This window comes from Brucella lupini, from assembly GCF_002252535.1.
Classification (GTDB): Bacteria; Pseudomonadota; Alphaproteobacteria; order Rhizobiales; family Rhizobiaceae; genus Brucella; species Brucella anthropi.
This window is the reverse complement of sequence record NZ_NNRN01000029.1, coordinates 1-57,671: the sequence shown is the minus strand read 5'-3', so window position 1 is coordinate 57,671 and position 57,671 is coordinate 1. Positions and strand designations below refer to the sequence as shown.

The window sequence follows — 57,671 nt, the reverse complement described above, 5'->3', positions numbered from 1 at the left end:
TCGTCCGGGAGATCGAAGCAGCCGCCTTCCTCTGCTGTAGCGATACGAGCGACAAGCGAGTCGTCGCGGAACCGTGAATAAGTCGCGTCGAACCGCTCGATCCGCTCAAGGATGCGCGCGCGCAACGGCGCGGCGAGCGGTTCGGGCGTGTCGATTTCCCAATGTGTGCCGATGGCGTCGAACGCGAAGGTCTGCCTACACTGAGGTTTTGTCTCGGATTGATGTTCGGACATGAGCCTTTCCGGCCGCCCGCGAATGCACAGGCGGCCGGCTCCGATCTTTTAGTGGCCGGTCATTTTCAGAATGGCTTCGGGAAGGCGCTCGCCCTGGACCTGGATCTTCGAGGATTCGGCGTCGATCTCGGCAAGGTCGGCGGTGGTCAGCTCCAGATCGGCAGCACCGAGATTTTCCTCGAGGCGGTGGAGCTTGGTGGTGCCAGGGATCGGCACGATCCACGGCTTCTGCGCCAGCAACCATGCAAGGGCGATCTGTGCCGGTGTCGCCTTCTTGCGCGCCGCCACGCCCTTGATCACGTCGACCAGCGCGAGGTTCGCCTTGCGCGCCTCGGGCGAGAAGCGCGGAACAAGGTTGCGGAAATCGCCTTCCTCGAACTTGGTGTCCTGGGTGATCTGGCCGGTGAGGAAGCCGGCGCCGAGCGGGCTGAAGGGCACGAAGCCGATGCCGAGTTCCTCCAGCGTCGGCAAAAGCTCGGCTTCCGGACCGCGCCAGAACAGCGAGAATTCGCTCTGCACCGCCGTCACCGGCTGAACGGCATGGGCTCGACGGATTGTCTTGACGCCGGCCTCCGACAATCCGAAATGCTTGACCTTGCCTTCTGCAATAAGGTCCCTGACCGCGCCGGCAACATCCTCGATCGGCACAGCGGTATCGACGCGGTGCTGGTAGAAGAGATCGATGCGGTCGGTCTTCAGGCGTTTGAGCGCGGCTTCGGCGACCGCCTTGACATGTTCGGGGCGGCTGTTGGTGCCGCCGCTGCGACGCTCGCCGGTCTTCACATCGATATCGAAGCCGAACTTGGTGGCGATCAAAACCTTGGCGCGGATCGGCTGAATGGCTTCGCCGACCAGCTCCTCATTGGTGAAAGGCCCGTAGGCTTCGGCGGTGTCGAAAAAATTGACGCCGCGGTCATGGGCATCGTGGATGAGCTTGATCATGTCGGCCTTCTCCACGACCGAGCCATAGGCGCCGGTCATGCTCATGCAACCGAGCCCTATGGCGGATACTTCGAGACCTTGGCCGAGTTTGCGCATCTTCATTGGAAATCTCCTTTTCTGTTGGTGCCCGATCTGGATCAGCGCGCCGGCTGCCAGTTTCCATCGGGAAAATCGGTACTGGTGCTTATATCTTCCCATGCCTCAAGTTCGGCGCGCTGCGCGTCCAACTCGGCGCGGGCGTTCTTCACCGCATCGCTTCCGAGCAACAGCCGGAAAGGCGGATCGGTGCGTCCGACGACATCGACGAGGACACGCGCTCCCCTTGCGGGATCGCCTTGCTGGGTGCCGTCCGTGGTGTCGTTCTCCTTGCGGCGCGTCCCGGCGGTCGATGCGTAGTCGTCGATGCTCGCCTTTGCCTGATGCAGAGAGCGGCCGGCAAAGTCGGTCCTGAACGCGCCGGGCTCGACGACGATCACGCGGATGCCGAGCGGCGCCAGCTCCTTGCGCAGTGCGTCGGACATGCCTTCGACAGCGAACTTGGAAGCCGAATAATAGCCCGAGCCCGGTGCGGCCAGCCGGCCGGCGATCGAGGACAGGTTGACGATCGTGCCGCTGCGGCGTGCGCGCATGCCGGGCAGCACCGCCTTGATCATGGCCACCGTACCGAAGAAATTGGTGGCGAAGAGGTCGGCAACCTCCCGGTCGTCGCCTTCCTCGACCGCGCCGCGGTAGCCGTAGCCGGCGTTGTTGACCAGTACGTCGATCGCGCCGAAACGCTCTTCGGCCTGCTTGACGACGCGCGCGACGGCCGCCGTGTCGGTCACATCCAGCGTGGTTGCGAGAGCCGTTTTCGGATAGGCGGCGGCGAGTTCGTCAAGCGCCTGGGTATTGCGCGCGGTGATGACGGCGTTGAATCCGGCTTTTAGGGCGGCGCGCGCAAAGCTCTTGCCAAGGCCGGTCGAGCATCCGGTGATCAGCCAGGTGGTCATGGTTTTCTCCCTGATGGAGTGTGCCCGCATGGCGCACGCCTGGTTTCTCAAAGATCCTGCGCGGTCGGACGGAACAGGATCTCGTTGATGTCCACGTCGTCGGGCTGACTCATCGTGAAGAGAACGCAGCGGGCGAAGCTCGATGCGGGGATGGCGGTCGATTCGTAAAACTGCGCGATGCCCTCCGCGACACCTTCGGCCTTGACCGACGCGGGCAATTCCGTGTCGACGGCGCCCGGCGACAGAACGGTGGTGCGGATATTGTAGGGCTTGACCTCCTGGCGCAGCCCCTCCGAGATCACGCGCACGGCGGTCTTGCTGGCCGAGTAGATGGCGCTGCCCGGACCGACCTTATGCCCCGCGACGGAGGACACGTTGATGAATTGGCCGCTCTTTTGCTCCTTGAAGTAAGGGAGCGCGGCGGCGATGCCCCAGAGCACGCCCTTGATGTTGACGTCAATGCACTGGTCCCACTCATCTAAGCGCATCATCTCCAGCGGCGCCAGCGGCATGATCCCCGCATTGTTGATCATCACGTCAATACGGCCATGGGTCTTGACGGCGTGGTCGACGCAAGCCTTGACCTGCTCCCGGTCGGTCACATCGACCTTGAAGACGGCCTCCTCACCGAGGCTCAGTTCCTTCGCCAGCGCTTCGAGCCGGTCGAGACGCCGCGCGCCGAGCACCACCTTCGCCCCTTCCCGCACCAGATGGCGGGCCGTTTCCGCGCCCAGCCCGCTCGACGCGCCGGTGATGACAACGACTTTGTCCTTGATATTCTCGCTCATTCACTTGTCCTCATTGTTTCTTCATCGGCCGACCAGGGCCTGATAGGCAGCGTTGTAACGGGCGCCCAGCACCGTGATATTCGAGAGCGCCGCGTCGATCCCGGAGAGGTCGGCGGCGGTCAACGCCAGGTCGGCGGCTCCGATATTCTCTTCAAGACGATGAAGCTTCGTGGTACCGGGGATCGGCACGATCCATGGCTTTTGCGACAGCAGCCAGGCGATTGCGATCTGCGCCGGGGTCACGCCCTTATGAGCCGCAATCTGGCCGAGCAGATCGACCAGCGCCTGATTGGCCTTTCGGTTTTCTTCCGAGAAGCGCGGGACGTTGGCGCGGAAATCGTTGCTGGCGAATTGCGTATCCGCGTTGATGGCGCCGGTGAGGAAACCCTTGCCGAGAGGGCTGAACGGCACGAAGCCGATGCCTAGTTCCTCAAGAGTGGGCAGCACGTCCTTTTCCGGCTCCCGCCACCAGAGCGAATATTCGCTCTGAAGCGCTGTTACCGGCTGGACCGCGTGAGCGCGCCGGATCGTGCCGACTCCCGCTTCCGAAAGCCCGAAATGCTTGACCTTGCCGGCTGCGATCAATTCCTTGACGGCGCCCGCGACATCCTCGATCGGCACATCGGGATCGACACGATGCTGATAAAACAGGTCGATGCGATCGGTGCGAAGACGCTTCAGGCTGGCGTCGGCCACTTTCCTGATCTGTTCGGGGCGGCTGTTGAGCGGGCGCGCCTTGTTGTCGCTTCCAATGTCGAAACCGAACTTGGTGGCGATGACGACCCGATCGCGAACCGGCTCAAGCGCTTCGCCGACCAGTTCCTCATTGGTGAACGGACCATAGACTTCCGCCGTATCGAAGAAAGTGACGCCAAGGTCGACGGCCTTGCGGATCAGCGCAATGCCGTCCTTCTTCTCGACAGCCGGCCCGTAGCCGTGGCTCAGACCCATACACCCGAGTCCGAGAGCCGAAACTTCAAGATTTCCAAGATGCCTGCGTTTCATGATGACAGCTCCTTTACTTCTTCGCTGGCGCCTCGACGTTCGAGAACGCCAGAACGGCGTCGGGCAGACGCTGGCCGCGCACCTCGATCGCCGTCGCGGCTGCGTTGAGTTCGCCTATTTCGTCAGGTGTGAAGTTGACCGAAGCAGCGCCGATATTGTCGAGCATGTGAGCCATCTGCGTCGTGCCGGGGATCGGAACGATCCAAGGCTTTTGCGCCATCAGCCACGCCAAAGCGATCTGCGCCCGTGTGGCCTGCTTCCTGTCCGCCCACTCACCCAAGAGTTTTACGAGCGCCAGGTTCGCCGGCAGGTTCTCGGGCGCGAAGCGCGACTCGATCCCGCGGATATCGCCTTCGGCAAAGCGAGTCTGTGCATCGATCGCTCCGGTCAGAAATCCGACGCCGAGCGGGCTCCACGGCACGAAGCCGATACCCAGTTCCTCGCAAACGGGAATGACCTCTGCTTCCGGCCCGCGCCAAAGCATCGAATATTCGCTCTGGACGGCCGACACGGGAAGCGCGACATGCGCGCGGCGCAGTGTGTTGAGGCCCATCTCAGAGAGGCCCCAATGCAGGACCTTGCCCTGATCCATGAGATCCTTTACCGCGCCTGCAACGTCCTCGATCGGAACGTTCGGATCGACACGGTGCTGGTAGAGTAGATCGATGCGGTCAGTGCGCAGGCGCTTGAGCATGCCTTCCACCGCCTGCTTGATGTGGTCGGGGCGGCTATTCAGGCCCGGTCGACGTTCGCCAGTCTCCAGATCGATGTTCCAGCCGAATTTGGAGGTGATCACGACACTGTCGCGAAATGGTTCGATGGCTTCACCGAGGATGCGTTCGCACTCGTGCGGGCCATAGGCTTCGGCAGTATCGAAGAAGGTCACGCCGCGCTCGTGAGCCGTGCGGATGATGCTGATCATCTCTGGTCGGGACGGAATTGTCGTCTGATAGGTGCGGTGCATGTTCTGGACGCCAAGCCCGATATTCGAGACTTCCAGCGTTCCAAGCTTCCGGCGTCCGCTTGCCGAGACCGCAGACGTGTCTGCAGCTTGGGCTGATGCGCCCGAGCTGGCGCCTGCCAGAATGGGCGCAGCCGCGAGGCTGCCCATCAGGCCGAGGACACTACGACGGCCGATAGTTGGAATACCTTCATTATTCATGCTTGCGGTCCTTCCATGTGTTCTGTGTCGATAGATGCCGCTGGCGATCGACGGATATAGGCGGCGCGCATACCGCCTAGATAATGATCCTGTGTCGGCTATGCCGATTGAGTCGCGCCTCGTCCCATGTCGCAGGCAAAAGCCTCGAAGCGGACATTCCCCGACCTTGCGAGACGGTCACTGCCAATATACCGACTTTGGCAGATTGCGATAATATGCTATAATCCGCATGAGCCTTTTAGATGAGCTAACAAATCGATATGGAAAACTTCAACGATCTCGCTGCGTTCGCGGCCGTTGCCAGGGAGCAGAGCTTCACGCGGGCGGCCGCGAAACTTGGTGTCTCGCCGTCGGCGCTCAGCCAGACCATCCGCAATCTCGAAGAGCGGCTGGGCGTGCGGCTTTTGACTCGCACCACGCGCAGCGTTTCCTCGACAGAGGCCGGTGAACGCCTGCTGCAGACCATCGCTCCTCGTTTTGAGGAGATACAGGCGGAACTGGCCGCATTAAGCGCGTTTCGGGACAAGCCGGCCGGCACCGTGCGGATTACGGCCGGCGAGCATCCAGCGATCTCGGTACTGCAACCCGCACTCAAGCGGTTCCTGCCGGATCATCCCGACATCCATGTCGAGATCATCATCGACTACGGCTTGACGGATATCGTCGCGGAAAAGTACGACGCCGGTGTTCGTATGGGCGAACAGGTCGCCAAAGACATGATCGCGGTCCCGATCGGTCCGGACATGCGTATGGCAATCGTTGGATCGCCTGCCTATTTCGAGCGACACCCATATCCGCAGACGCCTCACGACCTGACGACGCACAATTGCATAAATGTGCGCCTTCCGACTTACGGCGGCCTGTTTCCCTGGGATCTGGAACAGCAAGGACGCGAGGTCAACGTGCGAGGTGAAGGACAACTCGTCTTCAATAGCCTTGCCATGAGACTTGCTTCGGCACTGGACGGTCTCGGTGTGACCTACGTCCCCGAAGATCAGGCACTTCCCTATATTGCGGAGGGCCGATTGGTGAGGGTCTTGGAGGATTGGTGTCCCTCCTTTCCGGGGTATCACCTATACTATCCGAGCCGCAGACAGCAATCGCCGGCGTTGGCCTTATTGGCTCGCGTTCTCCGCTATCGCGACGATTGATCCTGTTCGCCTAGAGTGCCGATCAGCTTGTTATGAGGTGTGTCTTTTTGCTCACCAAGAGAATAGACCTCCACCGCATTTTCACGGCCGCGCACCTGCACCGCTCCCACCTTAATCGCATCAACGCAAACTGAACGAGCACATTCGAAGGTGCTGCTGCTGATGAGACAATCTGTGTTAAATTCCTTGTTTAACTCCTCCAGGCGCTGTGCCACGTTCACGGTATCGCCATATAGCGTATAAGTATGACGTGCTTGGCCCCCAACGGTACCGGCCGCTACTGGGCCGGTTGCGACACCGATACGCAAGCGCAGCTTGTGGCCTTCAAACTCCCTTTCCGAGACGAGAGAAAGCAGGTCGCGAGCAACTGCAATCGCGCGTGCGGGATGGTCTTCGGCAGGAACTGGCGCGTTGAAGGAGGCAATCAGGGCGTCTCCGATATAGTTCACAACAACGCCTCCATGAGCGTCGACAATCGCCGTAGCTGCTCCGAAGAAGTCGTTGAGCATTTCTACGAGGTTCGAGGGCGATACGGTTTCCGACAGGCGCGTGAAGCCTTCAATGTCGGCAAAGAGTATGCTGGCGGTGCGCTGCTGGGGCGCCAGTTGGCCAGCATGAATTAGCTGCTCAGCCACTTGTGGCGGGACATAGTGCCCGAATATCCGCTGGATGCGGGCTCGCTCCGCTTCCGTCGCTGCATTAGCACGAACCACATTGCGCGCGCGATGAACGGCCAGCGCCGCAACGCCCGTTACGAGCCCAAGAGCAACTCCTTCATTTAGGCGAACAGGAATTGCGAAGAAGTTGGGATTGAGAAGTACCGCAAGCACTTCCTCGCGCGAAGGAGAAGCGGGCAAATTCCCGAGGCTAACGATATCACTCATGCCTGATATGATCGACACTGTAGCGCCGGCGAGACCGATGACGATGCAAAATCCGGTCCATATAACCAGTGCCGGTGAGAGTGTCAGAATAGAGGTCGCCAAGATGACGTAATAATAGTCGGTACGGCTGGACAGAAAAACGAGGTTCTGAGGGACATCACCCCCACTGCTAAGTGGTGCAAACGCAAGTATGGCACTCGCTGTCGCTGCATCGAAGGTGAATAGGACAAAGCGGGCGACGCGCTCATATCGGCTTTGGATCAGCCACAATGGAATTAGACCGAGGGCCGCAATGAGTACGATAGCTCCTGCAACATACACATTATTGGGATACGCGTAGAGTGCCAGGTAAAAGCCGGCGAACGCAATAAGGGCGCAGGTTCGGCCGATGACGGCGAGCCGAAATCCTTTGCGCTCGGCGTCATCGAGGGCTGATTCGGCCGCGGTCTGATGGACGTCTAGAAGAGATGGAGTGGCTATCGATCCTCCTTGGCCAAGATCATTCTTGGGCTTTGATTTGCGCTTGAACGCTGTTCCCATGAAGCATTTTACGTTTTCTACCTAAAATCCATTTCATAGAGTAATAGGTCAGACACATATATAGCCCAGCGATCGCCACGCAGTGGAAGAAAAAGCCAGCAACCGATTCCTCGAAATTCCACCAGTCTAGCGTCATCTGCATGGAGAGCTTGTCGCCGAGGCCCAGTTCGAACGAACTCCAGACCCCGAGTACGGCGATCGCCATTGTGACTGCGCGCAGCATCAGCGTTCGCATGGTGCTGACGCCGGAAATCCTAAAAAGATGACGGGCCATGCTCATCAACATTGGCCAGCGCAGACCGAGGTGGATGGCGACGATCGCCAGCGCCCAATAGGCCGCAAGGGTGTGAATTTGCCGCACGGTAAAGCCGCCATAGGTCGACATGACGTCGGACAGCGCGTTAGAAATGAGCACGCTGGTAACGAACAAAGCCAACATCGCTAAAAGCAACAGAAGTGTCGCCACAGCATTGAACAAGCTGCGCGCCTCCCGTTTCGCCGTGCGGATCGTGCCGTACCAGCGGCGGTTGAAGACGTTGTGCGCGATGACCAGCAGAAACATAGCGGTCCCGGCCAGTTCATGCGCGACATTGCCGAGCCACCAGTACGAAAAGCCGAACAACAGCAGTCCTGCGGCAACAAGATCGAGAACCAGTCGGGAGTAGAAAACAGGGGTCAAGCGCTCCACCTCCCACTCATTGGATCGGCATGCCGTTGAATCGGGGAATGCGATAGGCCGTATAAAGGTAGTCGCTGCCTTGTTGGCCGCTGTGGCAGGACTGACAGCGCGCTGTATTCTCATCCATGTTGATCGTTTTGTCCGGCCAGAACCACTGGAACTGCCAGTCGCCAGTGCGGCGGCTTTCCTCGTATTCGGCGCCCCAGTTTTCGCCCTTCTGCATGACGAAGTAGCGATAGAGTTCGCCATCCGGATGATCCACCAGGACGAAATGCGTCCCTGCCGGAATAGGCTGTCGATTCTTGACGGCCTCCACGGCCGCAGGCGTGGTCATGATGTGCTCCATCAAATTGCCGCGTCGGACGGTAGTGTAATGAACCAAGGAATCGAGATCGGGAAACTGGACACGGTTCGATTCAGCCTGCACCTGCCAACCGGCGAGAAAGACGGCGCAAGCGGCGAGAACGCTCAAGGCGACGGGATTGGCGATCTTTTTCAAAGGCAAGCTCGCTTTGGGTCAAAATGCTGGTTTGAACAAACGACAGGCCGCCGTATCGGCGGCCTGCGCGGTTTCGATACAGGTGCGACTAGCGGCTGTACTGCTCGTCAGAAACCTGCTCCATCCATTCGACGGACTTACCGTCGAGCGATTCGGAGAAGGCGATATGGCTCATGCCGACCGTTGGGCTTGCGCCATGCCAGTGCTTCACGCCCGGCGGAATCCAGGCGACGTCGCCGGGCCGGATTTCCTGAATGGGGCCACCCTCGGCCTGCACCAGACCGATGCCCTGCGTGACGATCAGGGTCTGGCCGAGCGGGTGCGTGTGCCAAGCGGTCCGTGCTCCCGGTTCGAAGGTCACGGTCGCCCCGCCGATCCGGGCTTCACCGCTCCCTTTGAAGCGGTCGTCGACGCGGACGGAGCCGGTGAAGTTTTCCGCAAGCCCAGCGGCGGACGGCTGTGAGCCGGTGCGGGTGACGACGACTTCAGTATCAGCATAGGCTGACGTTGCAACGGTGAGAACTGCCGTGGTGAACGGCGTCGCACACAGCAGCGCAACTTTTACGAAGGATTGTTTCATGGTCACTGGTCCTTTCGTGCTGGCGTGGTTCCTAGGGGGGCGAGCAAGGTCAACCGCCCAGAGTCTTGGTTACGACTGCCAGCGCTCTGGTGGCCTTCCCCCAGCCGGCATAGAAGCCAAGATGCGTCAGGGCTTCCGCTATCTCGTCGCGCGTGAGGCCGGCTTCTAGGCCGCGGCGCAGATATGGCTCAAGCAGGTCAGTGTCGCCTGTTGCCGTAAGGGTCGCGATTGTCACGAGGCTGCGATCACGGACGCTGAGGTCCGATCGGGTCCACAGGTCGCCGAAGACAAAACGGTTGTTAAGGTCGGCGAATTTCGGCGCCACGGCTCCGAATTGCTTGGTCACAGCCTCCGCTGTCGCAGAATCCGAAGACGCAGGAGAAAGCGGCTGAAGATCGGCTTGCAGTGCAGCGAAGTCGATGTTCCGCTCAGTATAGACCTTATCATAGACTTCAAGAGCCGAGACCGCATTCGGCCAGCCCGAGTAAATGGCAAGGTGGGTAAGGACGCCCGATGCTTCAATGGGCGTAACACCATTGGTCAAAGCGCGACCAAGGTGGCCTCGAAGCTGGTCCGGCTTGTTCGTTGCGATGAGGACCGAAATGACGGCGAGGCTGCGGTCGCGCGGCGAAAGGCCCTGTCCCGGCCAGATCTCGCCGAACAGCACCTCGTCCGTATAATTTGCCATACCGGGAACCAGCTTCTGCTGAAGCGGGCTGGAGGCACGCGCTTGGGTTTGCTGCTGCGCTTGTTGATCGGAGGGCTGTTGCGACTGGGCGTGAGCGTGCGTCACTCCGACGAACGCAAGCGCGAAAGCGAGGGCGGCGAATTTCATATGGTTTTTCCAATCTCTCTCAGGTGTTCACAGAATGATCGTTGAGGGCCATGCGGCAGACCGACGTCCGCAGGCTCCGGTCCACTGCGCGATTGAAGGCTCTTTGTCGCTCACAGGAGCCGTGTCCGACGCATCAGCGCCGGGCACGGCAAGCCGAATTACGAGCGATCGGCACCAACGGTCCGAGCGTAGAACGGCGTCAGCTTGCCCATCGCAGCATCGACATATTCGGGAACCCAATACGTCTCGATATGGGTTGCGCCCTCGATCTTGAACAATTCCTTGTCCTTCGTCCCGGTGGCCTTGGGGAAGGCCTCCTCGGTCATATAGAGGCTGTCCGCCTTGCTGCCGGCGATCATCAGCAGCGGCTGGTCGATCAGCTCGATCTGGTCCGTCGCGTCCCAACGCATCAGGTCCAGCAAGCTGCTCGTCGTGTATTTGAAGGTCGAGTTGGGGTGCGCGTGGGTTTTCCAGTAGTATTCGTAGCCCTGCCGGTACATTTCGAACGGCAGCGCGGCGATCTGCTCGTCCGTCAGGTTGGCGTCGCCCGAATAAAGGATTTCGCCGCCGGCCATCTCCTGCGCGCGGGCAGCCGATACCTGCTTCAGGCGCTCCTGGATTGTGTCCTGCTGTGAATCCGCAAAGCCCTCACGGCGAACCCGTCCGGAGTTGAACATGCTAAGGGTCGCGATCGACTTGAAGCGTTTGTCAGCTTTCGCCGCAGATAGCGAGTATCCACCGCCGCCGCAGATGCCGAGCAGAGCAAGGCGTTCCGGATTGACGCCTGCGTAAGCCGTGATGAAGTCCGCAGCGCCGTGAATGTCCTCGATGCGGAACTGGGGCTTGTCCACGGAGCGCGGTTCGCCGCCGCTTCCACCCTGATAGGCCGCGTCCATCGCGATCGTGATGTAACCCTGTTCCGCCAGACGTTGGGCATACAGGCCCGCAACCTGCTCCTTGATCCCGCCGTTGGGGTGAGCGACGACGATGGCAGGATATTTCTGGTTCGGATCGTAGTTCGCCGGCGTATAGACGTTGGCGACGATATCCAACCCATGCAGTTTGTATTTGACCGGGTGGATATTGACCTTGCCCGGCTCGTTCTTGGTGATCGCGCCGTCATACACCAGCGTGAACGGATTCTGCTTGTAGTCGGCTGCGGCAGCGGGAGTCATCATTGCCGGAATTCCCAGCATTGCTCCCGAGAGAATAAGCGCGGATGCTCCGAGGAGCTTGCGGCGCGTGTTGTCGATAACGTCATTGGCCATGTCGATCTTCCTTTCTCTTCTTCGCGAATGATGCGCCCGCACGACCTCCGGAGAGGCCGCGCCGACGCTTTAGTCGAGCTTCTTTTCGGCCAGGAACTTCGCGGTGTGATCCGCAATCTCGACGTTGTTGAGGTCCGACATCAGGAAGTGCGTGCCGCCGCGGATTCCGATTTCGGGAAGATGCACGAGCTGCGCATCGCCGCCGCGCTTGTTGATGGCCTCGACCCAGAGCTTCGCCATCGCGAGACGCACACGCCAGTTATCCTGGCCGCGCTCGGTGGTCGGCTCCACCGGGAAATTGTCACCATAGTAGATGATGATCGGGATGCGTGTCAGTTTCTCGAAGTCCGCCAGCGGCACCGCTTCCGGCTTCAATGTACCGGCCGCACTTGGCATTTCCTCGGGCAACTCCCCTTCCGGGAAAATGAAGCCGCTGCCAGGCTCGTAGGACACGATCGCCTTAACGTTCTCGCTCTTGATCGCTGTCAGCCAGCCCGGACCACCGGCCTGCGAGTGGGTGAACAGGATGCCAGCGCCGGTCTTGTTGAAGAGTGCCGCCATTGCATCCGAGATGACGTCAGCGTCATAGGGGCCGGTGTTAGGCGTGACCGAGCGCAGGAACTGGTCAAGCGTCTCGGGCTTGCGGTCGAATTGCACGTTCTCGAAATAGTCCGGCCACTTGCCGAGCCTGAACTGATCGAAGAAGAGCTGGTCGTAAGGCGTCGGCTCGATCGTTGCCGCCACGGTGCTGTTGCCGGCGCGGCCTCGACGCGGCTGGTCGACCAGATAGACCGGGAAGCCACGGCGCAGGAAAATGGTCTGGAAGCCTTCACGTCCGTCCGACGTCGTTTCCCAGCTGCGCGCCGACTGGAAGGCGCCATGCAGCATGACGATTGGCAGCGGCTTGGGGTTTTGCGGAACCTGATAGAACGCGTAAAGATGGTCGCCGTGAAAACTCTGCCCCTCGGCAGTGGGGGCATTGTTGTTATAGGTGCCGGGCGTCTCGACGACCTTGCCGCCGATAGCGAAGCTGCCTTGTTCCTGAATGGTCAGCGGCTCCATTTGATCGGCCATCGCTGCGCCGGAGGACGCAAGGAAGGAGGTAAACAGCAGCGCCGAAACGGCGTTCTTCAGGAGTTTGGCCTTCATGGATATCGAACCGTCCTTGGGTCTTCAGATGTTTACGACATGCTTCTTGAAGCTACGGATGCCCTCGTTCGAACCACCTCGAAGAAGCGGTCGTCCGGCAAACAGTGTGTGTTTGGGTATAGGAAATCTTTGTCGCAGAGCTTTGTCAGCAACAGGCGAGTTTGTCGCTAAATGTACGAAGCCGGCTCGGTCGCGGACACACTCTTTTACAATTTTGAAAATGCGCCGGCATTCCGCCTGCTGTATTGTTTATTTGCCAGAACTCGGATCACATTAATGGAAGAAACACTTCATATCGCCGTCGTCGATGACCACAGAGATATCCGCGACCTCGTCGGCAAATACCTTTCCAAGCAAGGCTACAGGGTGAGCCTGGCCGAGAGCGGGGCTGCGTTGAAACGCATCATGGAGCATAGCGCGATCGACCTGATCGTGCTCGATGTGATGATGCCGGGCGAGGATGGTTTGTCCGTCTGTCGGGAGATCAGGGGAACGAGCCAGGTTCCGATAATATTCCTCACCGCCATGACGGAGGAGATGGATCGTATCGTCGGTCTGGAGCTTGGCGCGGACGACTACCTCGTAAAGCCGTTCAATCCCCGCGAGTTACTGGCGCGCGTCCGCGCCGTAATGCGACGGGTCAACAGCCTGCCGCCGCAAACCCGGCAGTCGACCAAGGCGAGAATCATTCGTTTCGCACAATGGCATCTGGATGTCGGCCGACAGGAGCTTACAGACAAGGAGGGTGTGGGAATCCCGCTGAGCACGGCTGAGTTCCGGCTGCTGAAAGCATTTCTCGAACATCCGGGGATCGTGCTGACGCGCGACCAGTTGCTCGACCTGACGGTCGGCAGGGCATCGGACGTATTCGACCGCAGCATCGACAACCATGTGAGCCGTCTGAGAAAGAAGATGGAGGAAGACCCCAAGAATCCTTCCATCATCCGTACGCATTGGGGCGGAGGATACAGCCTGTCCGCCGATGTGGTGGCGGAATGATCTATTGGTGGCGAAGAAGCCTTGCAGCGCAATTCATCGGATTTGTGCTGGTCACGTTAGTCGTGTCACAGGCGTTGTTCTTTTTCATATCGCGGGCGGAGCGTGAGCAGGCGTTGTACGCTGCTTCGAAAAGCGAGTTCTATACCCGCGCGACATCAATCACGCGGCTTATAGGCTCGCTGCCGGCGGGCTTGCGAAAGGAAGCTCTCGAGGCCAGCGAGACGACATACTCGCGGTTCTGGATCTCCAATAGCGAGCCTGTCGATGCCGATGCGTGGCGACGACGCGCGGGAGATGAACTGGCGCGGCCATTGGCAAACTTGGTCGACTTTCATCAGCATCCGGGTTTCGACGTTCCAGCAGCAATCGACAATGCCACACGGAATGCAATGGTTGCGGCCAATGCTGGCGAGCCTTGGGCAACCCCGTCCGCTATGACGTGGAATTTGCCGCAAGCCGCGAAATATACAGCGTTGGGCGGAACCAGCGGGTTTGGGCTCGCGGTTCGGCTTGATGATGGCACCTTTCTGAACACGGCCTATTACAACAGTTCACCAACCTCTTGGTGGAATCCGCAGACGCTTGCATCGCTTGCGGTGGCTGCCACCTTGCTGTGCGTGATCGGAATCTTTGCCGCCAACCGCATCGCGCGGCCGCTCCGACGGTTGACCGCTTCCGCTGAAGCGCTTGGCAGAGGCGAAAACGTTCCTCCTCTGCCAGAGGAAGGAACTGACGACATTCGGCAAACCACTGCGGCGTTCAACAGGATGCAGTCCCGACTTTTCCGTTTCATAGAGGATCGAACCCGGATGCTGGCGGCAATCGGCCACGATCTTCGCACCCCCTTGACGTCCCTGCGCCTGCGGACCGAGTTCGTGACCGACCCGGACGTTCAGCAGCGAATGCTTGCCACGATTGACGAAATCCAGACCATGACGGAAGCGACGATCGCCTTCGCACGCGGCGAAGCAACGATTGAAGAGACGCGCACTGTGGATTTGAATGCACTGGTCGGCAGCTTATGCGACGACCTCGCGGATATGGAGCAGCCCGTCACCTATCAGGATGGGGAGAAGTCAACGTACCGCTGCCGCCCCGACAGCCTCCGTCGCGCCATTCGCAACATCATCGAAAACGCCGTGCGTTATGGCAGCGAGGCGCGAGTTCAACTCCGCCACCACGCTCAGTCCGTGGATATCATTGTCGAGGACGATGGTCCGGGCATCCCCGAGGCGATGCATGAAAAAGTGTTTGCGCCGTTCTATCGTCTCGAAGCCTCCCGAAACCGCGAGACCGGTGGCGTTGGCTTGGGGCTGGCCATTGCAAGGACGATCGTCCGGCATCACGGCGGTGACATCGTGCTTGAGAACGGCAATCCGCATTTCAAGGTCGTGATCAGCCTGCCGCGAAAGCAGTAGAGCACGAGATTTCGATAGGCGTCGGAGATCAGGTCCGGCGATATACCGGCGGTTCTTTCGTGGAAACGTGGGCATATTCATGGCCGCGGTCGGCGTGACGTCCGTACATTTTGCGACAAACTCGCCTGTCGCTGACAAATCTCAACGACAAATATCAACTATGTTTTCACGAAACCTGATCGCTGCCGGGCGACAGATACATTGGTGTCTCAGCCAAGAACAAAAGTAATGCGGACAGGAGCGCACGCTCCGTCGCACAGGAAAAGTATTCCGGAAGGATACCGATGAGCCGCAATTTGCTTCGAGCCTCCCTGATTGCATCTGTGCTTGGCGCAGCCGGCTTGCTGGCTTGGCAAGTCCATGCCGAAACGAACCGCGTGACCTTCCCACAAAGTCTCGACGGCCTTGTCCATTACACCGGACGCGAGCGCGGAAACTCCGTCACTCACATCATGACTACTCCCGACTTGATCCAAACCGTCAAACAGGGCCAACCGGTGCCGAACGGTGCCAAATTCGTTCTGGTCGATTATCGCGACGGCGAACTCTACCGTTACTTCGTGATGGAAAAGGGTCCGAACTGGGGTGCGGAATACGACGAGTCACGGCGTACAGGTGACTGGCAGTTTCAATGGTTCTGGCCCGATGGCCGGGTCAATATGGACGAGAACACGAACCGCTGCCAGTCCTGCCATCAGGGCGCTGCAGGAAGCGATTTCCTCTTCACCGCCCGCGAAATCCAGGCGTTCGACGGGACCAATCCCGTGAACTAGGCGCGCTCCGCCATCCATCAAGTCAGGGAGCATGCCTTGAACCGAACTTTCCTTCTGCGCCTGGTATTCGATTTCGTAGCTGCGGGCCTGCTGCTTGTCGGCCTTGCCTACTACTGGCTCGACAATACCGTCCACGAGATCGTTGGGACCGGCATGTTCCTGCTGATCATCGTCCATAACCTCTTAAATCGCCGTTGGTACAAGACCCTCGCGAAGAGCCGGCATGAGGCACGCGGGCTGATCAATAGCTCCACCATTCTCCTGCTCGCAGCGGCGATGCTGGCGTTGCTGGTGACGAGCCTGATGATCTCTCGGACGGTGTTTAGCTTCCTGCCCTTCAGTGGCGGTTTCTCGACGCGTCAGATCCACATTCTGGTCGCCTGGTGGGCTTTGATCATCGTCTCGCTGCATCTCGGTATGCGTTGGTCCATGCTGATGAATGTAGCGCGAAATCTGGCAGGTATTAAACGAACCAATACTTTACGGACGATCACACTCCGTGTGATTACAGTTCTAATCGCCCTTCAAGGTATACGGAGCTGGTTTGAAATTGGGATGGGAGCAAAGCTCACCGCGAAGGTCTCGATGGAGTTTTGGGATTTCAATGAGTCAACGGCAGAATTCTTTATTCACCTGATTGCCATTGCAGGTCTGTTTATATCGATCTCACACTACTTGATGAAATTGCTGTGTCACTTTCGAGGTGCCTGATGCCAGAAAGAAACCTTTTCGAAAGACCGTGATGGCTGGGCGTGATCTTGTCCGCCCGACAGCTCAGAGGCTTTAACCCGATTTCTCGCTAACCGCGATATCACAAAGCATCGACCGTGACTTTAAATGTCAGCGAGTTCTGGCGACCGGCTGGATAACTGAGAAAATAGCCATCAAAAAAGCGCCCACTCGACAAGAATCCGTATCATTCACCGGAGGCAATGCCTCGTTCTACGATATTCCCCGACACATAAGCTATTCCATAACTATTCACTGCGGCATCGATCATGGCATGGGAGTTGTTGAATGTGATTTGGCCATCGACACGGACGCGCAGTTCCTGACCATCTTTTTCGAATTCCCGGGCCTAGGCCACCGACGGTCTCGTAGCGCATATTGATGCAACGGTGGCCCACGAGATCTTGCGCTGCAATCTGTGACATTGCGGTTGACGCAATCGCTGCCTCGACCGTGATGAAAATGTTTTCTGTCATGATGGTTTTCAGACTGGAGCTTGGCCGTTAGGAAAGCCTCCTCGCACCCAACCTGCTTCCTAGACCCGCTCGACCACCATCGCAATGCCTTGCCCGCCACCGATACACATTGTTGCCAACCCGTAGCGGCCACCGATACGTTCCAGTTCATAGCAAAGCTTGATGAGTATGATCGCTCCCGACGCTCCTACCGGATGGCCGAGAGCAACGGCGCCACCATTCGGATTGACCTTATCTTCCGGAAACTCCAATTCCGCGCTCACCGCACAGGCCTGCGCCGCAAACGCTTCGTTGGATTCGATCACATCCATATCGGCTACGGTCAGACCGGCCCGCCGCAAAGCCTGTCGGCTGGCCGGAACGGGGCCCATACCCATTACCTCAGGTGCGACGCCACCAAGTCCGGTTGCGATAATGCGGCTTAATGCCTTGACGCCATGGGCCTTAGCGACGCCCTCCTCCATAAGAACCAAAGCTGCCGCGCCATCGTTGAGACCCGATGCATTGCCCGCCGTTACGGTGCCGTCCTTGCTAAAGGCAGTGCGCAGCTTGGCCATATCCTCCAGAGAAACATTGCTGCGCACATGTTCATCCGTATCAAACAGTTTTTCTGTCCGACCTTGCTTGACGGTAATTGGCAGTATCTGGCCACTAAAGCGGCCATCTGCGATTGCTACTGCCGCACGACGGTGCGATTCAACCGCGAAAGCATCCTGCTTTGCCCGATCGATGCCAGACCGCTCGGCGATATTCTCGGCAGTCATGCCCATATGACCGTGACCGAAGGGATCGGTCAGAGCACCCACCATCATATCAATCGCGGTCACATCGCCCATCTTCTGACCGTTGCGCGCCTGCGTCAGTAAATGGCCCGAGCGGCTCATGCTTTCCGCACCGCCAGCAAGCACGATATCGGCTTTGCCAAGCTCAATCTGCTCGGCAGCGGAAACGACCGCCTGAAGGCCTGAACCGCACAGGCGGTTCAAAGTCAACGCAGGCGACGTGTGAGGAACCCCGGCACGAACCGCAACGACGCGCGAAATATACATATCCTCCGGTCTGGTGTGAATGACATTGCCGAAGACTGTCTGCTCAACCTGATCGGGCTCGATGCCAGCACGCGCGATCGCTTCGCGCGCCACTGCGGCTCCCAGTTCACACGGAGGAATACCTGCAAGAGAGCCACCAAAATCGCCGATTGGCGTGCGAACCCCAGAAGCAATAACCACTGAACGTTTCATGATGAGCTCTCTCAAACCTTGTCAGCCATTTCAGGCAAAGCCTGGAACAAATCAGCTACCAGCCCATAATCTGCCAACTGGAAGATCGGCGCTTCTTCGTCCTTGTTGATCGCCACGATCACGCGGCTATCCTTCATGCCCGCCAGATGCTGGATCGCACCGGAGATACCGACGGCGATGTAGAGATCCGGTGCGACCACCTTGCCCGTCTGGCCAACCTGCCAGTCGTTCGGTGCATACCCCGCATCGACCGCAGCACGGCTGGCGCCAACCGCCGCACCGAGCTTGTCGGCAACAGGCAAGATCACTTCCTGGAACTTTTCGGCAGAGCCGAGTGCACGACCACCCGAGATGATGATCTTGGCCGAGGTCAGTTCCGGACGATCCGAATCCGACAACGCATTGCCAACGAAGCTCGACAGCGCCGGATCGGCAGCCGCATTGACGCTTTCAACGGCAGCCGAACCGCCGTCGCCCCTGGCCTGGAACGAAGCCGTGCGCACCGTGATCACCTTCTTGGCGTCGGTGGACTGCACGGTCTGGATTGCATTGCCTGCATAGATCGGGCGCTTGAACGTATCAGCAGATACGACTTCCATGATTTCCGAAAGCTGCATCACATCGAGAAGCGCTGCCACGCGCGGCAGGATGTTCTTGGCCGAGGTCGTCGCCGGTGCGATGATCGTATCGTAATTGCCTGCCTGTTCCACGATGAGAGCTGCCGTTGGCTCGGCCAGACGGTTTTCCAGCGCATCGCTTTCAGCGAGCAGAACCTTACGCACACCTTTCAGCTTGGCGGCTGCATCGGCCGCAGCCTTCGCGCCCTTGCCTGCAACCAGAACATCCACGTCGCCGCCAATCTGGGCAGCCGCCGTCAGCGCCTTCGCCGTCTGGTCGGAAAGGGTTGCATTATCGTGTTCGGCAATAAGAAGAATAGCCATATGTCTTGTCCCTTCCGATTTCTTTAGAGTACGCCGTCGGCCTTGAGCTTCTCGACCAGTTCGGAAACGGAGCCGACCTTCACACCAGCCTTGCGGCCGCCTGGCTCTTCCGTCTTCAGGACCTTGAGACGCGGCGCAATGTCGGCGCCGAAATCAGCAGGCGACTTTTCGTCGAGCGGCTTCTTCTTGGCCTTCATGATGTTCGGCAGCGACGCATAACGCGGCTGGTTCAAACGAAGATCGACCGTGACAATCGCCGGAAGCTTCACGTCGATGGTCTGGAGACCGCCATCAACTTCACGCGTTACCTTGGCCGAACCGTCACCCAGTTCAACCTTGGATGCAAATGTCGCCTGGCTCCAGTTGAGAAGCGCCGACAACATCTGGCCGGTCTGGTTGGCATCGTCGTCAATGGCCTGCTTGCCCAGAAACACGAGGTCCGGCTTTTCCGCCTCGACCACACCCTTCAGCACCTTGGCAACGCCAAGCGGCTCGACGGTTTCATCGGTCTTAACGAGAATGGCGCGATCCGCACCCATGGCGAGTGCTGTGCGCAGCGTTTCCTGTGCCTGGGCCGGGCCAACCGAAACCGCGACGATTTCCGTGACCTTGCCAGCTTCCTTCAGACGGATCGCTTCTTCAACTGCAATCTCGTCAAAAGGGTTCATCGACATCTTCACGTTCGATAGCTCAACGCCCGAACCATCACCCTTTACACGGATCTTTACGTTGTAATCGACAACCCGTTTCACTGCGACAAGGACTTTCATTCTGTACTCCTTTGAATTTTTACTGCTCCAATTACATCGAAGCCAAACACAATTGCGGCTAACTGGATGGCTACCATCCATGCGCACATCTCGCTCTGGTCTGGCTGATGAGAACTGGGGTAAATCACATTAACGATCGATGATTTCTGCGGCTTTGGCTGCAAGTGCAAAAGGCCCTTCGCGCCAAGAATAGCCGAGCTGCATGGCGGTATCGATTGCACAGGCGTCCGAGGCAATCTCGGGCAGATGTGTCTCGCAGTAGCTTACCAGCTTGCGCAACACCGAACGCGCATAGTCCCCGACAGAACCTTGTTCGGTAAGGAGTTCCTGCAATTCCGTAGGCAATTGCACCTGGCCAATGGCGCGATAAAACAATTTGTCAGTATCGAGCACTTCAAACCGTCCATCGACCGTCTTGCGGTAGAACCCGCCACCCGCTTTGCGCCCAAACGATCCCTTTGCCAGCAACTCCATGATGAGCCGATTGTCCGGCAGATTATAGTCCTGCAAGGCATCATCTGTCGGCAGGACCTGCATTAGCCCTCCCCATATAGTTGGCACGAGATCTATGCCAATAAGATCGAGCAACCCGAAAACACCGGTCTTCGGAACACCGAGTACCGTCTGCACAGCGTCGGCGGTTTCGATATCCAGTCCAAAACGACAAGCTTCCGTGACCGACACCGCTATCCAGAAACAACCTATACGGTTGGCAATGAAGCCCGGAGTGTCATGGCAATGAATCGGGGTTTTGCCCAGCAATATTCTGGCCGCTTGATGCAACCGATCGCAAAGGTCAGGATCAGCCTGATCGTCGACAACAACTTCGAGAAGAGGCATCAGTCGTGGTGGATTGAAGAAATGCGTGATGGCAAACCGGCGTGCAAGCCCGCTTTCCATATCAGCAACCAGATCATGACGCGGGATCGTTGAGGTGTTCGAAGAAAGAATTGCTGACGGTTTCAGATGGGGTGCAATTTTCAGGAACAACTCGCGTTTAATGTCGAGTTTTTCCACCACCGCCTCAATGACCCAGTCAGCATCCTGTAACCGGGCGAGATGATCGTCAATATTGCCGGGGCGTATTCGGGCTGCAGCCTCCGGTGTCGTGAACCCGCCCAATTTAAGCTGGCGGGAAATCCCGGTTTCCGCCGGTTCGATACGGTTGACGCCACGGGCAATATCCAGCAGTTCAACGGCAATACCGGCATCGGCAAACTGCGCTGCAATACCCGCCCCCATGGCGCCGGCTCCGATGATCCCGACTTTCTTTATTCCGGTTGTCTCGGCACCCGCGACGTTTGCTATCAGATTTTGCATGACGTGATCTCAGTCCAGTCGTACATCGATGAGCACCGGCCCATCCTTGGCCAGAGCTTTAGTCAAGGCTAAATCCAGCTCGCTATTGGTGGTCACCGTCACCGCCTCGACGCCAAAGCCCCGTGCAATCGATACCCAGTCAATTTCCGGTCGGACCAAGCTCATCATGTCGAGCGCTGTCGGGCCGGGTTCGGCACCAACCTTGGCATATTCTCCGAGCAGAATGGCGTAGGATCGATTGTCGAGCAGCAATGTGGTGACGGGCAAGTTTTCGCGGGCCTGCGTCCACAATGCCTGGACCGTATAGGCGGCGGAGCCGTCAGCCTGCAAAGCGATGACCCGTCGTCCCTTGTCGCCGACCGCTTCCGCCCCGATGGCAGCGCCCGTTGCGAGCGGCAGTCCTCCCCCGATTGCACCGCCTGTCACAGTCAACCAATCACACGGAGCAGCCAATGGCATGACCGCAGCAAAACCGCCTCCTGAGGTCAGCGCCTCATTGACGATGATGCTGTTTTCCGGAATCTGACGCGCTACAATCTGGGCCAGAGTATCCGGCGTTACCGGACCATCCACCGGCACTTCGATCTCTCCATTCTGGATGGCGATGTCGCTTTCACGAGCCCCAAGCGCTGTGGCCAAAGCAGTCAACGCGCCCTTCGCGTCCTGATGAGCGGTCGTCAGAGTCAGAACCTCGGCATCGGCGCGATGCAGCAGGCTCGGCAGACCAGGATAGCGGAAGAAGCCCACTGGCGGCGGACAATTGACCAGCACGACCAGATCATAAGGATCAAGACAATGTAGCGCTTCCGTTACCACATAAGGCACGACCGGCAGCACCAGCCGCCCTTTTCCCTTCGGCATGTTGGAAATGGTTGAACTTCCCATCAATTCAGCGCCGGTTTGGTCGGCAATGCCCTTGAGTAAGGGATGCAACTCTTCGACGACAGCCGGATTACCGAGGATGATGACCGCCTTGCGGCCAGATTTCAGAGCTTCGGCTACTTGCGTCACGACTGCCGGGTCCATTGGAGATGGCCCTTCTATAGCCCCAAGTTCCGCCGTTACGCCGCCTTCGCTCCATGACACGTCTGCGGGCAAGACCAGAGACGCGATCCGGCCATAGCCAAAAGAGGCCTCTTTCAGACCAGCCATGGCGTCGGCACCGATTGATGCCGGTTTTGTGCCGAAGCGGTGCCATTCTGAACTGCCCCCTACGAGCGCTTCCACATCGGCAGTCAACGGACTGTCATGCGCAACATGATCTGTTGCATGATCGCCCACAATATTGAGCATGCCGCTGCCAGCACGACGCGCATTATGAATATTGGCAATGCCATTGGCATAACCTGGACCGCAATGCAGCAGTGTTACCGCCGGGCGCTGCGTGACGCGGAAATAGCCGTCGGCCATCCCGGTCACCACATTCTCCTGCAGACCCAGCACACACCGGATACCGGGTATCCGATCAAGCGCCGCGACAAAATGCATTTCACTCGTGCCGGGATTGGCAAAGCAGGTATCTACCTTGGCAGCAACAAGACTATGGACGAGCGCTTCCGCTCCAGTGAGATGCGGTCTGTTCATAATGTTTCCAGTCGGACTTGAGTGAACATGGCCGCCATACGCCGACGGCGGCCAACGGCTTCATTCTAACGATGTTCTATGATGAGGGCGTCCACAGCGATGGCGCTGTCGGTTCCCAGCATCAACGGATTGACGTCTAGTTCGAGCAAATTATGCCGATGATCGCCAGCATAGGCCGCAATGGCCATGACAGCATCAATAACCGGCTCCAGTTGCACCTTTGGCTTGCCGCGAAAACCGTCGAGAAGCGCAAAGCTCTTCAGTCCGCGTAGTGCATTTTCAACGTCTGCACGACTGACCGGTAACAGCAATGGTGTGGCGTCCTTCAACAGCTCGACCAGAATACCACCTGCACCGATGACGAGAACCAGCCCAAACAGCGGGTCGCGTTTGACGCCGACGATCAGTTCAGCAAGTGGGGCCGCTTGCATCGGTTCCATCAGAAATGTCGTAAGCTCGATTGAAGCATCGTGCTGTTTGACCGATGCGACCATGCGCTCGGCTGCAGCGATGGCATCGTTTCGGCTACGAATGTTGAGAGCAACACCGCCAACTTCTGTCTTATGCGCCAGCTGATCGTGCAGAACCTTCAGAACCATCGGGGTGTCGAAGGTTTCCGGCAGTTCGCGGATCGTCTCAATGGTCAAAATGTTGCCGTTCGGCACATTCAACCCATAGGAGCTCAATCGCCGCTTGGATTCCGCTTCATTCACTGTCACGCCGTTTGAAGGCAAGGCGGTGACTGCAAACGGGACTTTGGGTTCCAGGGCAGCATCGCCCTGCCGCCGGTCGCACCCAACCATTTTGCAATAATTCGCCCATTTCGCGACAACCTGCGCAGCATCATGCAGACCATTCAGAGGGACTATCCCTTGCGCGATCAGCGCTTCGGCATCTTCTGGCGGTATGCTTTCCGTATTCACCGATGCATGAAATACCGGCTTATCCGCAATCTTGCCAGCTGCAGCCAGAGCCCGGTCCATAGCCTGATGCGCGGATTTATCCTTGTAGGGCGATCCGACCGGCGGATAATCGATCACCAGCATGGCCGCATCGTAATCACCGTTCAGCATGGTGGTGAACATGGGTGTCAGCAGTTCTTCGCTGCCCCAATAGCCTGCTGTGAAATCGAGCGGATTGGACACATGACCAAAATCAGGCAATGTCGGCTTGATGATAGCTTTCTGTTGCTGACTTGGCTGTGGCAATTGCAGGCCAGCAAAGGAACAATAATCCGCAGCCAGACCGTTATCGCCGCCGGAACTGGAAAACACGGTGATGCGCTCGCCTTCAAGCGGTGCGGCAATCGAAGCAAGCTTCATCATTTCGAGGAATTGCGGGACCGTATCGGTCTCGATTACGCCGAGACGGGCAAACAATGCTTCATAATATTCATTTTGCCCGGCCAGCGAACTCGTATGGCTGGCGGCCATCACCGCACCAAGTTCTGAACGCCCGGAACGGCAGACGATGACCGGAATACGCTTTGCACGCGCCCGCAAGACGGCCTGCGAGAACGCGGCCACATCACGTATGCCTTCCATAAACAGACCCAGACAGGTCACGTTCGGGTCATCGATGAGGTAATCAATATAGTCTTCAAAGCCGAGAACGGACTGGTTGCCCGCGCTGATCAGATAGGAATAAGGCACCGAACGACCGTTGGAAACCAGATGCCCGGTGACGTTGCCACTCTGGGAAATGACCGCCGCGCCGCGACTGTTCTGCAACTTCGGATAAAGTGCTGGCCAGATCGAGCCATGATTGACGTAATTGACGAGGCCATAACAATTCGGGCCGACCACCGCCATGTCGCCTGCAGCTTCGACAAAAGCCAGATTGCGCTCAAAACCCGCCGCGCCAATTTCGGAAAAGCCGGAAGCATAGCAAACGACACCACCCGCCTTCATGGCCGACAGTTCACGCAATGCGGTGATGGTCGCATCGGCATTGACGGCCAGAAATACCGCATCAGGCGAAACAGGCAGATCGGCAATCGACGGAATGCATTTATATCCGGCGATTTCGCTGCGTTTGGGATTCACCACATAGACATCGCCAGCATAATCCTGCTGACGCAGGGTTTTCAATGTTGCCTCGACCTGACCACCACCAATGAAGGCCATGGCGCGGGGCGCAAGAAGACGCGCAAAATTCTCTCGCAGCGTAGGGCTGATACGGCCCTCCTCCACGCTCGTACTCACCTGTAGCATATTCCTCTGCCTCTTAACTTAAGGCACTGCCAGCCCAGCGGGCTCAAACTTCCACGGCAGCGCTCGTTCCAGCTTGACTGGTAAGAGGTGCAGACGTCGGGAAATTCTCCACATCGAAATTGGGCAGCAGCGGATGATCGGCGGGATTTTCGCCAAACAGATCGCACAGCCATTTGCGGATGATGATACAGCAATCCTCGGCCGAATAGGCTTCTTCCATGACCCAGCCGTGCCATAGCCCGTCCGCCAGTTGCGTAAGAGCGATGGCCGCCAGGCGGACATCAATTTCCATATTCTTTTCTGCCGCGACCTTGGCAAGCCGACGTCCGAGAAACGCGCGGTATTTGCCCCATAGTTCGCGATGTAATGCCATGATCTCTGGAACAATCCAGGCGGCACTGTTGTAGTGAATATGAACCTGTTGATATCCGCGTCCGTGGAAAAATGGCCCACAGGCAACAAAGTATAGCGTATCGAAATTCCCGGTCTTCACCGATGATACAAGGTGCCGGTAATAATCGTCCCCATTTTGAAGGTAATAGCGATGTGCTGCGGTCAGCAGATCTTCCTTGCTGTCAAAATAGTGGTTTATCAATCCACGTGAAAAACCAGATTCTTCACTGATCGTGTTGATCGTCGAATTCAGATAGCCATGTTTGACTATTGAATTCAGCGTCGCAAGGATCAGATCCTGTCGTCTGATTTCGTTGGTTTGCCTCTTTTTGACAGCTTTCCGCATTCTTTACCTTCTCGAAGGCCGATGACTAACGGCGACACTTATTATTGATACGGTCTCAACAGATCCTTTGCGATAATATCCTGATGGACCTCGGACGTACCTTCCCAGATACGTTCGATACGCGCATCTCGCCAGAAACGCTGGATGGGGAATTCTTCCATGACGCCCATGCCACCAAAGATTTGCACGGCATCATCCGCAACCCGGAACACCATTTCCGAGCACCAGTAATTCACCATTGACGCTTCAGTGCGGTTCATCGTCTGATTCTCAATTTTCCACGCGGCTTCTTTCACCATAAGATCACCGAGCTTTATATCAACCGCCATATTGGCAACCTTGAAACCGACCCCCTGGAATTCACCAATTGTTTTGCCAAACGCCTTGCGGGTTCCGGCCCACTCCTTGGTCATTTCGAAGATGCGTTCAGACCGACCGACACAATGGGCGGCCAAAGCAACCCGGCCATCGTAGAGCCACTCATTGGCAGTATCGAAGCCCTTGCCCTCTTCGCCCAGAATATCATCGCTATGAACACGAACATCTTCGAGATAGACCATCGTCGGATTATAGCCGCGGGTGACGATCGACTTCATCGGCTCTACACGCAATCCCGGCAGAGTTTTGTCGAGGAGAAAGGCCGTAAAACGCTTGCGTGGTCCGCGTGGTGTTTCATCCACGCCGGTAACGGCAATGAGAACGATGAAATCTGCGATATCGGCGTGAGAGATAAACTGTTTCACCCCGTTGATAACCCAGTGATCCCCATCGCGCACGGCCTTGGTCGTGATGCCGCGAGCGTCAGACCCCGCACCGGGTTCCGTGAGCGCGAAGGCATCCTTACGTTCGCCTCGGATAGCTGGCTTCAGATATTTTTCAATCTGGTCGCCCTTGCATTTGAAGAGGATGCCGGTAACGCCACGGTTCATGCACATGGTAAGCGCGGCGCTCGATTTACCAAGCACGCGTTCAGCCTGCATCTTGGTCTGCTTGTCGAGACCCGGGCCACCCCATTCTTCCGGCAGATTCATCCCGGCGAAGCCCGCCTGGATCGATTTTTGCTGAATTTCCTGTTTGATTTCTTCAGGAACGTAGCGAAGTTCCTCAACGAGATTCTCGTGCGGATAAAGTTCGCGCTTGCAGAACTCTTCCAGTGAATCGATGAGCGCCTGTTGTTCGAAACTTAATGCAAAATCCATGGTGTTCCCCCTTTACGCGCCGATGAAATTCGGTGCGCGGCGCTCATTGGCAGCAGCCAGGCCTTCTTTATGATCTTGGGTCTGTGCGCAGACCTTGCCCGCCGCTACTTCTTCCAGCTGCTGATCGGATAGGCTGCGCGTATGAGCGCTGTTCAGCAATTTCTTGGTCTGCGCGATGGCGACAGTCGGCCCGCTTGCCAATTGCCGGGCGAAGGCCAGCGTGTCCTGCCACAGATTGTCAGAGCTGCTGACGTGGCTGACGAGCCGATTTTGAAGCGCAATCTGGGCGGTCCATAATTCACCCGTATAAGCAAAACGCTTTGCCGCCTCGAGACCAATCACGCGCGGCATCAACCAGGTTCCGCCGCAGTCCGGGTTGTAGCCGACATTGGTATAGGAACAGATGAACTTGGCCTTTTCCGATGCGTAGCGAAAATCGCACGCCAAAGCCATATCAAGACCGGCACCAACGGCTGCACCGTCGATCATGGCGATAACGGGCTTGGGCATTTCATGGACTTGCTGGACCAGTCGCAGCGACTCCTCGACCCAGTTCATGTCCGGCCAATCCGTTCTGCCCGCCGCCCATTCCTTCACGTCCGCACCGGCTGAAAAGGCGCCACCGCGTCCGGCCAGAATAAGGGTGCGGAGCGTTTGGTCAGCCGCCGCTTCCTTTAGTGCCTTGCGCAGTTCTATGGTGATCCCCATACCGAGCGCATTGCGCGCCTCCGGCCGGTTGAGCGCAATTACGCCCACCGCGTCATGACGTTCAATTTCCAGAAATTTGTACATAGCTCTCCCTTTCTGCCCAGCCACAAGGGTTGGGCAGTCTCAATTGTCATTCAGTTATTGGTTCAGCGTCCGCGCCAGCGCGGCGGTCGTTTTTCGAGGAAGGCTTTTTGGCCTTCGATCATATCCTCCGAGGACAACATGGCGGCAAAGGTGGACAGCTCCGGATTATCGCCAGCTCGCAATCTCATGGCGTCGCGGTCTGACATGCCATCCACGGCACGCAACGCTTCTTTCAACGCCTGTTGCGCCAGCGGTGCAGATGCCGCAATTTTCCGGGCTATTTCCAATGCCATCGGCATAAGATTTTCTCGTGACGCGGTGCGATAAACCAAACCCCAACGCTGCGCTTCCTGCGCGCTCATGGGTTCGCCGGTCCAGATCATCCCGGTTGCCACATAATAGGGAATACGGCGAGGCAGACGTTGCAGTCCCCCGCCATCGGGCAGCAGTCCCCGCTCAAGCTCGGGCAGCTGGATGAAGGCGTCATCCGCCATCAACAGAATATCGCAAGCCAACGATATTTCGAGACCACCGCCAATGGCCGGGGCGTTGATAGCAGCGATCAGCGGCTTTCTGAGTGACCACAGAGTCGTTATACCGCCGAAACCACCCTCTTTTGCGCCTTCGGTGCTTGCACCACTGTTCTGATCCGTTCCTTCCTTGAAATCATAACCAGCTGAAAAAGCACGCTCTGACCCGCTGGACAGAATACCGACGCGCAGATCGGGATCACCTTGCAAATAGAGCGCTGCCTTCTCCAGATTGCGACTTAGACTGCGGCAGATTGCATTGACCTTTGGCTTGACCATACGGATCTCAAGTACGGATCCGTGTCTCTCAAGGTGGACAAAGCCATCCATTTCTCGGTTAAGTTCTGCAATCATATCAACCACCGTTCTTTGCTGCCCGCTGGCTGTAAATGTGCAGCAAAAGCGGTGGTAGCGATGTGACAATCAGCATGAGTGTTGAAACCGCCGCCAATGTAGGATCGAGATCATCGCGCAGCGTGGAGAAGGTAACGCGCGGCAATGTCGACATGGGCCCCGATGCCACCATCAGCGAAATAATCAATTCGTCGAAAGAGATCAGGAATGACAACAGCATCGAGGTTGCGACCGAGAGCTTGAGCTGAGGCAAAGTCACAGTCAGAAAGGCTTTCAGCCGATTGGCACCGAGACTGCGTGCTACCATTTCCTGCGATGAGTCATAACTGCTGAAACCGGCCAGCATGGTCAGGATTACGAATGGCATTGCAACCACGGAATGGCCGAGGATCATGCCCCAAATGGTGTTCAGCAACATTCCGATCTTTGCATAGACAAAGAAAATGCCGACAGCGATCAGGATCGAAGGCACTGCCAGCGGCGCAACCAGCACCGTCTTCAAAAGACCCTGAACGGCGATGCGTCCCTGATTAAGAGCGTAGGATGCCGCCACGCCGGTGACAGTCGCAACGATCATGGTCCCAAATGCGACCCGCAGCGACACCCAGAGCGAGCTGATCCACTTTTCCTGACCGAAAAATGAAGCATACCAGCGTGTGGACCAGCCTGCTGGCGGGAAAACCAGTGATGTCGTTGAGCTGAACGAGACCGGAATGACGACCAGGGTGGGAACGATCAGGAAAAACAGCACCAGTCCGACGAGAATGTAGAGCCAGAGACGTGCACGGTGAGAAACGTGAGCTTCCATCATACCACCTATCGATCCGACGACAGCCGGCGCACCAGCACCAGACTGATCCACAAGCAAAGAGCCGTCATTGCCAGCAGCAACACCGCAAGCGCAGCCGCAGGACCCCATGTCGGGTAAAGCGAAATCATCTCCTCAATGCGCTGCGCAATCATCTTTACCTTGCCACCGCCAAGCAATGCGGGCGTGATGTAAAAGCCGAGGCACATGACGAACACCATTATGGCGCCAGCGACCAATCCGGGCATCGAAAGCGGAAGGAAGATGCGCAGGAACGCGTGCGTTGGCGACGACCCCACATTGGCGGCAGCACGCATCAGATTGGCGTCGATAGCCTTCATCGATGCATAAAGTGGCAGCACCAGAAACGGGATCATGATATGCACCATACCGATGACAACGCCGGTGGTATTGTTGACCAATGCCAGCGGCTGGTTGATCAGACCAAGGCCCTGCAATGACTTGTTGACCACGCCGTTGCGCTGCAAAATGATCAGCCACGAAAAGGTGCGCACCAACCCGGAAGTCCAGAAGGGCACCAGCACTGCCAGCATCAGTAGCCCCGCCCATTTTGGCGACAGGATCGACATCAGATAGGCAACCGGATAGCCGAGCAGCAGGCAAATAACGGTGACGATGAGCGCGATCTTGAACGTATTCAGAAACATCTCGATGTAGACAGGTTCCGAAAAGAACAATCGGAAATTTCCGAGACCATATTCTCCATTGATGTCGACAAAAGACATCGACAGCAACCACAACAGCGGCGCCACCATCAAGATGCCAACAATAGCGAGTGCAGGGATGGTGAGGCGCACCATCGACCAGCTTTCGTATTTTTTTTCGCGGTTCAGCGCACGGCGGTTTTCATCCAGTTCGGCTTGCGTCACTGGTTTGGGGGCTGCAACAGGAAATGAGACAACAGCTTTTGTCATCATCAAGCCTCCGCGCGCACAAGCCGCGCGTCCGCCCGTTCCAGACGTAGCGCCACGCGTTCACCAACCTTTGGCACTGCCCGCAGATTTTCCGAGCGGTTGGCAATGCGTGTGAATACCTTATGGCCACCATCCAGCATGACCTCGAAAAGCAGGCATTCACCCTGGTAGATGGCCGTGACGACCTGACCCGAAAACAGGTTTGCTCCCGAAGCGTGCGCCGCCGCTTCGTCTGTGGCAAAGCGCAGGCGCTCGGGGCGCATGCTCAGCAACATGTTGTCGTGCAGTTCGCCAACATCATCCGACAAATTCACGCCCTGGTCGCCATAGCTGACACCAGCGTTAGTGCGCCGGAGCGGCAGAAAACTGGTTTCACCAATGAATTCAGCAACAAACCGGCTTTCCGGGTGTTCATAAAGATCGGTCGGCGACGCGATCTGGGCCAGTTTGCCCTTCGAAAATACGGCAATCCGGTCCGACATTGTGAGCGCTTCACGCTGATCATGCGTAACAGAAATGGTCGTCATGTCCAGCCGGTCATGCAGTTTGCGGATTTCGATCTGCATCGTTTCCCGCAGTTGCTTGTCGAGCGCGGACAAGGGTTCATCCATCAGCAGAATGCGCGGTTCGAACACGATGGCGCGCGCCAGCGCTATACGCTGGCGTTGTCCCCCAGACAGTTCGGTGATCTTACGCTCGCCATAGCCACCGAGTTGCACCAGATCGAGTACTTTCTTGACCCGTTCCTCGATTTCGGCACGACCGATCTTACGCAAACGCAGCGGATAAGCGACATTCTCGAATACCGACATATGCGGGAACAAGGCATAGTTCTGAAAAACCATGCCGATATTGCGCTTATGGGGCGGAAGATGCACGATTTCCTGTGTGCCAATCTTGATCGAACCATCCGTCGGACGGGAAAAGCCCGCGATCATCATCAGAAGGCTTGTTTTTCCTGACCCGGAGGGGCCGAGCAATGTGAGAAATTCACCGGCCTTAATCGCCAGCGATACGTCGTCAACTGCCCGGACCGTGCCGTAATGTTTGGACAGTGCTTGGATCGTAACCGGCAAAGCCGTCGTCGAGGAGTGTTTCATCTCTGCTTTCCATCAGCGCACAACAGGACACCGCAGCATTGTCAGCTACAGACTGTAATCTTGGGCTCCAAGAAGAAAATTCCGGGTTGGAGGCCGAAGCCTCCAACCTTCTAGAACCAGCTATTGCATCATAGCCTTGTCCCACATGGTCTGCGCCTTTTCGTGATTTTCGGCCCAGTACGGCATGTTGGTGATGAGCTGCTTCTTGAGATTCTCGGTGCTCGTGACAATGCTCGCCGCCTTGTCGGCGGGTACAAGCCCTTGTTTGAAGGCGTCCTGGTTCATCGGCCCATAGGCGATATAATTTGGCAGGTTCGCCTGATATTTTGGGTCGAGCAGATGGTTGACCAGGCGCATTGCACCTTCCGGATTGGGTGAATTTTTGGGAATGACCAGGCATTCCACATCCATCACCGCGTCATCAAGCTTATAGGTATATGGTGCGCCTTCCTTGATGGCGGCATCTATACGGGCTGCCCAGATCGATAACATATCGACTTCTTCAGACGTTGCGAGCTGGGTCGCCTGCGCGCCCGTGGCCCACTGAACACTGATATTCGGTTTCAGCGTAGACCATTTGGCCATCGCCCTCTCCATATCAATGGGATAAATCTTGTCCTTGGCCACGCCATCGGCCATCAGGGCAATTTCCATATTTGTCGCTGGCGAATTCCCTGAGATAGCGCGGCTGCCGGGGAACTTTTCCGTATCGAAAAAGTCGGCCCAGTTTTGTGGCCCTTTGTCACCATAAACGTTTTTGTTATAGGCAAGGACCGACGTATAGGCGGTGAACCCTACCCAATATTTTGAGCGCAGGTGTTCCGGGATTCCAGCCGCATTGGGAATTTTTGAATAATCGAGCGGAACCAGAAGCTCCTCTTTACCGGCCAGATCACACAGACCACCATAGAGTTCTGCCACATCGATATCGACCGCATTTGCACGCACCTTGGTACGGATATCGCGGATACCACCAGCCAGTACATAATCGACAACGGTCATGCCATGGTCTTGGGGTAAGTGGTCAAGAATGGCCTTTCGCACGCCTTCCTGATAGACGCCGCCGTACGACGCATAACTGACTTTTTCTTCAGCTACAGCCGACCCGGCTGCCATGGCAAGCACTGCGCCCAGTATGAATGTCTTTTTCATTGTTCCTCCTCCCTATGCGGCCCACTAGCCGCGTTTTTTTGCATGCAACAACCGGCAAAGGCACTTCCTCCAAAGCACCTTATTCGGCATTCCGCTGACAAAAGTCAGTTGGAAAATGCGTGTAACCCCCTTGTCATGGCAAGGCGGCAATCACTGACAATACGCTCGATAAGCTCCTGACAGCTCGGAATATCCTTGATCAACCCAAGCGCCTGACTTGCCCATACCAGACCGCTATCCAGTTCGCCAGTTGTCAGCGCGTGACGACCTCGCTCTCCGGAAACCAGCGGTCGAACATCTGTAAACTCCGCACCGCCCAGCCGACCTTCGATAGCGACGACTTCATCGGAGATTGCATTCTTCAAAACACGACCGGTGTTTCTGAACGTTCGAAAGATCAAATTGGTGTCGCGCTCACCGGCTTTGACCAGCGCCTGTTTGATGTTCTCATGAATGGGAGCTTCTTTGGTGGCACAAAAGCGCGTCCCCATGTTCACGCCCTCGGCACCGAGCATAAAAGCTGCTGCCATGCCTTCGCCGGTGCCGATGCCGCCCGAGGCGATCAATGGAATTTTGACCTGCGCCGCTGCAGCGGCAAAAAGGACCAGACCACCAACATCATCCTCACCCGGATGCCCCGCCGCTTCAAATCCATCGATGGAAATAGCGTCGACACCAGCCCGTTCCGCTGACAGCGCATGACGTACAGCCGTACATTTGTGAACGACAACCGCACCAGCCGCCTTTATTTTCTCGATGAACTCTTTTGGACTGCGTCCCGCCGTCTCTATCACCTTCACACCCGACTGTAGCGCCGCATCAAGATATTCTTCATAAGGTGGAGGCGCTGTCGTGGGGAGTATCGTGAGATTGACCCCAAATGGTTTATCGGTCATCTGCCGGCAGCGAGCGATCTCTTCACTTAGCGCTTTGGGACTAGGTTGCGTCAGTGCTGTCAAGATTCCAAGGCCGCCCGCATTCGATACAGCTGATGCAAGTTCGGCACGACCAACCCATTGCATTCCGCCTTGAATGATCGGGTATTTCGTTTTCAATAGCTCGGTTACTCGGGTCTTCACGCCCCACTCCCTGCTGCAATCAAACCTGATGATTAGATACTGAAATTCGCAGCGGATGAAGTCAAACAAAAAATTTGCTGAACGTCCAACTTTTTATTAACATGCAGATATAACACGATGATTTTCGTCGGAGCCCCATTAAGAGGGCCAATTGGAGGGGGAACACCATGAAACCGCGAAAGATCACGCCATATCAAGGACGTAGTCTAAATCACCGCCCAGTATCGTCGAATTCACCACCCCCCGAGCAGCACGCAGGAGCCCCGAATCCCGTGTCGCCGACGGCTGGTCTGATAGTTCGGGCGTGGCCTCCAGAGCGGCAACCTGTCGCGGTCATGGCGCGTCCACATGTATGATGTACCGACCGCGACAACCCTTCCCCATCTTGAGCACTGTCCTTGCGAGTATTTTCAGGTCGCGACTGACCTTGAGGGGGCCGCATGATCCCACTGCGTTTCCTTGGCGCTGCCGTTCTCTGCACAAGCAGTCTTGCTTTTACCCTGAATGATACGACGACCAAGTTTCTCATCAGCGACTATGATGTGTCATCGATCATTTTGATCCGCAGCCTGATGGCATTGCCGATTCTTTACCTGTTTCATGTGCGGACAACCGGGCGAAGCAAAATATGGTCGGCCAGAATTGGGCTCCATGCGCTGCGGGGAGCCTTTGGCTTGATTGCCGCCTATTTATACATCGCTTCCCTGAAAACTCTGACTGTGGCTGAGGCTACAGTCATTCTCTTTATGACACCCGTCATTATCACCGCGATGTCCCGTTTTCTGCTCAAAGAGAGTGTCAGCTTCCGCACATGGTTGTCGATCTGTTTCTGTTTCCTTGGCGTGGTTGTGGCGATCAATCCACGGGCATCCAACTTCAATTACGCTATGGGGCTAGCTGGTACATCGAGCGTGTTTTACGCCATCAATGCGATCAGTTCGCGTTGGATTCCGTCCGAAGATAACCTGTGGACGATCTCGTTTTTTGGCGCGTTTTTTTCGGCGCTATTTGTCGCCCCGTTCGCCATTGAGCATTGGCGTGGACTGCAAGTCCTACACCTTGCCCAGTTTGGGTCTGCGGCGGCATTCTCCAGCATGGGCATAGGTTTAAGCGCCATTGCCTACCGCATGACGTCACCTGCCCTCCTCGCCCCCTTCGGTTATTCGGGGCTGATCTGGTCGATTACGGTCACCTGGCTTTTCTGGGGCATTCATCCGAGTCTCAATGCCATTCTCGGCACGCTCATCATTCTGGGCAGCGTCACATTGACCATCAAAACCAGCCGCATCGATCCGCAACCCAATCCGCAGAACTGTATCAAGGGACCCACAAATGACGACCCCAATCCTTGTCGATATGAATAAAGAAACCGGCATCAGCACCATCACATTCAACCGCCCGGAAAAATACAACGCTATCGATGAGGCGATGGCAGCAGCCTTTCATGAGGCCGCGCAAGCCATAGCATCGGACAAGGGCATACGTTGCGTCGTTCTCAAAGGCGCGGGCAAAGCATTTATGGCAGGTGGAGATGTCGCGGCTTTTGCAGCCGACCCTGATCGGGCTGATCTTGTCTTGCAGCGCATATTGCGCCACATGCACCCAGCTTTGTTAATCCTGCAGCAATTGCCGGTGCCTGTCATCGCGGCAATACACGGACCGGCAGCTGGCGCCGGATTGAGCATGGTTCTGTCGGCAGACTATGCCATCTGTAGTCAATCAGCAGAGTTCATTCTTGCTTATGATCGACTGGCGACGGTGCCCGATTGCGGCGGCACCTGGTATCTTCGGCAAAAGCTGGGGCCGCGTGCTGCTTTTGCCCTTATGCTCAAGGGTGGCAAACTCAGTGCCAGTCAGGCCAGAGAAATCGGGATCGTCAACGACGTGGTTGAGGAGAGCAGTTACCAGGAACAGCTTTCTGCCCTGATACAAAAAATTGCCTCTGGTCCAACACGAGCCTTTGGACTGTTCAAGCAATTGCTGGCCGCAGATCTTTCATTGGCGGCTCAACTTGAGGCAGAAAAGGCAGCCTTCATGGAAGCCACTTATACGCATGATTTCCGGGCCGCCATCCACAACTTCCCGAACAAGCAACCGGTTCAATTTCTCGGATACTGAAACGAGATCGTCTCCGACGGGAGCCGTTGTATTCAACGTCACCCTGCAAAACCAAACAATTACCAGAGAGGGAAATATCGTGCTCCAATCCGACCAGAACACCAATGACATCGTAAAGACTGACATTTATATCGATGGCGCTTGGGTCGAACCTTTCGGAACCGACACCATTGCCGTCGTCAACCCCGCCAATGAGCAGCCTTATGCAACCATTTCGGCAGGCTCAACTCAGGATGTTGATCGAGCGGTCACAGCTGCCCGTAGGGCATTCTCTTCCTGGAGCGAAACCCCGGTTAAGGAGCGCGCCCGCTTCTTGCGCAAGATAGCAGAAATATATGAGGCGCGTCTCGAAGATATGGCCAAAACCATTTCGCTTGAAATGGGCGCGCCTATCACCATGGCCCGCGATCAACAGGCCGCTGCAGGCTTGTATCACATCAACGCTTTCATCCAGGCGCTGGAAAACTTCGAATTCGAAGAAAGACGAACAGATAATTCCGGCGAGATCATCGTGCGTGAACCAATCGGCGTCTGCGGTCTGATTACCCCATGGAATTGGCCGATGAACCAGATCGCTTTGAAAGTTATTCCTGCGATCGCAGTCGGCTGCACGGTAGTTTTGAAACCCTCTGAAATAGCGCCCATGTCAGCGATGCTCTTTGCCGAAATTCTGCATGAAGCGGAGCTTCCAAAAGGCGTATTCAACCTTGTCAACGGCGAAGGGTTGGTCGTGGGCGAAGCCATGTCGCGCCACGCAGACATTGACATGATGTCTTTCACTGGCTCAACCCGTGCGGGCACAGCAGTCGCACGCGGGGCCGCAGATACGGTCAAGCGTGTATCACTCGAGCTCGGAGGAAAATCACCCAATCTGATTTTCGCCGACAGCGAAATAGAAAGCGCGGTGGAGCGAGCCATCACAGAATGCTTCAACAATACCGGTCAATCGTGCAATGCACCTACCCGGTTGTTGGTAGAGAATACGGTTTACAATCAAGTTGTTCAGCTCGCCGCTAAAGCCGTCAATCAGACCCGGGTCGGTGATCCCTCTCGGGGAGGAGATCATCTTGGGCCGCTGTCATCGAAAGCTCATTTTGACAAAGTTCAAGGTCTGATCCAGACAGGAATCAATGAAGGTGCACGTCTGGTAGCAGGTGGCCTCGGTCATCCGGACGGGCTCGACGCGGGTAACTTCGTGCGCCCAACCATATTTGCTGATGTCCGGAACGATATGACGATTGCGCGCGAAGAGATATTTGGTCCCGTACTCGTCATCATCCCATTTGCCGACGAAGAGGACGCCATCGCTATCGCAAATGACACCCCTTACGGTTTATCCGCTTATGTTCAAACCGGATCGGCTGAACGCGCCGAACGCGTCGCGCGAAAGCTTCGCGCCGGCATGGTGCATATCAACGGCTCTTCGCTCGGTTCCGGCAGTCCGTTCGGTGGTTACAAGCAATCCGGCAACGGCCGTGAAGGCGGAAAATGGGGACTTGAAGACTTTACGGAAGTTAAGGTAATCACCGGCTGAACGGATGCTACAAACCCCAAGCGCGGCGAGCCAATGTATGTTTATCGGTCGCCAGCTCGAGCCATAATTCACGAAAAGTAGAATTTAACGGTTCATGCATCGTTGCCGCGCTCCTATACCATCAAGACGAAATGAAAGCACCAATGCTCTCGTTCAGAGCCATTCCATAGTAGAGCACAGGAAGCTGATCTGATTGCCAGTCTAAAACATATGTCCCTCAATGAATTAGCGTGTGAAATGTCCCTTATTGAGCTAATTAGCTTTATTCCATTGAATCTTGAGTGCACGAATTACACCCAATTCTCACGGAGGCAGCGAAAAATGGTGGCTTACCCTGCCTCCAGATTCGTCACGCAGATGCAACCGCCGACAAAGCAGAGGTCAGCCATCTTCCCCATTGAGCAACATCATCCAGAGTTTCTATGAGGTCGTGACGGACTTCGATTAAAAAGCCGGGTAACCCTCTGCTATCAGCATGGGTCGGTACTGTGTAATCTTCGTCTGGATGGATATTATACGGTTCATTATCTCCAATAATCAAACCTGTTTCCTTCTCCAAGGCAGCGATCAAAGCACGGCCAAAGACTTTGGCTTCCCCATATAGAACGCCTGCATGCCATGGCCTTACCGTTCCGCTATAAACGGGTGTAAAACTATGCACACCGACGATGATTGTGGGTTGGCTCTGTTTCGTCCGCCAATCCAGCCTGCGCCTGACGGCATCGGCAAAAGGGCGAAACAAAGTGTTGATCCGTTGCTGGCGCTCGACCTCACTTAGCCCACGGTTTCCAGGGACAGGCGTAGCCTCGCTGATTTCGGGAATGGCGGAGGCCACATGTAGCGGCCGATTGCAGTCTATGACCAGACGCGAGTAATTCGTCATAAACAGCGGTGCATCGAGTGCGGCACTCAGTTGCTGGGACAGGGCACTCACGCCGATATCCCATGCGATGTGTCGCTGCCTTTCCTCATGCGACACGCCCAGATCGCCAAGCGCGCGTGGTATGCGGTTGGATGCATGTTCGCACAGAAGCAAAAAAGGCGATGCCCCATCGGGGTTGACAACCGCGTATGGCGGCGGCTCGTCTATCGCCAGTAACGGTTTGGCTGGGTCATGACGCGCCGCCACAGCCGAAAATCTCGTTTCGTCTTTCATAGCTTGTCCCGTATCAATAGACAGCTGCATAGCGGCTACAAAGTTCATCAGGCGTATGCCCGGAAACGATGCTGATCTCTTTCCGTTTCATTGCCAGGTAACAATCAATGAAATCCTTTGAGAACCACCCCATTACGGTCGTGTCTTGTTGAAGTGCCTCGAGCGCCTCTTCAAGGCTAGCAGGAAGCCTCCGGATGCCCAGTCGCTCGCGTTCCGCATCGGTCATATCGGCCGGGTCGGAATTGGTGAGCAGGGGCTGTTCAAGCTCGGCGCGGATACCCTCAAGGCCTGCCCGTAACAGAACCGCGAGTGACAGATGCGGACTCGCGCATCCGTCTGCGGCTCGAAACTCCATATTGAACTGCCGTGCCGGATTGCTTCCCGGTAGATCGAGGGTCGGACAAATCCGCAGCGTCGCCTCCCGGTTCTTTTCGCCGAGGCAGGTGTAAGCCGCACTCCAATGATGCGGCACAAGCCGCAGATAAGACAATACCGACGGTGCCGTAAAGGCCACGAGTGCGGGCAGATGCTTGATAACGCCAGCAGCAAAAGATCCGGCTATTTTCGAAAGCCTGCCGGGGCGATCAGGATCAAAAGTTACGGGATTGCCATCAAGATCGGTGAAGCTGACATGGAGATGGACACCATTGCCGACCCCATCTGCCGAAATCTTCGGAGCAAAACTAGCATGCCAGCCGAAACTGGCCGCTACTTCCCGTGTCACCGCACGAATTGTGGCCCCACGATCCGCCGCAACAAGAACGGGCGCGGGTCGGCATGTAATTTCGAATTGATCCTTGCCATATTCTGGCAGGAACATTTCCGGTTCGGCACCAGCCTCTTCCAGTGCGCTCATCAACAGGGAAGGAAACGTGCCCGTGCGACGTTGCGCACGCAAACCAAAGGCTGGCGCGTCCGGCCAATCTGCACCGATGATCTGAAATTCCTGTTCGACCGCGCTCACAACACGAAGGCTGGCTTCACGTTCGTACGCCTCAATCGTCTCCTTGAGGAAAGTACGCACGCAACAATCCCATGGTGAACCGTCGAGATGCGTAATATCGGCATGGTAAAAATGCAGCGGTGTTTCGTCTGGAAGGCAAGAAACACGGACGCGGCTCTCTGCATCCGGCATCAGACGCAGGTCTCCTTTCGAGCCCCAGGGATTGTCTCCGGCAATTTCGTCGAATGGTGTCAATGCCAAGTTGGCTGGCACCCAGCCCACACCCTTGCGCAAGTAACTGTCGAGTTCGCTCACTGCAAAGCTGCGTCCACGTGTAATGCCACAAAGATCAGTCGTGACGATGGTAGCAAGCTCCATGAGGCTCGCATCGGCTTTCGTGCTATTATCCATCTTTTTTCCCAGAATTCGATGTCAGACCGTGAGTGCATTGAGGCGCGCTAGAACGGTATCTGTATCGGTGATCCAGCAATAGCCAGCATAAGCGTTGAGTGCGGCTTCGTGACGTTCCTGCGTATAGGTGGCACAGGCATCATGTACGACCGTGACGAGATAGCCCCGGTCGGAAGCGTCGCGTACCGCCATGTCGACACATTGATCGGTGACAACGCCGGCAATGATAAGGTAGCGGGTGTTGAGATTGCGCAGTACGTAATCGATATTGGTTGAGTTAAAGACACCGGAAGAAGTTTTGGGCAGAACGATCTCGTTTTCAATCGGCACCAGTGCGTCGATCACTGCCCCCTCAGGCGCGTCTTTTGGCACATGCATGTCAGACAGTTTATGATCCAGCGAACGATCACGACCATCATTTGTTAGGCTCTGGATGATCGTGTGGAGTACGTTGCAGTTGGCAGCGCGCGCTGCATCGAGAATGCGCTTCTGATTGGGTACCACCAAATCGCACAGACGGCGATGATAGTAGCTTTCAGCATCCTGCGGGTGCGTCGGATCGAGATTGGGCTCGCACCAGATGCGCTGCATATCCACCAGCAGCAGAGAGGTCATGTCCCGCTCGTAAGCGCTTTCACGGCGCAAAAGATCACTGCCGAATTTAACTTCGATGGAAGCCATCGTCTTCTCCTCATGAGATCGGTCGGTCGAATGCGCTCACTTGCTTGGTTTGAGCGCGTCTTCGGTAATTGCATAGCTGCGGCGTAGTTCTTCCAGCCGCTGGATACGTTTCAGCGATGTGGCTGAAAAGCGAGTAGTAAGAGCAGCGATCAACGCTTCAGTCTGCGCCATGGCAGGCACCATAGTGTCATAGGGTGAAGCTGTATCAACCGGTGCCGTGAGTGTGAGCGCGGCAAACTCGGCAATGGGAGAAAGCCACCGATCGGTGAATAGAATGATTTTCGCCCCTTGATCGGCCGCGTGTTGTGCAAACCGGATGGTGCCGGTTTGATATCGACGATAATCATAAACGAAGAGCGTGTCCTTGCGTCCAAGGTCAATCAGGCGATCGACCTCATCTGCTTCCGCTCCGTTGATCCAGTGTGTATCGGAACGCAGTTGTTTCATATGGGCCCACAACATGCCGGCCAACATGCCGCTAAAACGCCCGCCCAAACAGTGAATGCGCATACTGGTATCAGCTGCCGCATCCACGACAGCTTCAAAATCATGCGCAGGCATGGTCGACTTGGCAGTCCCCAGCGCCTGAATGCTCGCATCCAGAAAATGCTGATAGAAATTGTTCTGCCCCGGAGCAGGCTTGCGCGTATCCATCATTGAAAGAGGAGAGCTCATACGCTCCTGCACTTCACTGACAAGTGCGGCCTGAAATTCCGGATAACCGCTGAAGCCGAGCTTATTCACAAGCCGCACAACAGTTGGATCACTGACCCCGGCAACTGATGCCAAATGTGCGACTGTGTTGAGCCCCGAAGCTGGGTAATTCGACAGAAGTTCGCGTATGATTTTCAGTTCTGACCGCGTGAAGTCGATAGCGCCATCGGTCAACCTATCCCTGACACTCATGCCATTTCCCCCATCAGACAATGTGTGCGCCTTCGCATATCCGGGATCATTGAAAGAAGATTGGTCGTGTAAGCATGCTGTGGCGAACCAAACAGATCTTCCGTCGCGTTGATTTCACAAATTCGGCCCTGTTGCAGCACCGTAATACGGTCACAAATCTGGCGAACGACCGGCAAGTCATGGCTGATGAAAAGAATTGTCAGCGATAGTTTTTGCTGCAAATCCTTCAACAAGTTCAATATCTGCGCCTGAATAGACACATCCAGCGCTGAAGTGGGCTCGTCGCAGATAAGAAAGCGCGGCCGGCTTGCCAAGGCCCGGGCAATGGAAATGCGTTGCCGCTGGCCACCGGAAAACGCATGGGGATATCGCCGCGCGGCCGTGGCATCAAGACCCACAGCATTCAATAGCTCCAGCATGATTGGCTCGGCCTGACGGCGACTGGTTGCAAGCCCGTAATGTACCATCGGCTCGGCTATAATATCCCCAACCCGCATCTGCGAGTTAAGAGAGGAATAGGGGTCCTGGAACACCATTTGCGTGTCACGTCTGATCTGCTGACGCACCGGAAAAGGAGCAGCGAAGACATCCTGACCGCCGAAAAACATCTGGCCAAGGCTTGGGCGCGTCAGTCCTGCGAATATACGCGCCATGGTCGACTTACCCGATCCGGACTCCCCGACAAGCCCCATCACCTCGCCCTGTCGAATGTCGAGATTGATGTCATGCAGTGCCTTGAAGCCGCCCGATGCCTTGCCAAAAAACAGGCTCTTGCCGCCATAGATCTGTTCCACGTGGCGCAATTCAACCAAAGCGTCATTGATCGATGAAGCGCTGTCCGTATTCCCTTGCAACAACCATTGCATGGCAATGTCGATATTTTTTGGAGCGCCAGCGACCGGAAACCGATCAAGCTTGACATCGCCGCGCGGCACAACGGAGATCAGCGCACGGCTATATTCGTGCTGAGGCGTTTCGAGGACCGCTTGCGTCTCGTTCAGTTCAACGATCTCGCCCGCGCGCATGACAGCCACCCGGTCGGCGATCTGCGCAATGGCCCCCATGTCATGGGTGATGAGCATGACGGCGACGCCACGCTCCAAAGCCAGCTTACGGATCAACTCCAATATCTGCGCCTGAACGGAAACATCGAGCGCTGTGGTAGGCTCATCCGCAATGATCAGTTCCGGTTCTGAGCAGAGTGCAAGTGCAATGACGGCGCGCTGGCGCATGCCACCGGAAAATTCATGCGGCCAGTTTTTTATGCGTCGCGCAGGCTCGGGAATTCCGACCACTTCTAGCTGACGGACAGCTTCCGCCTTTGCATCCGCCTTCGACATGGGACGATGGGTCCGGATCGTATCGACCAACTGACGTTCGATGGTGAATAGTGGATTGAGACTTGTCAGCGGGTCCTGAAAAATCGTTGAGATGCGTTTGCCACGCAAAGCCTGCATAGCCTTGATATTGCGTGCATCGATGATGTCGCCCGAAAGTCGGACTTCACCTGCACTGATGAAGCCGGGGGGCTGCAACAGGCCGGTAATGGCCGCCCCGACAGTCGACTTTCCGGCACCGGATTCACCGACTATGCCAAGAATTTCGCCTGCGGCAATGTCGAAGCTGACATTGCGTACCGCGCTGAACGTGCCGTGGCGGCTGGGAAAATCGACGCAAAGATCGCGGATCGACAGAATGGGAGGCTTTGAAGATACCATCGCTCAAACCCCTCTTGGATTGAGTGCGTCGCGCAGCCAGTCGCCAAGCACGTTGATCGCCAGTGCGAGCGCCAGAAGCGTGACTGCGGGGAACAAAAGTATCCACCATTCCCCGGCAAAGAGAAAATCCTGACCGCTACGAATGAGCGTGCCGAGCGATGGTTGGGTGGCAGGCAAGCCGGCGCCAAGATAGGACAATGTTGCCTCGGTTATAATGGCAAGCGCCAAAGAGATGGTGGCAATCACCAGAATAGGGCGCCGCACATTGGGCAGAATATGGCGGGCGAGAATGATGCGGGTCGGTAGCCCCATCATGAGCGCGGCCTGAACATACTCACGCTGCTTTTCCACCATCACCGCCCCGCGCACGGTACGCGCATAGGAGACCCAACCTGAAAAGCCGATTGCCAGTATAAGAACATAGACGGCCATCGTATCGCGTGCACCAGGTGGCAAAAGCGAACGGGTCAGTCCAAAAATGAGCAGTGCTATCAGGATCGCCGGGATGGACAATTGTACATCCGCGATGCGCATGATGATCGCATCGATGCGTCCGCCGAAATAACCGGATATCAATCCTAATGTGACGCCAATACTCATCGAGAGCAGGACTGCCGCCAAACCAACCAGCAAGGATACACGAGTTCCATAGAGGGTCGCAGACAGGATATCGCGACCCTGATCGTCCGTGCCCAGAATATAGAACTGGTTGGAGAACTCGTTGATGCTCCACGGTGGGGTGTTGGCTGACAGCAGATCGAGCTGCGCCGGATCAAGAATGTCCTGGGGCGCCAGCAACGGTGCGCCGACGGCCGCGATCAGTATCAGAACCAGAACCACCGTTGCAAAAATCGCACCCGGTGAACGAAGATAAGCGTAGCCAATGTCCGAACGAAAGAAGCGCAGAATTGACGTCATTTCACACCTCCCACAACGCGCAGGCGGGGATCGATGAGATAGTAGATGCAATCAACCACCATGTTGATCGTCACGAAGATAAGAGATGTCAAAAGGAGATAGGTTGCCATGATCGGCACATCGGAGAAATTGACGGAATTGATGAAGAGAAGTCCCACACCCGGCCATTGAAATACGGTTTCCGTGACCACAGCAAAAGCAATGATCGATCCCAATTGCAGTCCCGCAACGGTTACGACCGGTACCATTGTGTTCTTCAAAGCATAGGAGAAATAGATCAGTCGCTGCGACAAGCCGCGAGCCCGGGCAAAGCGAATATAATCCGAATGCATCACCTCCAGCATTTCCGTTCGCACCAGCCGCAAGATGAATGTCAACTGGAAGGTCGCAAGAGAGATCGCAGGCAGGATGATTGCCAGCCAACCGGATTTCGTCAGCAGACCAGTCGTCCACCAGCCGATTTTAACCGTGTCGCCGCGTCCAAAAGCCGGTAGCCAACCGAGCCGCACCGAGAATATATAGATCAGCGCAATACTGATCAGGAAATTCGGCAGCGACACAGCAACCAGCGATCCCGTCATGGCAAGCTTCGAAAAGATGGAGCGCGGACGCAATGCGGTCAACACACCAAGCGCGATGCCCGCCGCCATGGCTATGACAAATGAAAGTACGGCGAGTTCGAGAGTTGCTGGAAGCCGTTCGACAATCAAATCCAGTACGGGACGTCCGACGCGGGTCGAAACACCAAAATCACCATGCAGGATCGAGACGATGAAACGCCAGAACTGAATATAAAAGGGTTGGTCGAAGCCTAGCTCTGCGGCAAGGCGAGCGCGATCCTGCGCAGTCGCATCCTGTCCCAGCATATTTTGCAGCGGATCGCCGATAAAGCGAAACGCGGCAAAGGACAGGAAGGCTGTGATTAGCATAACTGGCACAGCCGATCCCAGTCTGCGCAGGAGGAAGGCGATCATTTGTCTACCGATATCGTCTTGACGAAGAGACTGTTGGACAGGTTCGACGTGATGTGAATTTTCTTCGCCGAGGCACGGGCCAGCATCTGCGCATGGATCGGCAAATAGAAGCTCTCGTCCTGAACGACCTTCCATATCTCAGCAATCGTCGCATTGCGCTTTTCGATATTGGCTTCCGTACCCAGCGTCTCGATCTTGGCATCGATCTCGGTATTGTTGAAGTTCACAGCGCTCCACGCACCGCGTCCTTCGCTGCGGGAGTGCACAAGATTGTCGAACACATATTGCGAGTCGAAGGTCGAAGCCCCCCAGCCCATCAGGTAGAAATCCGTTTTGCCATTGGCGACCATTGGGAACACCACACCGGCGGGCTGCACATCGAGATGAACCTTGATGCCAATCTTAGCCATCATGCCGACAATAGCCTGACAGATACGTTCATCATTGACGAAACTGTCATTGGTACAATTGAGCGTGACCGAGAAGCCGTCGCCATATCCAGCCTCGCTCATCAGTTGCTTTGCTTTCTCAATGTTGACCTCGGGCAACTTGCCCATTTCTTCCGTATAGCCATTGATGAAAGGAGGCGCGATGGTTCCAATCGGAATGGACTCGCCCCGCATAATCGCCTTACCAATAACACTGCGATCAATTGCGATGTTCATCGCCTGACGCACTCGCTTGTCAGCGAATGGATTTCCCTTGGCATCACCGTAGGTAAGCTTATCGCCACCCATATTTACACCAAAGAAGATGGTGCGATTTTCGGGGCCCCGCACCACGCGCAGTTCCGGATTCTGTTCCAGCTTGGCAATGTCCTGCGGGGGAACGTCCTGCAGGAAATTTACCTCACCGCTGATGAGTGCCGAAACGCGCGTGGCTGGCGACTGGATGGGGGTATATACGATGCGATCGATATCGAGAGGAAACTGGCCTATACCCCAATATTTATCATAGGCTGCCAGTTCAGTGCGACGGTCTGCTTCACGGCTGACAAGACGATAAGCCCCGGTACCGTTTTCGTTTCGCGCGGCGTAGCTTTCCTTGCCTGCCTTGAAATCCTGCGGGGCCGCCGCATCATTCTTTTCTGCCCAGGCCTTGTTCATCATGAAGATATTGACAAGATTGTTGACCAGCAACGGGCTGGTGCCTTTGGTCTTGACCTGTATCGTATGATCGTCCTTGGCAGTTACTCTATCGACCGCCGTCAGGAGCGAGCGTACGTTTGATGTAGGTGCCATGGCGCGCTGAAAGGAGAAGATGACGTCGTCAGGCGTGAATGGCGCGCCATCATGAAAGGTAACATTTGGACGCAGTTTGAACTCCCAAATGTCGGTCTGGTCGGGCAGCATCTTCCATTCGGTCGCCAAAACGCCAATCAATTTGCCATCGTCGGAACGAGCCACCAGCGGCTCATAGATCTGATGGTTGAAGGCATGGGTTATACCCTCATTATAGGCGTGGGGGTCGAGCGTCTGCACGTCCGACGCACGTGCCCAATTAAGCGTTTCAGCCGTCGCCGGCAGTGCTGTGGCCACCAAAGCCGCCATGCCTGCGGAAGCGACGAGATAAGCGAGACGCGAGCGCTTTGTGCGCATCTGGACTGGATTGAAGAAGTTCATCACGATACGATTTCTCCGTTGACGCCAGTGGCGCCAGAAAGGAACTATGCCGAAATTTCAAGTGTTTATGATCGCCTAGGCGACACCACACCAATCAAGAATAGCGGCAGCCATAACCTTGGTGGTCATCTTGATCGACGCCACATCCGCCCATTCATCAGCCGCATGCTGGTTTGCACCGAACGGGCCATACCGTATGGGTTGGACACCCGCGACCGCATAATGCGCACCGTCTGTCACACCTATAGAACCGCGCAACGCCGTTGGCTTGCCAAGGCTGGAACGCCTGTCAGTAACGATCTTGACCAACTGATGGTCAGCTGCCGTATTCATCGGCGGGAAGTGAAGGTCATAGAGATCCCATTTCACGTCGATCGGATTTTCGCGCAGCCACGGATCGGTGGCGCAGAAATGCGCCACGAACTGTTCAAAATCCGCACGAATTTCCGCACTGGTTTCATGCGGCATGAACTTATGATCAATATCGATGACGGCGACATCCGGCACTATGCCAGGATTTGTCATGATCATCGGCAAACCGTCCGCAGCAAGGCCAGCGCCGACCCGTACCGATCCGACGCCAAAATGATTGATGCCCGGAGCCATCATGGGATGACTTTTCACACGGGCGTTGGCGGCTTCATAATCGCGCAACGCGACAAGGAAGCGCGTAGCCATATCGGCAGCGCTGATCGGTGGGGCCTTACGGTTTTCCTGATGGGGTTGCGGATACATACCAGTGAACCGATAAGCGGAATGACCTTGACGCCCGCGAATGGTAATACGAAGCCACTCAAGGCCACCCTGGCTGATAAAAATCTCGTCACCACCCGGCTCTGCGATAATAGCAGCCGGCGCCAGATAACCCGCCTTGACCATGGCTTTCGCACCGAAGCCACCAGCTTCCTCATCGACGACAGAATGCAGTGAGACCTTACCCTGAAGCGCGATACCCGCTTCTCGGATCACCCGCAGCGCTTCGATGCAGCAGGCCATGCCGGCCTTCATATCCATCGTGCCGCGACCGAGCACTTTACCGTCTCGAACATCGCCGCAGAACGGGTCGTAGCTCCACTCGCGGACATCACCGACCGGAACGACGTCGATATGACCGCACAAGATCAAATCACGGTCGCCATCACCGACTGCTTCCGTCTCAGCCAGAAGATTAGGGCGCCCCGGCAAAGCGTCAAATGTCTTTATTGCAAGGTGGCTACCAGACAGTTCGCGCGCAATCAGCGCCTGCACTTCGGCTTCACGTCCCTCTTCGGGCAAGTCCTGAAATTTTGGATTGACGGAGGGAATTCTAACCAGATCACTGGTCAATCCCACGACCCGATCTGACCGGGCATCCAACCGCGCCCAGACATCGGCGACAGCGTCCTCAACTCTCATCTGCATCGTTCCCTCCTCGCGACTTTTACCACGGCCAATTCAAAGTCAAGCCGTAGCCCGGAGAAGGCTTTTCTATGCCCTTTCATCTCCAGCGCGATTTGAAACTCAGTATGAGTATCAGGAAAATAATGTCAATAAAATTTCATTATTGATAAGAGAAATTTTAAAAGAAGATTTTATTACATTTTGGTCGGCACCCTGATTAGCCAGCATTGAGCTGGGCAATCAGGTCCGAAAAGCGTTCACCCTGAACAGCGATGTGCATACGCAACGCAGCCGAAGCGTCTTCGCTATTGCCCGACAAGATGGCCTTCACAATCCGGTCATGCTCCTCAAATGAGGCTCGCATTCGATTTCGCAATCGCAACTGCAAGCGACGGTAAGGACGCAAGCGGCGATGGAGCGCCTCACACTGCTCTTTCAAAAAGCCGTTATGGCTCGCGGTATAAATGGCTGCGTGGAAAACGTCATTGTCGTAATAATAGGCGTCCGGGTCCTCCGCTTCAGCGGATTTGGTACAATTCAGATGCGCCTCCATGAGCATCAAGCGGTCATTTTCGGTATGACGACGCGCCGCTTGCGCACCAGCCATGGCCTCCAGTTCAGCCATTACTTCGAACATTTCATAAATGCGCTCAGGTGCCGGCTCCACAACTATCGCACCCCTGCGCGGGCGAATTTCAATGAGACCAATCGCACTCAGCTGCATCAACGCTTCACGTATCGGTGTGCGCGAGACACCAAACTGCTGAGCCAGCCGCACCTCATCCAGACGTTTTCCAGATGAGAAACCCCCACTCAGAATTTCGTTTTCAATCTGATCACGCAATTTCAGAACAATATTTTCTGACATGGAACATCCTGTTCTAGGGAGTTAATTCTTGTATACAATCTTATTGACTTTGCATGCAAGAGGGATAAGCATAGGATGCACCTGACAGGACGACCAAGCAGATCAGGCGTCGGCACAGATTAAGGCAAAATCGTCCAACCTTCTCAATCCGCGCCATCGGAGTAGGTTTATGAGCAGCATTTCCTCATTTCGCGACATGATTGATGCGATCGCAGACCGTGGCCGTCGACTGATTGCAAAATCACCGCGCCCCACGCAGAAGCAATCAAACTTTGAACTGCTGATGCTGCACTGTGAGCATCTCCTCTCGAGTAAGGGAGAAGCTTCGGGCCTCGCACTAGCGCAGGATATACTGACCGGCTGGGAATTGCTCGGCAAGGACGAGCAGCGTAAATTCATGAGTGCCCTTCTTGATAAATACGGCGCCAACAGTGCTCGTCTTGATAAAGCCATCGACGATTACCGTGCATCGCCGAATCCCGATGCTCTTTCCAGACTGCATGACGCGGCGGAACCAAGACGGCAAGAACTCATTCGCAGATTGAATGCAGCCCCAAGGGGAACAGCTTCGCTGGTCCTGATGCGCGATGCACTTCTGCATATGCAGACATCGATGCCCGAGCTTGGAGCGGTCGATTCAGACTTCTCACATCTCTTCACATCCTGGTTCAACCGCGGTTTCCTGCAATTGCGCTCCATTGATTGGACCACACCCGCACACATCCTTGAAAAAATCATTCGCTACGAAGCCGTTCATGCCATTGGCGACTGGAATGAACTCCGAAATCGCCTGGCGCCATCGGATCGGCGGTGCTTCGCATTCTTTCATCCGCAACTTGCGGATGAACCTTTGATCTTTGTCGAAGTAGCGCTCACGCGATCGATTCCCGACAAGATCGGCCCTTTGCTTGATAACAAGCGCGAAGCAATCGCGGCAAACGATGCCGATACGGCGGTATTCTACTCCATTTCCAACTGTCAAAGCGGTTTGCGAGGCATTTCCTTCGGGAACTTTCTGATCAAACAGGTCGTCGAAGAGTTGCGTCGTGAACTGCCGGCACTCAAGAATTTTGTCACGCTCTCGCCCGTACCTGGATTCGGGCGCTGGCTGAAGACCGCGTGCGTCGAAAGCGACACCACACTGGAGCTTGACCGACTGCGACAACTTCTCGAAAACGCAGGTTGGGAAAACAACGAGACTTTGACAGCCGAAATCCACCCACTGCTCTTGCGCGCGGCCACGCATTATTTCCTGAATGCTCGCACCGCCAATGGACGTCTTATCGACCCGGTCGCCCGCTTTCATCTTGGCAACGGCGCCAGGCTTGAGCGTCTCAATTATCTCGGTGATGTTTCCGCAAAAGCAATGCGAGAATCGCACGGATTGATGGTCAACTATCTCTACAAGCTTGATGACATCGAGCGCAATCATGAAGCCTATGCAGAAAGAGGAGAGGTCATCGCTTCTGCAAATCTTCGCAAACCAGCTTCCATTCAGCCTCCTATAAAAGCAGCCAAAAATTCCCTGGGAACAACATATGCCTAATCACCTGTTTGATGCCATCCGCAACGCAATTTCCACGACCGACGCGATCTTCACCGAGACGCAAGCAGGGAAAATCTGGACATATGGGGATATGCTGGCGCTATCGGCGCACCTTGCCAATGTATTGGTCGAGCGCGGCGTTAACCCCGGCGACCGCGTAGCCGTTCAAGTTGAAAAAAGCGCCGAAGCTTTAATGCTTTATCTGGCCTGTTTGCGGTGCGGCGCGGTCTATTTGCCGCTGAACACAGGCTATACCGTTGCCGAACTCGACTACTTTTTTAACGACGCCAAACCAGCTGTGGTGGTGGTCTCACCGCAAAATGCGGAAAAACTGGCCGACACGGTCCACGCCTGCGGTGCGGTTCTTGAAACGCTCGACGATACAGGCGGCGGCTCATTGATGGACCGTGCAAACGGTACCGGAGTGGAATTTAAAGATGTCGACCGCGGACCAGACGATCTTGCCGCCATTCTTTACACATCAGGCACAACAGGACGCTCGAAAGGCGCGATGCTCAGCCATGACAATCTTCTCTCCAATGCTTTGACATTGCGCGATAGCTGGCACTTTACCGCTACAGATCGGCTCATCCACGCATTGCCGATTTTTCACACACATGGCCTGTTTGTAGCAAGCAACGTTACTCTGATTTCCGGCGCATCGATGTTTCTGTTGCCGAAGTTTGATCCAGACCAGATCGTATCCCGTCTGCCCAAAGCAACCGTTTTGATGGGTGTTCCGACGTTCTACGTGCGCTTGTCACAGGACACGCGTGTAAACCGCGAAAGCACTGCTCATATGCGACTCTTTATCTCGGGGTCGGCACCTCTTTTAAACGAGACCCACCAGACCTTCTTCCACAACACAGGGCATGCCATTCTGGAACGCTATGGCATGACAGAAACCAATATGAACACCTCCAATCCCTATCAGGGGGATCGTATTGCGGGAACAGTGGGTTTTCCACTACCTGGCGTGAATATACGAGTGGTAGATATGGAAAGTGGCAAGAAACTTCCGGTTGGAGAGACAGGAATGCTGGAAGTCAAAGGACCAAACGTATTCAAAGGCTATTGGAACATGCCTGCAAAGACCAAAGAGGAGTTCCGTGACGACGGCTTCTTCATCACTGGCGATCTCGGCCTTATCGATGAAAAAGGTTATGTGAACATTGTAGGCCGCGGCAAAGATCTCGTAATTTCGGGTGGCTATAATATCTATCCAAAAGACATCGAGAGGGAAATTGATTTGTTGGATGGAGTACTTGAGAGTGCAGTCATCGGTGTACCACACAGAGATTTCGGCGAGGGCACTACAGCTGTTGTCGTGAAAAAGCTCGAATCTCCGTTGGAAGAAAAACATGTATTGATCGCTTTGAGTGAGCGTCTGGCCCGCTACAAGCTGCCAAAGCGAGTTCTATTTGTGGACGAATTGCCGCGAAACAGCATGGGCAAGGTTCAAAAGAACATACTTCGGGAGCGTTACCGCCAGCTCTATGAATAAGAACCTGACTTTAAGCTGCACTAACGTCGTATGCTTTCAACGTCGCAGATTTGGCTCTGTTTGATTGCCAGTCAACATTTGGGAAGGCTACGAGAACTGGTCAAAAGTATGTGCCTGTGATCACTGAAGTGACACCCACCCGAACGTTTGAACACTTACGACTTTGTTCAATCGAATGGATGGCGATGCTTTCATTCGACATGCCCCCCAAGATACAAAGCTCTCATCGCCGGGTCGGCGAGGAGATCGCGAGCAGGTGCATGGATTGCCACCTGTCCCAGTGATAACACATAGGCACGGTCCGCCACGTTGAGCGCCTCAAAAGCATTCTGCTCAACCATGACGATGCATAAGCCTTGGGTTTCACGAATATCGGCGATAGCATCGAAAACCTCATGCAGCATCAGGGGCGACAATCCGGCAGAGGGTTCGTCAAGAAGAAGGATCTCGGGACCAGCTATGAGCGCGCGGGCGAGCGAGAGGATCTGACGCTCGCCGCCGGAGAGTGCTGACGCCTTGCGATTTTGCTTCGATGCCAATGCTTGGTATTGTGTCATCAGCGCCTCGTAACGCTTTCCCGCGATATCACTATCCAACGCCCGAGCGCCAAGCCTCAGATTTTCGCCAACGGTCAAGGTACCAAAAACATTGTCTGTCTGCGGCACATAGCCCACTCTATGGTAGCGGACTTTGTCGTGAATGGGAACCGCACTGACATCACTGCCATGCATTGTCACCACGCCAGCCCGGGGCTTCAAATACCCGGCCAGGGTCTTCAGCAGAGTGGATTTTCCACAGCCGTTCGGGCCGAGTATCGTCACGATTTCGCGCCGACTGGCCGTAATGGAAATCCCGTTCAGGATATCAGCACCATCGCCATAACCGGCGCGCAAGTCTTGAGCGTCGATCATTTCGCCATTCCCCCTTTTTCAACGGCTTTACCGAGATAGGCTTCAACGACGCGCGGATTGTGTTCCAGCTCGCCCGGTGCGCAATCGACGATAATCTCACCCCGATCCAGCACGATGCAACGGGTACATAATTCGCGGATGAAGATCATGTCGTGCTCGACCACAAGGCAAGCCCCACCACGTGCTACGTAATGTCGGAGCACGCCGATGAGTTCTGACCGGAGCGACGCATGCACACCGGCCGTCGGCTCATCAAGGCAAAGGAGCTTTGGATTGGCCCGCAGTGCCGCCGCCACCGAAAGTAGTTTCTTCTGGCCGCCCGAAAGGGCGCTGGCTGCATTGTCCGCAACATGCGAGAGCTTGAATTCCTCCAGCAGCGCGTCAATCTCCTCGCCGTAGGAGACGGTTGCGAAGCGACCGCCCTCATCGCGCCTGCCGGCTTTCAGCACCTCACGCACTGTCATCCGATGCGGCATAGAGGGGAGCTGGAATGTCCGCACCAGACCAAGATCCGTGATCGTCTGTATTCGCGCGTCGGAGATGTTCTGTCCGACGAAGGTGACTTTTCCCGCACTTCGAGGGAGAAAGCCGGAAATTGCATTGAGCGCCGTGCTCTTACCAGAGCCGTTTGGTCCCAGTAGACCGACGATCTCGCCCGGTCGGACTGAGAAGGAGACGTTCTCGAGCACTTTGAACAGGCCAAAGGATACGGCAAGACCATCGACGTTAAGAAGATCAGCGTCCATGAGTATCTCCTATACGCTCGGGGAAGATTCCTTGCGGACGAAGGAGAAGGAAGGTCAGGATTACCCCTCCGGTCAACAGGAGGCGAGCCGCCGCGACGAAGTCCGAAGGCAGCTCAAAATAGTCTTTCACGAAAGGCACATAGGCCATCATGAATTGCATAGCGAAGGCTCCAGCGATGACACCTTTATTGTTCGCAATGCCGCCGACGATGATCATGGACCAGATCAGGAAAGTCTCTGGAGCGACCAGTAATTCCGGTCCAACGAAGCTGAGATAATGTGCGTATAGCACACCCGCGAGCGCTGCGATCATCGAGGTAATCACCATGATGATCGAGCGCATGCCATCGATATCATAGCCAAGCGCCCGCGCAAACTGGGGCTCCTCGCGCATAAGCTTCACGCCTAGTCCGAAATTCGATTTCATCAGTCGGTCACTAAGCCACCAAACAAACAGCAGAAGTCCAAAGAACAATGCCAACCGGGCAAATCCGTCCCATGGGCGTAACTCGGCAAACAGGGTTGGTAGTCCGGCGATCCCCTGCGCGCCTCCGGTGACCCCTTCAAGATTGGTTGCAAAAATTCTGACAATCTCCGCGATAGAAAGCGTCGCGATCCCCCAGTAGTCCGAAGACAGCTTGCGCCCGATCCGCGCAAATACCAGACCCAAGAGCGCAGCCATGCATAATGCGAACGGGAGACTGGCAGCTACGGGAAAGCCGAAGCGATGGACAAGGCCAGCGCCGTAAACGCCGCAACCGAACATGGCGACCAAACCGAAATTCATCAGCCCGGCATAGCCCGCCTGAAGATTGAGGCTGAGTGCAAGGATTGCATAGATGCAGGAAATCGAGGCGACATGGACGAGAAAATCAGACACGAGCCACCTCGCTGACAAAGATGCCCCTCGGGCGGAACAGCAGAACTGCGATGAGCAGGGCGAAGGACGCCGCCGGCGCATAGCTTGCCGGGAGGAAGAAGAACTCCTCACCGACAATTGGGCCAAGATTGACGTTGGTGATGAGCGTTTCGGCTGCTGCGATTACGACAGCGCCAACAACAGCACCGAATGCATTGCCCAAACCGCCGAGAATGGCGGCTGCGAAGACAGATAGAAGCATGTTGGTTCCCATATCGATGCTGACAGAACCACGCAGGGCGAGCATCGAACCACCAAGGCCCGCCAACACTCCGGACAGGATGATAACGAAGCCAGTCACCCGACGGTTATTGATCCCCGTGGCGGCTGCTAGCACTGGATTGGTCGATACGGCGCGCATTTCCCTTCCCAGTGGCGTGCGGAAGAGAAGCAGAGCAAAGCCGACGAGGATCACCACCGTCAAACCGAGGGTGATGAATTGCATTTCGGTGATACGCACGCCGAGGAAGCGGGTGGCAGGGGTAACGGGAACGGAAAACCGCCGGGCCGCCGGACCAAAGCCCAACAGAAAGATCGCGGAAAGCACCATGCTTAGGGCCAGAGACCCAATCAGGGCGATAGCCGGGTCGCGGCGCAAAAGGCGCTCAAAAAGCAGCTGGTTGAAGATCTGTGCGAGGAACCCCACCAGCAGCGCAGAAACCATGATGGAGAGGATGAGAGGAACACCTATCTTTTGGAGCATCATACCCACAAATGCACCAACAACCGCATATTGCACCAAGGCAACATTCGGAAACCGGATCAGGGAATAAACCGCGCTGAGCGCCACAGCGATCAAGGCTAGATCCACTGCCCTGAACAGAACATCGAAAAGAAACTGTATCATGCGAACCTTCCGCCACTGTCGGCCCGGGCGGATCGCCGTCCGGGCCGAACCACTGTTACTCGACGCGGGTCGGTTTGCCGTCCTTGACCACCAGCTTCTGATAGGGTTGCCAGACGCGTTGTCCATCATCGTCCAGCTTGATCTCGCCGGTGACCCCCGAAATACCTTCAGCCCCAACCTTCCTGATACCATCGATAACGGCGGCGCGGTCTGTGCTGCCCGCCTTGTTCAAGGCCGCTGCTGCAAACAGAACCGTGTCATGAGCATAGCCGCTCCAGGCCGATGCAAAGGCCTGACCGTAGGCAGCTTCATAGGACTTGAGATAGCTGTCGTTACCAGCCGCAGTGTAGTCAACGTCCATACCGAAGAGCCCTTCCTTGAACTCGGCCGACGTGTCCGCGTCATGCATAGTCATCTGGATCGAATACCACGGCTTTTCATCCCGAAGACCCAGTTCATAGGCCTCTTGAACGATTAAACCACCATCCGCGCCATAAGCTGTGAACACATATGCGTCGGGTTTCGAGGTTTCAGCTTGCTGTAGCTCGCGTTTGTACGACGTCTGACCCGACGTATAAATGATTGTCGTCGATATCTCGCCGCCCATTTCCTTGAACTGACGCTCGAAGTTCAAAGCGATGCCTTGTCCGAACGCATTGTTCATCGCCATCAGGGCAACCTTCTTCCAGCCATGGGCAAGCACGTCCTCGGCAGCGAACTTGGTGGAGACGTTGTCGAGGCCGACCATCGAAAAGGAGGTTGCGCCGATGTTGCGCACCAGACCGGAAGTCGAGACAGCATTAATGTGTGGGAAACCCTCCCCAACCAGATACTGGCCGAGCGGAATTGTGATCCCTGAAGAATATTCACCAATTACCAGCGCAACCTTGTCGACGGAAACGAGCTTGCGTGCAGCATCAATCGCACGTTGCGGGTTGTTGCCTGAATCTTCATAGATGATCCGCAGCGGCTCGCCGAGAACACCGCCTTTGGCATTTATCTCCTTGAGCGCAAGCTCCATGCCGCGTCGCAAATCCTCGCCGCCGCTGGCATTGACACCCGAAAGCGGCAGCACAGTGCCGATCACAACATCTGCCTGCGCAGGCATCGCCGCCCCCAAAAATGCAGCAGCTGAAAAGAAGCGTATCACCGGTTTCATATTTGTCCCCTTTTGCTTGTTGTTCATCGGCCCGCTTTGGTGTGGTGCCGCGTAACCCGCTGCGCACGCAGCTCCACTCCCGATGACGAGCGTCATCAGTCGTGCTGTCGTTCTCAACGAAGAGCGATAAAACTGTATGGATGATACGCAGGTACTGCCCTGACGCTCGTCCCCTCTGTTATTGCAGCCGTTCCAGCTACTTTTTCTTGAATGTAATGTCGCCGGGATACAGCGTTCGCAAAACTATAATCCTGCGATAAGCGCTATACCCACATTGTATCCCTCAAGGCGTATTTCGAAATAGGTCGACAGCGCTCCCTCACTCGCGACCAATGAGTGCCGGTACTAGAGTCAATTTCGAAGATGTTTTGAGCGAGAGCCCTACCAGGTGTCGCGTGCAGCATCTCAACGCGGCTCAAACTCTCTTAGCCGCACCGTGTCTAAAAGAGACGTAGCAACATCAATTTGTAAGGGCGAAGGGTCAATCGGCCCTTACAACACCGTCGATCAGGTTCTCGGACATCAGGCGCTGTGCAAGAGTGCCCCGCGCCTTTGAGATTGCCCGTTGATAGATCCCATTTCCTCTTGCGGCCATACGCGCAATGTTCACAGCTTCAGCAGGCGTCACTGCTCGGAAGTGTATAGGCTCGCGGGGCCGAAGCTGGACAAATGCATCGAGGTCGCATTCGAGAACCGTCGCAATCTTGGGGTAACCGCCGGTGGTCTGATGGTCCGACAGAAGCACGGTTGCCACACCGTCTCCAGCGATCTGAACCGAGCCGCGCATGATCGGCTCCGACGGCATGTCGAGCTTAGATTGCGGCGGTATGGCCGGACCCGCGAGACGCACGCCCATGCGATCACAGGCATCCGTCATTCGCCAGCCGTCGGATAAAAAACCCACAATCGCTTCCGGACTGAAGAAACGCTGTTGCGGTCCCATTGTCACCCGCA

53 protein-coding genes and 1 pseudogene (1 of these 54 running past the window's edge) are annotated in these 57,671 nt (G+C 56.1%); 10 read left to right on the top strand and 44 right to left on the bottom strand.

The genetic code is table 11. The annotated features are described in order from the left end of the window. The 6 genes in view from CES86_RS02570 to CES86_RS02545 are tightly spaced (at most 48 nt apart) and all read right to left on the bottom strand, a layout consistent with a single transcriptional unit that may run on beyond the window. Positions 1–233: the 5' portion of an FAD:protein FMN transferase gene (locus CES86_RS02570; protein WP_094513537.1), read on the bottom strand. Its footprint begins 679 nt before the window's first position; the window shows 233 of its 912 coding nt (coding positions 1–233); it begins with the start codon at positions 231–233; its stop codon lies off the left edge, out of view. A gap of 48 nt (positions 234–281) precedes the next feature. Beyond that, positions 282–1,277 carry an aldo/keto reductase gene (locus tag CES86_RS02565; protein WP_094513536.1) on the bottom strand — a complete coding sequence of 332 codons (996 nt, stop codon included), beginning with the start codon at positions 1,275–1,277 and terminating at the stop codon, positions 282–284. Between the two features lie 35 nt (positions 1,278–1,312). Continuing rightward, positions 1,313–2,164, bottom strand: a complete 852-nt coding sequence (locus CES86_RS02560; protein WP_094513534.1) for an oxidoreductase — start codon at positions 2,162–2,164, stop codon at positions 1,313–1,315. A gap of 47 nt (positions 2,165–2,211) precedes the next feature. Then, on the bottom strand, positions 2,212–2,952 hold the full coding sequence (locus CES86_RS02555) for an SDR family oxidoreductase (protein ID WP_094513533.1): 741 nt from the start codon (positions 2,950–2,952) through the stop codon (positions 2,212–2,214). Positions 2,953–2,973: 21 nt separating this feature from the next. Continuing rightward, positions 2,974–3,957, bottom strand: a complete 984-nt coding sequence (locus CES86_RS02550; RefSeq protein ID WP_094513531.1) for an aldo/keto reductase — start codon at positions 3,955–3,957, stop codon at positions 2,974–2,976. 13 nt (positions 3,958–3,970) lie between these two features. Continuing rightward, the gene (locus CES86_RS02545; RefSeq protein WP_094513530.1) at positions 3,971–5,119 is read right to left on the bottom strand and encodes an aldo/keto reductase; all 1,149 of its coding nucleotides are present in this window, start codon (positions 5,117–5,119) and stop codon (positions 3,971–3,973) included. Positions 5,120–5,379: 260 nt separating this feature from the next. On the opposite strand from CES86_RS02545, the gene CES86_RS02540 reads away from it, so the two are divergent. Further along, the gene (locus tag CES86_RS02540; protein WP_192802334.1) at positions 5,380–6,270 is read left to right on the top strand and encodes a LysR family transcriptional regulator; all 891 of its coding nucleotides are present in this window, start codon (positions 5,380–5,382) and stop codon (positions 6,268–6,270) included. On the opposite strand, the gene CES86_RS02535 is transcribed toward CES86_RS02540, so the two are convergent. From CES86_RS02535 to CES86_RS02505, 7 genes are all read right to left on the bottom strand, one after another. Next, a complete protein-coding gene (locus CES86_RS02535; protein WP_094513527.1) occupies positions 6,255–7,694 on the bottom strand; it encodes an adenylate/guanylate cyclase domain-containing protein in 1,440 nt (479 codons plus the stop codon). The two genes, CES86_RS02540 and CES86_RS02535, sit on opposite strands and share 16 nt — an antisense overlap. Continuing rightward, positions 7,654–8,373 carry a DUF4405 domain-containing protein gene (locus CES86_RS02530; RefSeq protein ID WP_094513526.1) on the bottom strand — a complete coding sequence of 240 codons (720 nt, stop codon included), beginning with the start codon at positions 8,371–8,373 and terminating at the stop codon, positions 7,654–7,656. Before CES86_RS02530 ends, CES86_RS02535 begins: the two co-directional genes overlap by 41 nt. Before the next feature lie 16 nt (positions 8,374–8,389). Next, positions 8,390–8,872: a cytochrome P460 family protein gene (locus CES86_RS02525; protein WP_094513525.1), complete on the bottom strand. Its 483-nt coding sequence runs from the start codon at positions 8,870–8,872 to the stop codon at positions 8,390–8,392. Between the two features lie 88 nt (positions 8,873–8,960). Further along, entirely contained in the window at positions 8,961–9,452 is a 492-nt protein-coding gene (locus CES86_RS02520) for a (R)-mandelonitrile lyase (protein ID WP_094513523.1), read from the bottom strand. A 49-nt stretch (positions 9,453–9,501) separates the two neighbouring features. Continuing rightward, positions 9,502–10,287 carry a carboxymuconolactone decarboxylase family protein gene (locus tag CES86_RS02515; RefSeq protein WP_094513522.1) on the bottom strand — a complete coding sequence of 262 codons (786 nt, stop codon included), beginning with the start codon at positions 10,285–10,287 and terminating at the stop codon, positions 9,502–9,504. Between the two features lie 158 nt (positions 10,288–10,445). After that, the gene (locus tag CES86_RS02510) at positions 10,446–11,555 is read right to left on the bottom strand and encodes an alpha/beta hydrolase (protein ID WP_094513521.1); all 1,110 of its coding nucleotides are present in this window, start codon (positions 11,553–11,555) and stop codon (positions 10,446–10,448) included. Between the two features lie 69 nt (positions 11,556–11,624). Next, positions 11,625–12,704: an alpha/beta hydrolase gene (locus tag CES86_RS02505; protein ID WP_094513520.1), complete on the bottom strand. Its 1,080-nt coding sequence runs from the start codon at positions 12,702–12,704 to the stop codon at positions 11,625–11,627. A 276-nt stretch (positions 12,705–12,980) separates the two neighbouring features. Here CES86_RS02505 and CES86_RS02500 point away from each other — a divergent pair, with 276 nt between their 5' ends. The 4 genes from CES86_RS02500 (at position 12,981) to CES86_RS02485 (ending at position 16,605) form a co-directional block, all read left to right on the top strand. Next, positions 12,981–13,703: a response regulator gene (locus CES86_RS02500; RefSeq protein WP_094513683.1), complete on the top strand. Its 723-nt coding sequence runs from the start codon at positions 12,981–12,983 to the stop codon at positions 13,701–13,703. After that, entirely contained in the window at positions 13,700–15,121 is a 1,422-nt protein-coding gene (locus tag CES86_RS02495; protein WP_094513519.1) for an ATP-binding protein, read from the top strand. Before CES86_RS02500 ends, CES86_RS02495 begins: the two co-directional genes overlap by 4 nt. 284 nt (positions 15,122–15,405) lie before the next feature. Then, positions 15,406–15,894, top strand: coding sequence for a cytochrome P460 family protein (locus tag CES86_RS02490; protein ID WP_094513517.1), 489 nt, complete (start codon positions 15,406–15,408; stop codon positions 15,892–15,894). 36 nt (positions 15,895–15,930) lie between these two features. Continuing rightward, the gene (locus CES86_RS02485; protein WP_094513516.1) at positions 15,931–16,605 is read left to right on the top strand and encodes a DUF4405 domain-containing protein; all 675 of its coding nucleotides are present in this window, start codon (positions 15,931–15,933) and stop codon (positions 16,603–16,605) included. Positions 16,606–17,158: 553 nt separating this feature from the next. Here CES86_RS02485 and bktB read toward each other — a convergent pair. The 15 genes from bktB to CES86_RS02410 all read right to left on the bottom strand — a co-directional run bounded on the left by bktB (position 17,159) and on the right by CES86_RS02410 (position 33,856). Further along, entirely contained in the window at positions 17,159–18,340 is a 1,182-nt protein-coding gene (bktB, locus tag CES86_RS02480; RefSeq protein WP_094513515.1) for a beta-ketothiolase BktB, read from the bottom strand. Positions 18,341–18,351: 11 nt separating this feature from the next. Further along, complete coding sequence (locus CES86_RS02475) at positions 18,352–19,281, bottom strand: electron transfer flavoprotein subunit alpha/FixB family protein (protein WP_094513514.1); 930 nt, start codon at positions 19,279–19,281, stop codon at positions 18,352–18,354. A 23-nt stretch (positions 19,282–19,304) separates the two neighbouring features. Beyond that, the gene (locus CES86_RS02470; protein ID WP_094513513.1) at positions 19,305–20,051 is read right to left on the bottom strand and encodes an electron transfer flavoprotein subunit beta/FixA family protein; all 747 of its coding nucleotides are present in this window, start codon (positions 20,049–20,051) and stop codon (positions 19,305–19,307) included. A gap of 129 nt (positions 20,052–20,180) precedes the next feature. After that, positions 20,181–21,371, bottom strand: coding sequence for a 3-hydroxyacyl-CoA dehydrogenase family protein (locus CES86_RS02465; protein ID WP_094513511.1), 1,191 nt, complete (start codon positions 21,369–21,371; stop codon positions 20,181–20,183). 9 nt (positions 21,372–21,380) lie between these two features. Further along, on the bottom strand, positions 21,381–22,955 hold the full coding sequence (locus tag CES86_RS02460) for an acetolactate synthase large subunit (RefSeq protein ID WP_094513510.1): 1,575 nt from the start codon (positions 22,953–22,955) through the stop codon (positions 21,381–21,383). Positions 22,956–23,020: 65 nt separating this feature from the next. Continuing rightward, positions 23,021–25,168, bottom strand: a complete 2,148-nt coding sequence (locus CES86_RS02455) for an acetate--CoA ligase family protein (protein WP_094513509.1) — start codon at positions 25,166–25,168, stop codon at positions 23,021–23,023. A 43-nt stretch (positions 25,169–25,211) separates the two neighbouring features. Next, the gene (locus tag CES86_RS02450) at positions 25,212–25,907 is read right to left on the bottom strand and encodes a TetR/AcrR family transcriptional regulator (protein ID WP_006188557.1); all 696 of its coding nucleotides are present in this window, start codon (positions 25,905–25,907) and stop codon (positions 25,212–25,214) included. A gap of 41 nt (positions 25,908–25,948) precedes the next feature. Beyond that, positions 25,949–27,106, bottom strand: coding sequence for an acyl-CoA dehydrogenase family protein (locus CES86_RS02445; protein ID WP_006188555.1), 1,158 nt, complete (start codon positions 27,104–27,106; stop codon positions 25,949–25,951). A 12-nt stretch (positions 27,107–27,118) separates the two neighbouring features. After that, positions 27,119–27,898 (bottom strand): enoyl-CoA hydratase/isomerase family protein, encoded by a 780-nt coding sequence (locus tag CES86_RS02440; protein ID WP_094513508.1) that lies wholly within the window; start codon positions 27,896–27,898, stop codon positions 27,119–27,121. 62 nt (positions 27,899–27,960) lie between these two features. After that, positions 27,961–28,758: an enoyl-CoA hydratase-related protein gene (locus tag CES86_RS02435; protein ID WP_268876086.1), complete on the bottom strand. Its 798-nt coding sequence runs from the start codon at positions 28,756–28,758 to the stop codon at positions 27,961–27,963. Between the two features lie 25 nt (positions 28,759–28,783). After that, a complete protein-coding gene (locus CES86_RS02430; RefSeq protein ID WP_235819868.1) occupies positions 28,784–29,593 on the bottom strand; it encodes an ABC transporter permease in 810 nt (269 codons plus the stop codon). A gap of 5 nt (positions 29,594–29,598) precedes the next feature. Beyond that, positions 29,599–30,528: an ABC transporter permease gene (locus tag CES86_RS02425; RefSeq protein WP_094513505.1), complete on the bottom strand. Its 930-nt coding sequence runs from the start codon at positions 30,526–30,528 to the stop codon at positions 29,599–29,601. Continuing rightward, the gene (locus CES86_RS02420) at positions 30,528–31,625 is read right to left on the bottom strand and encodes an ABC transporter ATP-binding protein (RefSeq protein WP_094513504.1); all 1,098 of its coding nucleotides are present in this window, start codon (positions 31,623–31,625) and stop codon (positions 30,528–30,530) included. Before CES86_RS02420 ends, CES86_RS02425 begins: the two co-directional genes overlap by 1 nt. 120 nt (positions 31,626–31,745) lie before the next feature. Then, entirely contained in the window at positions 31,746–32,777 is a 1,032-nt protein-coding gene (locus tag CES86_RS02415) for an ABC transporter substrate-binding protein (protein ID WP_094513503.1), read from the bottom strand. Positions 32,778–32,881: 104 nt separating this feature from the next. Next, positions 32,882–33,856 (bottom strand): NAD(P)H-dependent flavin oxidoreductase, encoded by a 975-nt coding sequence (locus CES86_RS02410; RefSeq protein WP_094513501.1) that lies wholly within the window; start codon positions 33,854–33,856, stop codon positions 32,882–32,884. Between the two features lie 440 nt (positions 33,857–34,296). On the opposite strand from CES86_RS02410, the gene CES86_RS02405 reads away from it, so the two are divergent. From CES86_RS02405 to CES86_RS02390, 3 genes are all read left to right on the top strand, one after another. After that, entirely contained in the window at positions 34,297–35,220 is a 924-nt protein-coding gene (locus CES86_RS02405) for a DMT family transporter (RefSeq protein WP_235819867.1), read from the top strand. Next, positions 35,189–35,974, top strand: coding sequence for an enoyl-CoA hydratase/isomerase family protein (locus CES86_RS02395; RefSeq protein ID WP_094513499.1), 786 nt, complete (start codon positions 35,189–35,191; stop codon positions 35,972–35,974). Before CES86_RS02405 ends, CES86_RS02395 begins: the two co-directional genes overlap by 32 nt. A gap of 79 nt (positions 35,975–36,053) precedes the next feature. Further along, a complete protein-coding gene (locus tag CES86_RS02390; RefSeq protein WP_094513497.1) occupies positions 36,054–37,508 on the top strand; it encodes an aldehyde dehydrogenase family protein in 1,455 nt (484 codons plus the stop codon). A 349-nt stretch (positions 37,509–37,857) separates the two neighbouring features. On the opposite strand, the gene CES86_RS02385 is transcribed toward CES86_RS02390, so the two are convergent. The 10 genes from CES86_RS02385 to CES86_RS02340 form a co-directional block, all read right to left on the bottom strand. Further along, positions 37,858–38,712: an N-formylglutamate amidohydrolase gene (locus tag CES86_RS02385; protein WP_235819866.1), complete on the bottom strand. Its 855-nt coding sequence runs from the start codon at positions 38,710–38,712 to the stop codon at positions 37,858–37,860. Next, positions 38,678–40,018: a glutamine synthetase family protein gene (locus tag CES86_RS02380; RefSeq protein WP_094513496.1), complete on the bottom strand. Its 1,341-nt coding sequence runs from the start codon at positions 40,016–40,018 to the stop codon at positions 38,678–38,680. Before CES86_RS02380 ends, CES86_RS02385 begins: the two co-directional genes overlap by 35 nt. 21 nt (positions 40,019–40,039) lie before the next feature. Further along, entirely contained in the window at positions 40,040–40,699 is a 660-nt protein-coding gene (locus CES86_RS02375; protein WP_094513495.1) for an isochorismatase family cysteine hydrolase, read from the bottom strand. 36 nt (positions 40,700–40,735) lie between these two features. Further along, positions 40,736–41,605: a MurR/RpiR family transcriptional regulator gene (locus CES86_RS02370; RefSeq protein WP_094513494.1), complete on the bottom strand. Its 870-nt coding sequence runs from the start codon at positions 41,603–41,605 to the stop codon at positions 40,736–40,738. Further along, on the bottom strand, positions 41,602–43,323 hold the full coding sequence (locus CES86_RS02365) for a dipeptide ABC transporter ATP-binding protein (protein ID WP_094513492.1): 1,722 nt from the start codon (positions 43,321–43,323) through the stop codon (positions 41,602–41,604). The genes CES86_RS02370 and CES86_RS02365 overlap by 4 nt, the downstream gene beginning before the upstream one ends. Before the next feature lie 3 nt (positions 43,324–43,326). Continuing rightward, complete coding sequence (locus tag CES86_RS02360; protein WP_094513491.1) at positions 43,327–44,241, bottom strand: ABC transporter permease; 915 nt, start codon at positions 44,239–44,241, stop codon at positions 43,327–43,329. Next, a complete protein-coding gene (locus CES86_RS02355; protein ID WP_094513490.1) occupies positions 44,238–45,215 on the bottom strand; it encodes an ABC transporter permease in 978 nt (325 codons plus the stop codon). Before CES86_RS02355 ends, CES86_RS02360 begins: the two co-directional genes overlap by 4 nt. Further along, on the bottom strand, positions 45,212–46,837 hold the full coding sequence (locus tag CES86_RS02350) for an ABC transporter substrate-binding protein (RefSeq protein WP_235819879.1): 1,626 nt from the start codon (positions 46,835–46,837) through the stop codon (positions 45,212–45,214). The genes CES86_RS02355 and CES86_RS02350 overlap by 4 nt, the downstream gene beginning before the upstream one ends. 75 nt (positions 46,838–46,912) lie before the next feature. Next, positions 46,913–48,238, bottom strand: coding sequence for a M20/M25/M40 family metallo-hydrolase (locus CES86_RS02345; RefSeq protein ID WP_235819865.1), 1,326 nt, complete (start codon positions 48,236–48,238; stop codon positions 46,913–46,915). A gap of 196 nt (positions 48,239–48,434) precedes the next feature. Further along, the gene (locus CES86_RS02340; protein ID WP_094513489.1) at positions 48,435–49,085 is read right to left on the bottom strand and encodes a GntR family transcriptional regulator; all 651 of its coding nucleotides are present in this window, start codon (positions 49,083–49,085) and stop codon (positions 48,435–48,437) included. Positions 49,086–49,254: 169 nt separating this feature from the next. On the opposite strand from CES86_RS02340, the gene CES86_RS02335 reads away from it, so the two are divergent. Together CES86_RS02335 and CES86_RS02330 are read left to right on the top strand one after the other, a co-directional pair. Beyond that, positions 49,255–50,631: a malonyl-CoA decarboxylase gene (locus CES86_RS02335; protein ID WP_094513487.1), complete on the top strand. Its 1,377-nt coding sequence runs from the start codon at positions 49,255–49,257 to the stop codon at positions 50,629–50,631. Beyond that, complete coding sequence (locus CES86_RS02330; protein ID WP_094513486.1) at positions 50,624–52,135, top strand: malonate--CoA ligase; 1,512 nt, start codon at positions 50,624–50,626, stop codon at positions 52,133–52,135. Before CES86_RS02335 ends, CES86_RS02330 begins: the two co-directional genes overlap by 8 nt. A 191-nt stretch (positions 52,136–52,326) precedes the next feature. Here the strand turns inward: CES86_RS02330 and CES86_RS02325 are convergent, their stop codons facing one another. The 6 genes and pseudogenes from CES86_RS02325 to CES86_RS02300 form a co-directional block, all read right to left on the bottom strand. Next, positions 52,327–53,046, bottom strand: coding sequence for an ABC transporter ATP-binding protein (locus CES86_RS02325; protein WP_094513485.1), 720 nt, complete (start codon positions 53,044–53,046; stop codon positions 52,327–52,329). Further along, on the bottom strand, positions 53,043–53,792 hold the full coding sequence (locus tag CES86_RS02320) for an ABC transporter ATP-binding protein (RefSeq protein ID WP_094513484.1): 750 nt from the start codon (positions 53,790–53,792) through the stop codon (positions 53,043–53,045). Before CES86_RS02320 ends, CES86_RS02325 begins: the two co-directional genes overlap by 4 nt. Beyond that, positions 53,782–54,672, bottom strand: a complete 891-nt coding sequence (locus CES86_RS02315; protein WP_094513482.1) for a branched-chain amino acid ABC transporter permease — start codon at positions 54,670–54,672, stop codon at positions 53,782–53,784. The genes CES86_RS02320 and CES86_RS02315 overlap by 11 nt, the downstream gene beginning before the upstream one ends. Continuing rightward, a complete protein-coding gene (locus CES86_RS02310) occupies positions 54,665–55,558 on the bottom strand; it encodes a branched-chain amino acid ABC transporter permease (RefSeq protein WP_094513481.1) in 894 nt (297 codons plus the stop codon). Before CES86_RS02310 ends, CES86_RS02315 begins: the two co-directional genes overlap by 8 nt. A 55-nt stretch (positions 55,559–55,613) precedes the next feature. Beyond that, positions 55,614–56,717 (bottom strand): ABC transporter substrate-binding protein, encoded by a 1,104-nt coding sequence (locus CES86_RS02305; RefSeq protein ID WP_094513676.1) that lies wholly within the window; start codon positions 56,715–56,717, stop codon positions 55,614–55,616. A 481-nt stretch (positions 56,718–57,198) separates the two neighbouring features. Then, positions 57,199–57,671: pseudogene (locus CES86_RS02300) on the bottom strand (allophanate hydrolase); the annotation flags it as partial.

Bases quoted from the DNA above. Each gene is read 5' to 3' on its own strand.
- CES86_RS02565 (WP_094513536.1), bottom strand. From the start codon at position 1,277: ATGAAGATGCGCAAACTCGGCCAAGGTCTCGAAGTATCCGCCATAGGG.
- CES86_RS02560 (WP_094513534.1), bottom strand. From the start codon at position 2,164: ATGACCACCTGGCTGATCACCGGATGCTCGACCGGCCTTGGCAAGAGC.
- CES86_RS02555 (WP_094513533.1), bottom strand. From the start codon at position 2,952: ATGAGCGAGAATATCAAGGACAAAGTCGTTGTCATCACCGGCGCGTCG.
- CES86_RS02550 (WP_094513531.1), bottom strand. From the start codon at position 3,957: ATGAAACGCAGGCATCTTGGAAATCTTGAAGTTTCGGCTCTCGGACTC.
- CES86_RS02545 (WP_094513530.1), bottom strand. From the start codon at position 5,119: ATGAATAATGAAGGTATTCCAACTATCGGCCGTCGTAGTGTCCTCGGC.
- CES86_RS02540 (WP_192802334.1), top strand. From the start codon at position 5,380: ATGGAAAACTTCAACGATCTCGCTGCGTTCGCGGCCGTTGCCAGGGAG.
- CES86_RS02535 (WP_094513527.1), bottom strand. From the start codon at position 7,694: ATGGGAACAGCGTTCAAGCGCAAATCAAAGCCCAAGAATGATCTTGGC.
- CES86_RS02520 (WP_094513523.1), bottom strand. From the start codon at position 9,452: ATGAAACAATCCTTCGTAAAAGTTGCGCTGCTGTGTGCGACGCCGTTC.
- CES86_RS02515 (WP_094513522.1), bottom strand. From the start codon at position 10,287: ATGAAATTCGCCGCCCTCGCTTTCGCGCTTGCGTTCGTCGGAGTGACG.
- CES86_RS02510 (WP_094513521.1), bottom strand. From the start codon at position 11,555: ATGGCCAATGACGTTATCGACAACACGCGCCGCAAGCTCCTCGGAGCA.
- CES86_RS02505 (WP_094513520.1), bottom strand. From the start codon at position 12,704: ATGAAGGCCAAACTCCTGAAGAACGCCGTTTCGGCGCTGCTGTTTACC.
- CES86_RS02500 (WP_094513683.1), top strand. From the start codon at position 12,981: ATGGAAGAAACACTTCATATCGCCGTCGTCGATGACCACAGAGATATC.
- CES86_RS02495 (WP_094513519.1), top strand. From the start codon at position 13,700: ATGATCTATTGGTGGCGAAGAAGCCTTGCAGCGCAATTCATCGGATTT.
- CES86_RS02490 (WP_094513517.1), top strand. From the start codon at position 15,406: ATGAGCCGCAATTTGCTTCGAGCCTCCCTGATTGCATCTGTGCTTGGC.
- bktB (WP_094513515.1), bottom strand. From the start codon at position 18,340: ATGAAACGTTCAGTGGTTATTGCTTCTGGGGTTCGCACGCCAATCGGC.
- CES86_RS02475 (WP_094513514.1), bottom strand. From the start codon at position 19,281: ATGGCTATTCTTCTTATTGCCGAACACGATAATGCAACCCTTTCCGAC.
- CES86_RS02470 (WP_094513513.1), bottom strand. From the start codon at position 20,051: ATGAAAGTCCTTGTCGCAGTGAAACGGGTTGTCGATTACAACGTAAAG.
- CES86_RS02465 (WP_094513511.1), bottom strand. From the start codon at position 21,371: ATGCAAAATCTGATAGCAAACGTCGCGGGTGCCGAGACAACCGGAATA.
- CES86_RS02460 (WP_094513510.1), bottom strand. From the start codon at position 22,955: ATGAACAGACCGCATCTCACTGGAGCGGAAGCGCTCGTCCATAGTCTT.
- CES86_RS02455 (WP_094513509.1), bottom strand. From the start codon at position 25,168: ATGCTACAGGTGAGTACGAGCGTGGAGGAGGGCCGTATCAGCCCTACG.
- CES86_RS02450 (WP_006188557.1), bottom strand. From the start codon at position 25,907: ATGCGGAAAGCTGTCAAAAAGAGGCAAACCAACGAAATCAGACGACAG.
- CES86_RS02445 (WP_006188555.1), bottom strand. From the start codon at position 27,106: ATGGATTTTGCATTAAGTTTCGAACAACAGGCGCTCATCGATTCACTG.
- CES86_RS02440 (WP_094513508.1), bottom strand. From the start codon at position 27,898: ATGTACAAATTTCTGGAAATTGAACGTCATGACGCGGTGGGCGTAATT.
- CES86_RS02435 (WP_268876086.1), bottom strand. From the start codon at position 28,758: ATGGATGGCTTTGTCCACCTTGAGAGACACGGATCCGTACTTGAGATC.
- CES86_RS02430 (WP_235819868.1), bottom strand. From the start codon at position 29,593: ATGATGGAAGCTCACGTTTCTCACCGTGCACGTCTCTGGCTCTACATT.
- CES86_RS02425 (WP_094513505.1), bottom strand. From the start codon at position 30,528: ATGATGACAAAAGCTGTTGTCTCATTTCCTGTTGCAGCCCCCAAACCA.
- CES86_RS02420 (WP_094513504.1), bottom strand. From the start codon at position 31,625: ATGAAACACTCCTCGACGACGGCTTTGCCGGTTACGATCCAAGCACTG.
- CES86_RS02415 (WP_094513503.1), bottom strand. From the start codon at position 32,777: ATGAAAAAGACATTCATACTGGGCGCAGTGCTTGCCATGGCAGCCGGG.
- CES86_RS02405 (WP_235819867.1), top strand. From the start codon at position 34,297: ATGATCCCACTGCGTTTCCTTGGCGCTGCCGTTCTCTGCACAAGCAGT.
- CES86_RS02395 (WP_094513499.1), top strand. From the start codon at position 35,189: ATGACGACCCCAATCCTTGTCGATATGAATAAAGAAACCGGCATCAGC.
- CES86_RS02385 (WP_235819866.1), bottom strand. From the start codon at position 38,712: ATGAACTTTGTAGCCGCTATGCAGCTGTCTATTGATACGGGACAAGCT.
- CES86_RS02380 (WP_094513496.1), bottom strand. From the start codon at position 40,018: ATGGATAATAGCACGAAAGCCGATGCGAGCCTCATGGAGCTTGCTACC.
- CES86_RS02375 (WP_094513495.1), bottom strand. From the start codon at position 40,699: ATGGCTTCCATCGAAGTTAAATTCGGCAGTGATCTTTTGCGCCGTGAA.
- CES86_RS02370 (WP_094513494.1), bottom strand. From the start codon at position 41,605: ATGAGTGTCAGGGATAGGTTGACCGATGGCGCTATCGACTTCACGCGG.
- CES86_RS02365 (WP_094513492.1), bottom strand. From the start codon at position 43,323: ATGGTATCTTCAAAGCCTCCCATTCTGTCGATCCGCGATCTTTGCGTC.
- CES86_RS02360 (WP_094513491.1), bottom strand. From the start codon at position 44,241: ATGACGTCAATTCTGCGCTTCTTTCGTTCGGACATTGGCTACGCTTAT.
- CES86_RS02355 (WP_094513490.1), bottom strand. From the start codon at position 45,215: ATGATCGCCTTCCTCCTGCGCAGACTGGGATCGGCTGTGCCAGTTATG.
- CES86_RS02350 (WP_235819879.1), bottom strand. From the start codon at position 46,837: ATGAACTTCTTCAATCCAGTCCAGATGCGCACAAAGCGCTCGCGTCTC.
- CES86_RS02345 (WP_235819865.1), bottom strand. From the start codon at position 48,238: ATGCAGATGAGAGTTGAGGACGCTGTCGCCGATGTCTGGGCGCGGTTG.
- CES86_RS02340 (WP_094513489.1), bottom strand. From the start codon at position 49,085: ATGTCAGAAAATATTGTTCTGAAATTGCGTGATCAGATTGAAAACGAA.
- CES86_RS02335 (WP_094513487.1), top strand. From the start codon at position 49,255: ATGAGCAGCATTTCCTCATTTCGCGACATGATTGATGCGATCGCAGAC.
- CES86_RS02330 (WP_094513486.1), top strand. From the start codon at position 50,624: ATGCCTAATCACCTGTTTGATGCCATCCGCAACGCAATTTCCACGACC.
- CES86_RS02325 (WP_094513485.1), bottom strand. From the start codon at position 53,046: ATGATCGACGCTCAAGACTTGCGCGCCGGTTATGGCGATGGTGCTGAT.
- CES86_RS02320 (WP_094513484.1), bottom strand. From the start codon at position 53,792: ATGGACGCTGATCTTCTTAACGTCGATGGTCTTGCCGTATCCTTTGGC.
- CES86_RS02310 (WP_094513481.1), bottom strand. From the start codon at position 55,558: ATGATACAGTTTCTTTTCGATGTTCTGTTCAGGGCAGTGGATCTAGCC.
- CES86_RS02305 (WP_094513676.1), bottom strand. From the start codon at position 56,717: ATGAAACCGGTGATACGCTTCTTTTCAGCTGCTGCATTTTTGGGGGCG.